This window comes from Dongia rigui (genome assembly GCF_034044635.1).
GTDB lineage: Bacteria > Pseudomonadota > Alphaproteobacteria > Dongiales > Dongiaceae > Dongia > Dongia rigui.
In genome coordinates this window covers 341,548-399,218 of sequence record NZ_JAXCLX010000001.1, presented here as the reverse complement: position 1 = coordinate 399,218, position 57,671 = coordinate 341,548, and the positions used below count along the sequence as shown (strand labels likewise).

Below are 57,671 nucleotides of genomic sequence, written 5' to 3'. Positions count from 1 at the left end.
GTCCTCTCGCTGCTGGTGACGCCCATCTTCCGCCGGCGTCTCGATGAGAAGTTCGCCCGGGGTGCCGAGAACCAGTCCTTCCTGGTCGAAACCGTGACCGGGATTGAGACGGCGAAGGCCATGGCGGTGGAACCCCGCATGCAGCGCCGCTGGGAGGAACAGCTGGCGGGCTATGTCTCGGCGGCCTTCCGCGTCACCAAGCTCGGCAACACCGCGAGCCAGACGGCGCAGCTCATCAACAAGGCGACGGTGCTGCTCACCCTCTATCTCGGCGCCAAGGCGGTGCTGAACGGCGATCTCACCGTGGGTGCGCTGGTCGCCTTCAACATGCTGGCCAATCAGGTGCATGGGCCGGTGCTGCGTCTGGCGCAGATGTGGCAGGACTTCCAGCAGGTGCGCATCTCGGTCAATCGCTTAGGGGATATCCTCAACGCGCCGACCGAGCCGCTGCACCGCGCCGACAAGGCGACACCGCCCAGCCTTACCGGCCGCATAAGCTTCGATCACGTCATCTTCCGCTACCGGCCGGATGCGCCGGAGGTGCTCTCCGATCTCTCCCTCGATATCTTGCCCGGTCAGATGATCGGTATCGTCGGCTCCTCGGGTTCCGGCAAATCGACCCTCACCAAGCTGGTGCAGCGCCTCTTCGTGCCGGAACGCGGCCGCGTCCTCATCGATGGCATGGATCTGGCCCTCATCGATCCCGCCTGGCTCAGGCGCCAGATCGGCGTCGTGCTGCAGGAGAACGTGCTCTTCACCGGTTCGATCCGCGAGAACATCGCGCTCGCCGACCCCGGCATGCCGATGGACCGGGTGGTAGGCGCGGCGAAGCTCGCTGGCGCCCATGACTTCATCCTGGAATTGCCGCAGGGCTATGACACGGTGCTGGGCGAACGCGGCGCCAGCCTCTCCGGCGGCCAGCGCCAGCGCATGGCGATTGCGCGTGCCTTGGTCAGCAACCCGAAGATCCTCATCTTCGACGAGGCGACCTCGGCGCTTGATTACGAATCCGAGCGCATCATCCAGGACAACATGGCGGCAATCGCCAGGGGCCGCACCGTGCTCATCATCGCCCACCGGCTCTCGGCGGTCCGCGCCTGCCATCGGATCTTGACCATCGAGAAGGGGCGCCTGGTCGAAGACGGCAGCCATGGCGAGCTCATCCAGCGCAACGGCCGCTATGCCCAGCTCTACCGCTATCAGGCGGCGGATGCCGCGGTAGGCATGGCGCCGCAGCCGGCCAATATCGTGCGGCCCGCGCCGGGAGGGCAGCATGCTGCCCAGTAGCACTCTTTCGTTGTCAGCTCTGATGAGCGTCGCACGGACTGAGCCCTCTCCCCTCGCGGGAGAGGGTGGTGAGCGAAGCGAGCCGGTGAGGGGGGCTCTATCAGCGAGCCGGGTGCAGCCACCCCCTCACCCCAACCCTCTCCCGCGAAGGGAGAGGGCGTGTGCGCCTTTGTCGGGAGGCCGTTATGTCCACCGATAACGTCGTCGCTCTCCCCACCTCTCGCGTCCGTACCGCCATGGGAAAAATGGGGGGCCGCCTCGGCGGCATCTTCGCGCCCGATGGCTATGAGCAGGAGTTCCTCCCCGCCGCGGTCGAGGTGTTGGAGACGCCGCCTTCGCCTCTGGGCCGCGCCGTGGCGCTCGCCATCTCCGCGTTCGTGGGGCTCGCTTTGCTCTGGGCCTGCGTGGGTGAGATCGACATCGTGGCGGTCGGGCAGGGCAAGATCGTGCCATCCGGCCGCACCAAGGTGATACAGGCCTTCGAGACCGGTGTCGTCACCAATATCGCGGTCGAGGAAGGCCAGCATGTGGAAAAGGGCGCGCTGCTCATCGAACTCGATTCCACGCTGACCGGGGCCGACACCGATCGGCTCACCCAGGAACTGACCGCCCGGCGCCTGGATGTCGCCCGACTGCGCTCGGTCTTGGGGTTGCCGGGTGGCGAGGCGCTGGACGACACGCGCGCGGCGGGTGGCTTCGACGAGGCCAACCTCGCCTTGGCGCGCAGCTTCCGCAGCACGCAGCTTGGCGAGCAGGAGGAAAAGCTCGCCGCCCTCGCCCGCGAGCTAGAACGCCAGCGCGCCGGCGCCGTCGGCACCAGGGCCGAGATCGCCAAGATCGAGGCGCAGCTGCCTTTGAAGCGCGAACAGGTCGAAGCGCGGCGCGGGTTGCTCGAAAAAGGCCTCACCCCTAAACAGCAATTCCTCGAAATGCAGCAGGAGCTCATCGCCATGGAAGGCGAGGCGAGCGTCGCCAAGGCCCGCGCCAGCGAGGCGCAGGCCGGCATCGCCACCATCCAGCGCCAGATCGCCCAGGCGACGGAGGAGTTCGAACGCGACCGCCTCAAGGAACTGACCGAGGCGGAAAGCCAGGCAGCCCAGCTGACCGAGGAGTTGAAGAAGGCAACCCAGCGCCAGGCCCTGCAACGCCTCACAGCACCTGTCGCCGGCACAGTGCAGCAATTGCAGCTCCACACCATCGGCGGCGTCGTCGAACCGGCAAAACCTCTGATGATTGTGGTCCCGGAAGACGCCGGCATCGAGATCGAGGCCGAGATCGAGAACAAGGATATCGGCTTCGTCCGCGAAGGTCAGGAAGCCATCGTCAAACTCGACGCCTTCCCCTTCACCCGCTACGGCACACTCACGGGCCATGTCGTCACGATCTCGGGCGATGCGGTCGAGCAGCAGGGCGGCGATGGCCAGCCCTCAAGGCTCATCTACACGACACGCGTCCGTCTCGAAAAGGACACCATCGACGCCGATGGTAGAGACGTCCAACTCACCCCCGGCATGGTCGCCGCCGTCGAGATCAAGACCGGGACACGCAAACTGATCGAATACGTCCTCTCGCCCCTCATCCGCATGGGCGATGAGGCGGGCAGGGAGAGGTGAGAATGGCCTATAGGTCTGGTTGCCACGCCAAGTTGACTTACCTACTTCTCTCGCTGTTTCTTCTATCAAGCATAAGTACGGCAGCCAGAGCCGAGGGGGCTGTCGTAACAAGAATTGTCGAGGACTACATCGCTGATGCGACCGCTGTATTCGGTGATCATAAGTCATTCCAGCTATTGGAAAATGCTCAAGCATCCTTCTCTCGGTGGAAAAAGAAATCACTTGTCTTAGTTACAATTGAAGGCAAGAACGTCGATCAAGAAGTTGTTCGCGCTGACGTTGAAAGAGTCAGAGGTATCGCGAGCATAGTTGGAATATCAATTGACTGGTGCAAAGTGATAGTGGCGCCAGACCAGTCAGATTCCCTCAGGCTTCCGGCGTGCGCGGCCGAGAAGGCCGTAGATATAATAATCGCCTATCCTAAGTCAGTTGAATTTACTGACGCAATTCGACAGTTCATCAAAAATCTCAACTATTCAAACTTCTACTCTGCAGAAAAATCCGTCTCTGAGTACGGGTACCTTCTTGAGCAAAGCGCGAGGCGTTATTGTCTCGGATCCATGGCGCAATACAAGCACCAGATCGTACTTGCGATGCAGGTTTCAGATGATGAACCACATCGATCGCATCTAATGTGCAATCTACATAATTCATTTGCTCTGCTGGGTGTTCTTGCGGCGAACTCAGAGTCTTTGACCAATGAGGCTGGAGAAGAGTTCTTTCGTGATGCTCGAACAGGGGCCAATCCCTCCACAGCACTGAAGTTCCTATACAGTCAAGACGTTCGTGAGGGCATGACCTGGTCGGAGTATTTTGATGCAATAAAGCAATGGTTATCTGAGCAGCCAGTTTCCGAAACCCCTTAATCGATATTCGCTAATCCGTACAGATTAACTTGCGAAAGAAATTGGAGACACAACATGGTTGACGTCTTGAATTGGAAGAAAACGCTGCAAGATCTGTCAAAAAACGGATACTGGGTACATGGATCTTTTATCAAAGACATCAGAATCAATCACAACCTGCAAGCGGACGCCTCTCAATGGGCGAGCAGGGCATTTGGCAAAGGTGGTGTTTTTGGTGATCTTCCACAAATCGAACAATACCGCGTCAGCTCAAATATATCGCTCTCCACCCTCATACAAAAGCAGTCAATGTATGAGTGGGATTTAGCAGCTAAGGGACTCTCGACTAACTACCCAACAGACGCGTGGCCAACCATTCTTGGCGTGAGGGATTTCGAGAATGGCTATTATCAGAGCAGTCGATTTGTACAAAAGCCAGGCGGAGTAATTGAATCTGGAGGTCGACAATTTTTGGCGGCTCTTGGCCCCGTTCAGTACGAGAGCGTGGACTATTACGACGGTACCACGACCACTAGGTGGGACGTTGCTGCCCTAACTGAGAAAGATGGGAGAGCCGGTGCCAGCTACAATTTGGGGTGGGCAGTTGGAGCAGCAGAACGAGACACGGCGAATGGCGATAGTGGGCTCTACTTAAATCTGTCGGGATCGGCGACCTTATATCCTCCCGCGACCGGCCCGTATTTCGTTGAGCAAGATCCTAACTGGAGAAGAGAAGCCGGCGCTAACGCAGTCGCGATCGTGGGCTGGTGGAGTGCCGATGCAAAGAGATGGTACGAAGAAAAAGCACTCGGAGATGAATACACGGCTGGAGAGAGAGCGCGGAGGGGTATAGTTGATACACTGGGGTTCACTTGGTTAGAACCGGGTGAGCGAGTTGATCCAAGCTTAATGATCGAGCTAGACGGAACCCCCCTCAAATATTCGTCTTACGGAGACGTATGGTATGACCGCGACTTCAATATTGTCGCGATGGGTCACCCGCCCGACTTTAGTAAATATGGCATGGATGCTCGCTCATTTGAGTTTGGCGGCATAGATCTAAGGCGTGACTATCCACAGAGTTCTCCGCTAAGTGCGCTGCCTTACTATGTATTAGATGTGAACGGCACTGCCATTGCCGAAGCTGTTCGCCAAGCCACGGGCACAGTAAGTTGGAAAGCCGAATATCGGGATATTCTAAATCGGCTCCATAGCGATTTCGCTATTGATGACTATCAGAGCATGCTGAAGGAAATTCAGTATATCCCATGGGTGCAGCCCACTGAGGATGAAATTGCGCAGTGGCGCGCTGAAGAATTGCGGCAGGCCGAGGCCAATCTGACGAAGATGCCATCGAACCATTCCGGCTCGTCCGGCTGGGATGCGAGCCACTCGACCTATTCGATCAACAATCTTTGGAACTGGCAGATCAACGGGTCCAGCAGCCTCACTTTCAGCGTTACGGCTTCAAGCAGCTTCGATTCCGGCCTTGGGGGTGGCGGCGGTCTGCCGCATGGCGGTCTCGCTAAGAACTCGGCCAAAAAATTCCTCAAGAAGCTCAAGAAGTTCTTCAAGAAATTCTTCCCGGTCATGCTGGACCTCGACGGCAACGGCATCTCCATCACGGATCAGACGACGTCCAACAAGTTCTTCAATACCGAGGGCGACGGGCTGATGCACCGCACCGCCTGGGCGGCTGCAGGCAATGGTGTGCTGGCTCTGGATCTCGCCGGCAATCGGCAGATTACCGAGCGCAATCAGATCGTCTTCACCGATTGGGATCCGTCGGCCGAGAGCGACATGGAGGCCTTACTCCATGTGTTCGATACCAACCGCAACGGCAAGCTCGATGCCGGTGACGCGCAATTCAACAAATTCGTCGTCGTCAGAACGAATGCCGATGGTACAAGTGATGTCCTTACGCTGGCCGAAGCCGGCATCGCATCCATCAATCTTGTCGCGGATGCCACGGAAGTCATCCTGCCGGACGGCACGCAGATAACCGGGCAGACGACATTCACGCGCAGCAATGGCACCGTCGGCACGGCAGCGACCGTGGCGCTCACGGCAGACGGTGTCGGCTACACAGTTACAAATACCGAGACCACAGCTGCCGACGGCATGGTCACAACCGTCAACACCGCTCGTAACACCGATGGAGCGCTGGCGCAGGTCGTTACCAGCATCGTCAGCGCCGACGGTCTCAGCAAAACCCTCACCATCGATGCCGATGGCGACGGCGTGATCGACCAGGTGCAGACCGATATCACGAACGTGGCCGCAGACGGCAGCAAGACGCGGGTCGTCACTAATAAGAGCGGCGGCGGTGTCCTGATTGATCAGACCACGACGCATACCAGTGCCGACGGCAATACCATTACGATCGACCGCGACCAGCAAGGCGGCGGTTGGACGACGCAGCGTGAGCTCTGGACGATTTCGGCGGACGGAAAACGGACGATCGTCATCAGCAATCTCAATGCGGACGGGACATCCATCAACCAGACCGTCAAGACCGTGAGCGCCAACGGCCTAGTGCGCGCGGAAGCAAGCGATGTCGATGGGGACAGCATTGCCGATTACCTCAGCTCAGACAGCTATGTCGATAACGCCGGGGGGGCCCGGACCGAGACGCTGATCGAAGAGACGCGTGATCATAAGCTTATCAAGCAAGTCGTTACCGTATTCGACGGTCTCGACAAGACGATCACCTACGATCTCGACGGGAACGGTACCACGGACCTCACGGAGACCAGCCAAATCGTCTTCGCGGCCGATCAGAGCTACACCACGACGCAAATGAGCGTCAGTGCCGATGGCTCGCAGGTGAGCAAAACGGTGACGCTCAGCAGCAGCGACAATCTGACCAAGACGATTCAGCGGTACATTGACGGCGACAACCTCGTCGACCTCACGCGCTCGGATGTGACCATCGTCAGCGGCCAGCAGCGCACGCAGACGATTCACGAGACCAATCACGACGGCAGCCTGCACAGTCATAGTGTCACCGTACGCGATGCCGATGGTCTCGAGCGGGGCGTCGAAGCCGACACGAATGGCGATGGCGCAGTCGATTATGAGATGGCTGTCGAAATTCATGCCGATGACAGCGTCACCGAGACAGTCAGCCATTGGAATGCCGACGGCACGCTCAAGGACCGCATCGTCAGCGAAAGCACCGCCGACGGGCTCGTCAACACGGAGAAACGCGACCTCGACGGCGTCGACGGCTTCGAGCGGATTCTGACATCCGTCACCGCCACCAAATCGGATGGGAGCTCGACGGAGACGGATTCCGTCTTCAGCGCCGATCAAACATTGCTCGGCAAGACGATCGTGGAAACCAGCCAGAACGGCATGGTGATCGAAGCCAAGCAAGACACTAACGGTGACGGCGTTTTCGAGCTGACGACAGTCGATGCGACGCAGCTAGACAACGACAAGAGCCAGGTTCGGACGATTATCGGCAGCAGCGCCAACGGCAATCTGCTGAGCCAAACCGTCATTTCGACGAGTGCGGACCGCCGCAATGTGACCCAGACCGTCGATAGCAATGGCGACGGGGCGGCCGATCAGGTCGTGACGCGTGTGACGGAGCTCGACGGCCATCTTACCGTCACAACCAGCAACTACGCGGCCGACGGTTCGCTCATCGGTCGTTCGATCTCCAAGTCCAACGCCAATGGCTTCAGCAAATCGACGGAAACCGACATCGACGGGGATACGATCGCCGACAGCAAGGTGATGGAAGAAACGACGCTCGATGGACTGGGCGAGCGGACCACAACGATCAGCGAATTCAACGGCAGCAAGCTGCGCTCGCAGTCGATCAACAAGATAAGTGCCAACGGGCTCGTGACGTCGCAAGAGACCGACCTCAATGGCGATGGCGTCTTCGATCAGAAGATTGAGGATGTTACCGTTCTGAATCTGGATGGCAGTAGGACGCAGACTGTCAGCATCTATAACGGCAAAGGCTCCCTGCGCAGCCAAACTGACACGACCATCAGTGCGAACGGCTTGGAGAAAACGGTCAAAAACGATGTCGATGGCGACGGCCTGTTTGATACGATCAGCGTCTCGACGACTCTCCTGCAAGCGGATGGCAGCCGTATCGAACTACAAGACCAGAGCAGCCGGAATGACGCCCCGCTCGCCCACAGCGAAATGGAGACGAGCGCCGATCAACGCGCCATCACGCGTCTGATCGATGCCGATGCGAATGGCGCTTACGATCAGAAAATTAGATCGGTCATCGCCGATGATGGCAGTATCACCGAAACGACGACCGATCTTCGCACCAATGTCCAAGTCATACGGAAGACAAGCGCCAACGGCCTGATCGTCAGCGAGAAGCGCGACGTCGATGGTAATGGGGTGTTTGAGCAGCAGAGTCTGCGCGCGACGGTGTGGAATGCCAAGGGATCATCCACCCAAACCGAAACAAGGTCGGCGGCCGACGGAACGTTGCTTGGAAAGAGCATCGTCAACAACAGCGCCGATGGCCTGTCGGTCGAACGCCGCATCGACGCCGACGGTGATGGCGTCTTCGAATCGACTACGCATGACGAGACCGAGATCAGGGTCGATGGCAGCCGGGTCAGGACGTTGGTGACCGAGAGCGCCGACGGCGCGGTCATAGGCAGTACGGTCACCTATACCTCCGCCGACCAGCGATATGTCGAGACGGCCATCGACATGAATGGCGATGGCCTCACCGATGGGGAGGTGTTCAATGTTGTTGAAGCAGATGGCGATCGTGTGCGGACCGAGCATAATTTCTCAGCCGCGGGGAATCTGCTGAGTTGGAGCATCGCGACCACCAGTGCGAATGGCCTTGCCACGAGCATGCAAAGCGATGCCGATGGCGACGGCCATTTCGATGTGATCCAGAGCAACGAGGTTGTTCTCGAGAGCAATGGCGATCGGGTGACGACCGTCAGCATCAACAATGGCGATGGCAGCCTGCGTAGCCGGACGATCGAGCTGCTCACGGAGAGTGGCCTGAAGAAGATAGTCACCACCGATGTCGATGGCGATGGAGCGGTCGATTTGATGGTCGAGAGCGTCACGATCCTGGCCGATGAGGGCCTCACGACCGTGACGGAGAAAACCTTCAATGGCAACAATGTGCTGCGCACCAGCAGCAAAGTGGAGACGAGCGACGACGGTCTCGTGCGCACGGAATGGCGCAATCTCGACGGTATCGGCGTGGACGATCTCATCATCAAACAATCTACACTGCTCAATGCGGATGGCAGCCGCCAAACGATTGTGACCAATGAGAATTTCCATGGGCTCCGTGATAAAAGCACGACGACAGTCAGCGGCGACGGGACGGTAACTGAGACCGAGACTTTCACCTATGGGTCGGTAGATGGATCGGTGGATACGCGGGAATCCGTGCGGCGAGAGATTGAGAGCGACGGTGATATCGTCGAAACCGTTACCAATCTGAAGCTTGACAGCGGCATGTTCGGCCAGAAAACCACGGTCACGAGCGCGAATGGTCTCGTCAAAACCATCACAACCGATGTTGATGGGAATGGCAGCGTCGATCTGACGGCCAAATCGGAGACCACGCTCACGGCCGATGGCGGTGAGATAACCAAAAGCTGGACCAAGAATACAACCAGCCTCATTCAGCAGTCGGAGACCAGTCGCAGTGGCGATGGATTGAGCACGACCGAGAGACAGGACGGCAATGGCGACGGTGTGTTCGAGTATAAGCGCACCAGCGTCAAAACCCTGAATGCCGATGGCAGCGTCACAGAAACTGTCACCGAGACGAATGCGGATGGCAGCAACCGATCTCAGACCGTAACGATCACGAATGCCGACCAGCGGCAGAGCACGACGACACGATCGCTCGCCGGGGCAACCGTGAAGACCGAGACGACGACGGTACAGAGCAACGGCGACAAGGTCACGACGGTTGTCAGTCGGAACGCTGCAGGCACGGTCCTCGGCACGGTCATCACGACGACGAGCACCAATGGGCTCAAGAAGGTCGTTCAATCTCTCAACGCGGCCGGTGTCGTCATCGATACGCAGACGACAAGCGCGGTGCTGAACCCGGACGGCAGTCGGACCGAGACGGTTAATCAGACCGGCGGCGTCAGTGGCACGACCGTCACGACGCGTAGCGCGGACGGCCTGACGACCGAAGCGCAGTCGACGTTGACGGGCGTCATGACGAGCTCGGTGCGGATGAGCGAGCATATCAGCCTGGAGCAGGATGGCAGCCGGATTGGTATTGTCACCGTGACGAGCGGCGATGGCTCCATCAAGAATCGCGCCGTTACCAACACCAGCGATGACGGTTTGGTGACCAACGTAACACTCGATCTCAATGGCGATGGGATCGTCGACCTCACGAGCAAAACGGAAATTTATACGGACGGTGCAAAGCTTGTCACGGCGACGGCCAAGCTGCCTGCGACCGGTGCGCTGATCCGCAAGGACGTTACGTCTACCAGCGCAGATGGCAGGACGACCATACTCGACCGCGATAGCGACGGTAACGGTGTGACGGATTTGACCGTCACGACAGTGAAGAACGCCGATGGCAGCGTAACGGAGAAACGTGTCGGCGGCGCGCTAAACGGGTACCCCGCCTTTCATCAGGAGACGCGGAGCTTCGTGGATACGAATGGCAGCGAAAAGCTCATTACTGAGTTCCTCGATGGTGCGGGTGCCGTGATTAGCCGCACGACCAGTGTGTCCAGCGCCAATGGCCTGAGCGGGTCGGTCGAGTTCGATATCAACGCTGATGGTCACGTCGACCAGAAGTCAGAGAGATGGACCGTCTTCAATAGTGACGGAAGCTCGATCGAAACCGAGAAATTCACCTTGTCGGGCGGCGTGCCGAGTTCGACGCGCGTCAGTTACAAGAGCGCGGATGGCTCCCTCACCAGTACCGCCCTCGATCTTGATGGAAACGGCGTAACGGAACGCTCCGCCGTCACCTCGGTCGGTGCCGATGGTAGCATCACTCATATCTATACCGATTTCGACAATGTGACAGGTGCCCAGGGCGGGCAGAGTGTCGTCAGCCTCGGTGCCAGTGGCCTTTCCGAGATCAGTCGGGGTGGCGTCAATTTGATCGTCTCCTATCTCCAGGCCGGCAAGACCTCAACGGCGATGAAGGCGCTGATCGCGCTCTCCAAGGGCAAGCCAGCCGCCAACAGCTCGTCCGGACAGTGGGTGTTCACCGTTCAGGCGAGTGCGGAAGTCGATACAACGACGATCTTCGTTGGTGTCAATGGCAGCAATCAGTGGGTCCGGACATCGTCGGGCACACAGGTCGCCAACGCGACACATTTTGTTGATGCCAATAATATTGAGACGTGGAGCTGGAACATCGTTTCGGCGACGCTCTGGGCGCAGTCGTCGTCGATGCCGATCCTGGCCGCAAGCGGTTCGATCGAGATCGATGTCGGAACCAAGGAGCTCTACACGGACCGGGCCGATAATATCTATTCGGCCGCACTCAGCCGAGAGATGTCGTCGGACGAGCGGCAGATGCTCGCGCAGTACATTCAAGGCGGCATACTTAAAGAGTCGCTTCTGGCGACGAATATTCTGGCGTCGACTGAGTTCACGACAAAGTACGGCACAATGACCGATGCCGCATTCGTGTTGCGCATGTTTACCAATGCCATTGGTCATCTGCCGACGGCCAGCGAGCGCGACTACTATCTTAATGCGCTCACTGCCGGGAGCATGTCCCGGGCAGACATCCTGATTGCACTTGGGGAAGGTGTGGCATCCGGCCAAGTCACTCGCAGCGTCTGGCAGGATGGCACTGTAAACGACACGATTTCCTATATGACGGCGTTGGCGGCCGTGACCGTCGATTTGGCGAACACCGCCAACAACGCCGGAAGATCATCCGGCGATGACTATGCTGTCGTGCGTAACGTGGTCGGTACAGCCTTCAACGATAGATTGACTGGAAATAGCAAAGACAATGTCCTCGTGGGTGGTTCTGGTGCTGACATTCTCGATGGGGGCACCGGCTCTGATACCGCCAGCTACATCAATGCCGAAGCAGGTGTCGTCGCGAACCTCTCGACCAGCTTCTCCGAAACAGGGGACGCCGCCGGAGACGAGTTCACGGCGATCGAAAATCTAACTGGTTCTGAGTTTGCTGACACCCTGGTTGGAAACACAGTTGTCAACATACTTACGGGTGCTGCCGGTAGTGATCGATTGGACGGCGGTGCCGGCGCCGACAAAATGGTTGGGGGCAGTGGCGACGATCTCTATGTCGTGGACAATGCTAACGACAGTGTGATTGAAAGCGACGGTGAAGGGAACGATACGATTGAAAGCTCTGTCACTGAGACGTTGAGCGCCAATGTCGAGAACTTGACGTTGTCCGGTGTGTCCGCGATTAGTGGGACCGGCAACGCACTTGACAACCACATCCTTGGAAACAGCGCCGCAAATGGACTCTCGGGCGATGCTGGCAATGACGTCCTCGACGGTGGCCTTGGAGCTGACACTCTGACGGGTGGTTCTGGCAATGACACTTTTATTGTAGACAACGTTGGCGATAAAGTGGTCGAGGGAGCGGCCGGCGGCACAGATACCGTGGTTAGCGACGTCACCTTCACGCTCGCCGCGAACGTCGAAAATCTTGTCTTGGCAGGTTCTGCGTCAATTAACGGCGACGGCAATGCACTGGACAATGCGATATCTGGTAATGTCGGAGCCAACAGCCTGAATGGCGGTGCGGGTAATGACCGTCTGGATGGCGGTGCCGGATCGGACACGCTGACAGGCGGCACGGGCAACGATGTCTATGTGATCGACACGGGGAAAGACGTCGTAAACGAACTCACTGGCGAGGGAATAGACACTATTGAGTCCGCCGTGAGCTACGTCTTGGTAGCGGAAGTGGAAAATTTAACGCTGAAAGGTACGGCCCTTTTAGGAACTGGCAACCTGCTTGCTAACACGCTTACCGGCACTGCAGCGGCCAATACGTTGGATGGCCAAGGTGGCGACGACAGCCTAGAAGGCGGCGCCGGTGCCGACGTTCTTATCGGCGGTGCTGGTAAAGACACAGCGAGCTACACTGGCGCACAAGAAGCCGTAATTGCCAGCCTTACGTCGCCAAACGCGAATACTTCTGATGCAGCGGGCGACAGCTATGAAGGCGTCGAGAACCTCACCGGATCTGCATTTGCCGATGAATTGACCGGAGACGACCAGGACAATCGACTTGATGGTGGCGTTGGTGCCGACAAACTCTACGGTGGAAAAGGCAATGACATATATATTGTGGACGATAAAGGCGACGTCATTGAAGAGTTAAACGGCGATGGCATCGATGTTGTTGAATCGTCGATATCCTTTGCACTTGGTAGTTCTCTTGAGAATCTGACACTAACGGGCAGCGCAAATATTGATGGCAAGGGAAACGACACTTCTAATGAGATTACCGGCAATGCCGGCGCCAATAAATTGGACGGCGGCGCCGGCGCGGACAAGCTCACTGGCGGCGACGGCGATGATATCTATACAATTGACAGCCTAAGCGACCAAGTAATTGAAACTGCAACCGGTGGGTCTGATACTGTTCAATCCGCCGTCGCCTATGACTTAACGCAGGCTTACGCCACCAACATTGAAAACGTCACGCTTCTGGGATCGGCGCTCAATGCCACGGGCAATGCCGGCGCCAACGTCCTCATCGGAAACGACCAGCAAAATGTCCTTACTGGGGGTGATGGCGATGACACACTAGTAGGTGGTGCCGGTGCTGACAAGTTGTCCGGGGGAAACGGTACCGACACGGCGTCTTATGTCAGCGCCGGTGGCGCGATCAAAGCCGATCTATCTATAGGGATGGGGACCCTAGGCGATGCGTTGGGAGATACATTCGGTGATACAACGACAGCCATAGAGAACCTCACCGGATCAGCATTCAATGATACGCTGCTCGGCAACGCCGCCATCAACGTTTTGACGGGTGGAGGTGGTGATGACTATCTGGATGGCGGTGTTGGGAACGACACGCTGTTGGGTGGCACGGGCAACGACACGTATATCCTGAGCGCGCTGGCGGACAAGGTCACAGAGAACGCTGATGAAGGTATCGACACGGTCCAGATCGGCGTAACGGGATACACGCTAACAGCCAATGTTGAGAACCTGATCCTGACAGGGACGGCGGTCGCTGGTACTGGCAACGCTTTGGACAATGTTATCACGGGCAACAGCGCAGCAAACACACTCACGGGTGGTGATGGTGCGGATACGCTGAATGGCGGGAGCGGGAATGACACGCTGGTCGGTGGTCTTGGCAATGATATCTATGAGGATATTGAAGCCGGCGACAAAATCACGGAAGCAGCCGCGGCGGGCATCGACACGATCAAGACGGCGATCAGCTATTCGCTAGCTCCCACGATGACGATCAATGTCGAGAACCTAGTGCTGACCGGTACCGGCGACGTGACGGGAACGGGCAACGCGCTGGATAACCAAATCATCGGCAATGCCGGTGCCAATACGTTGGACGGTGGTACCGGCAACGATGTGCTCGATGGCGGTGCGGGCAATGACACCCTTGTTGGCGGGGCCGGCAATGATGTCCTTGATGGCGGTGCGGGCAATGACATCCTCATTGCCGGCGCCGGCAACGACATTCTGACGGGTGGAGATGGGATCGATACGGTCAGTTTAAGTGGGAGCGCTGCCGATTACGAGATTATCGATCTCGGCGGCGATCAGCTGCTTGTGAGGGATCTGCGGTCCGATGCACCGGACGGAACGGATCGGCTGGTTGGTGTCGAGAAAATCCGCTTTGAGTCTGAGATCATTGCAGAACTGGGAGTTCCGTCCGGCCAGACATCCGTGTTGACCGCCCAGGCCGAGCAACTGGCCCCGGGCGCGACCGGTGCAGATCTCGCCAAGATTGTCAAACTGGAAAACACCAACGGCAACCGCCTCGTTATCTGGAATGTCGGCACGGCGGTCTACGGCCGCCTGACTAACGCCTATGGTCAATATCTGGGCAATGTCTTCAGTCTCGGTTCGGCGAGCGGCAAGGTGGATGTTGCGGCGGCACCGGGTGGCGGCTTCATCGTCAGCGCCATTTACGGATCCAGTTTGACCGTCACGAAATACACCGCTAGCGGTGCCGTGGACGGCAGCGTACCTGCCTATACCGTCACTGGCGTCACACCATACGCGACCAGCAATGCCACGAACGGGTATGGCTATGACACCTATCATAGTTCCATCGGCTATCTGAGTGATGGTTCCTACGTGGTGACATGGAACAGCACGGGTATCGACGGCGTGGTTGACGGGATCGCGGCACAGCACTTCAGTGCGACAGGTGTGCCGGATGCGACCCGCATCAATGTCAACACGTTCACATCCAGCTATCAGATGCAGGCATCGGTCACGGCACTCACGGGTGGTGGGTTTGTGATCGCGTGGGAGTCCTACAGCACGAATTACGATATTAAGGCACGTATCTACGACAACAGTGGTGCGCCGCTGAGTGGTGAGTTCCCGATCTCCACGATCGCTGGCAATGAGTACACTCCTAAACTTGCGGCACTTAAGAATGGCGGGTTTGTCGCGGTCTTCTATACTGAAGGGACACTGAATGGATCTGCCCAGGATATCGCCGCCGCGATCTACAGCGCCAATGGCACGGTTGTAAAAGCGCCTTTTAAGGTCAATACACTGACCGACAGTTTGCAGTTGCGACCGGCAGTTGCTGTGCTAGCCGACGGAACGTTTGTTGTTATATGGGATGGTTACGAAGGCAGCGCCGACGCTGATCTGTATGGCATCTCAGGTCAGCGCTTTGACGCGGATGGCAACAAGATCGGTGGTGAATTCCAGATCAACACCAAAACGACAGGAAGTCAACTGTCTGTGGATGTAACCGCAGACGAGAATGGTGGATTCACTGTTACTTGGCAATCTTCTGATGGCACGATCAGTACACGCTCATTCAATGCGGTTGATCTTGTGGACGGAACAAATGTTGCTGACGTGCTAGCTGGCACGTCGAAAGCAGAGGTGCTCTACGGCTATACGGGTAACGACCAGATCGTGGGCGGCGACGGTGACGATACGCTGAATGGCGGGGTCGGCGACGACGTTATGAAGGGCGGCGCAGGCTACGACACCTACGTCGTTGATAGCGCCAAAGATGCAGTCACGGAGCTGTCCGGTGAGGGCAACGATCTGATTCAGAGTAGCGTCAGCTATACGCTCGGCGAGAATGTCGAGAATTTGACGCTGATCGGCGTCGGCGCGATCGACGGCACCGGCAATGCACTCGACAACGTGATCATCGGCAACGATGCCAACAACGTCCTCATCGGTGGCCTTGGCAAGGACTACCTCAGCGGCGGTAAAGGCGACGACACTTATGTCGTCAGCGAAGTACTGGTCACGAAGAGCACTCATGCGCCTGCGGATGGTCCTCAGTATAGCTACGCCGCTGTTGATCAGCTCTCTGAGCTGGTGGGGGGCGGGACTGATACCGTCCTTGCATCTTGCGATTACACGATTGCGACATTTGCGAACATTGAGAATCTTACGCTGACCGGCAATGCTGCCATTGTCGGCATGGGCAATTCGGGGGCGAATATCATTACAGGGAACGCTCTAGCTAATAAGCTCAGCGGTGGTGAGGGCAACGATATTCTCATTGGAGGAGCGGGTGCGGACGAGCTGTTAGGTGGTGACGGCATTGATACGGCTTCCTATATCAACGCTACAGCCGGCGTTACTGCAAACTTGGTCTCGTCCAGTTTCAACACCGGGGACGCGGCCGGAGATACCTATTCGGGATTAGGTCCGTCTACGATAGAGAATTTGACAGGATCTTCCTTCGACGACGCGCTGATCGGTAATCAGGAGGTCAACGTACTGATCGGCGGTGACGGAAATGACTCGCTGGACGGCGGTGCCGGCGGTGACACGCTTATCGGAGGCGCGGGAAACGATAGATACTCTGTCGAAATTTCCACGGACGTCGTCACCGAGCTCAAGAATGGTGGCATCGATACGGTTCAATCGACTATCACCTACACGCTTGGCACGAATCTGGAGAATTTGACGCTGACCGGTACAGCGGCCGTCAATGGTACCGGCAACGCACTCGACAACACGATCACGGGCAACTCAGCCGTGAACACGCTTACCGGTGGTGACGGTGCGGATATGCTGAACGGCGGTGGCAGCAATGACACGCTGGTGGGCGGCCTCGGCGATGATACATACGAAGATGTCGAGACCGGGGACGTGATCACCGAAGCTGCGTCGGCGGGCATCGACACGATCACAACGTCGGTCAGCTACTCGTTGACAACCAAAGCGACCAATGTCGAAAATTTGATACTTAAGGGCAACGCCAACATATCGGGTACCGGTAATGCTTTGAACAATCACATTGTCGGTAATACCTCAGACAACACGCTGTCCGGCGGTGCCGGCAATGACCAGCTTGACGGTGGTGCGGGTTTCGACACTGCAGAGTTCTCAGGGAAAACCAGCGACTATCTGGTCGCCACGCTCGCCGATGGTCGTGTCCGGGTTGAGGATCTGAGAACGGGCAAAGATGGCGTCGATATCCTCGACAGCGTCGAGAAGATTGTCTTCCTGGGAGAGGGGGCCGCTTCGGTAATCTACGGTACCTTGGGTGACGATAAGCTTTTCGGCGATGCCAATGCCAATACCTTCCATGGCTATCTTGGCAAGGACGAGATGTCTGGCGGCGCTGGCAACGATATCTATATCGTCAACAGCATCGGCGATAAGGCAATTGAGGCAGCCAATGAAGGCGTGGATCTCGTTCTGACTTCCGTAGAATTCGAACTTGGCGAGAATGTTGAAAACCTCACGCTCCTAGGGACAGCGGGCGTGAAAGGTATCGGCAACGAGCTTGCCAATGTGATTAACGGGAGTAGCGGCGACGACTTTATCGACGGTGGAAAAGCCGTCGATACGCTCGCCGGTGGCCTGGGGAACGACACCTACGTTGTCGATGACGTGAATGATAAGGTTACGGAAGCGGCATCCGGCGGAACTGATACCATTCAGTCCTCGGCTAACTACAACGTTGCTCTGGCGGCTAACGTCGAGAATCTTACGCTACTTGGGGCGGCCGTCATCGGCACCGGGAATACCGGCGCGAATATTCTGACGGGCAACGATCTCAATAACATCTTTAACGGTGGAACCGGCAATGACACGCTGATCGGAGGTAAAGGTGCCGACACATTGGATGGCGACGCGGGAACGGACACGGCGTCTTACGCGACCGCAATGACTGGGGTCGTTGCCAGCTTGGACACGACCTGGAGCCCGCCGTCGGACGTTGATGCGGGAGATGCAAAAGGCGACAGCTTCATAGAAATTGAAAACCTCGCGGGATCAGCATTCGACGACATCCTCGTTGGCAATGGAGCCGCCAATGTACTTACCGGCGGCGCCGGAAATGATCGGTTGATAGGTGGTGTCGGCAATGACACGCTCGTTGGTGGAGTGGGTAACGACACATATGTTGTAGATGCCGCCGGGGACATAGTAACGGAAGCAGCGAACGAAGGTATCGATACCGTCGAGGCGTCACTGACTTATACATTGGGTAGCACAATAGAAAACCTTAGGTTGACTGGTACGAATGCAATAAATGGTACTGGGAATAACTTGAAGAATACCATTATCGGCAATTCTGCGGCGAACAAGCTGGATGGTGGATATGGTGCCGATCATCTCGCGGGCGGCGAGGGGGACGACATTTATGTTGTCGACCACGCAATGGACGAAGTGACGGAAGCGAGCGGTGAGGGCATTGATCTGGTCCAAAGCACGGTCAGCTTTGCTATTGGAGATAATGTAGAAAATCTGACATTGACCGGAACTGGGGCGCTAAATGGCACAGGCAATGAACTATCAAACGCCATCGTTGGAAACTCCGGTGACAATATTCTGGATGGTGGCGGCGGGGTGGATACGCTTACCGGCGGTACAGGGAACGACACCTACATCGTTGACGATGTCTTGGACATTGTTGTCGAGGCGGCAAGCAGTGGAAACGATTGGATCAAAGCCTCAGTGAGCATTACGCTCGCGGCAAATGTAGAGAACCTAAAGCTCACCGGTGGTGCAAATCTTGATGGTATTGGTACTGCCGACAGCAATGCAATCATTGGCAATGACGGAAATAACCGATTGGATGGCGCGGCTGGGGCTGACAGCTTATCCGGAGGAAAAGGAGATGATGTTTATGTGGTAGATGCTGTTGATGACGTCATCACTGAACTGGCCGGCGAAGGCACTGATACAGTGGAGTCTTCTGTCACCTACGACCTTGCGGAAAAAGAGTTCATCGAGAATGTGACATTGACCGGCACGACATCGACTAATGCCACTGGCAATGGATCTGCTAACATTCTGCTCGGCAACGCTGCCATCAACGTTTTGACGGGTGGAGGTGGTGATGACTATCTGGATGGCGGTGTTGGGAACGACACGCTGTTGGGTGGCACGGGCAACGACACGTATATCCTGAGCGCGCTGGCGGACAAGGTCACAGAGAACGCTGATGAAGGTATCGACACGGTCCAGATCGGCGTAACGGGATACACGCTAACAGCCAATGTTGAGAACCTGATCCTGACAGGGACGGCGGTCGCTGGTACTGGCAACGCTTTGGACAATGTTATCACGGGCAACAGCGCAGCAAACACACTCACGGGTGGTGATGGTGCGGATACGCTGAATGGCGGGAGCGGGAATGACACGCTGGTCGGTGGTCTTGGCAATGATATCTATGAGGATATTGAAGCCGGCGACAAAATCACGGAAGCAGCCGCGGCGGGCATCGACACGATCAAGACGGCGATCAGCTATTCGCTAGCTCCCACGATGACGATCAATGTCGAGAACCTAGTGCTGACCGGTACCGGCGACGTGACGGGAACGGGCAACGCGCTGGATAACCAAATCATCGGCAATGCCGGTGCCAATACGTTGGACGGTGGAAGCGGCAACGATATGCTCGATGGCGGTGCGGGCAATGACATCCTCATTGCCGGCGCCGGCAACGACATCCTCATCGGTGGCGACGGTGTCGATACAGCCGTGTTCTCGGGCAAGGGGACGGATTACGAGTGGACCGATCTTGGCAATGGAGTCGTGCAGCTGCGTGATCTGCGCACCGGCTCGCCCGACGGCACCGACAAGATCTCCGGCATCGAGAAGATCAGATTCACCGGCGACGATGTGCCATTGCCGGCGGGGAGCGAGGTGACAATCGCAAGTGTTTCCGGTTCCCAATATGCCAGTATGCTCAATTTGGGGGCTGGGAACAGACTCTATACCTGGAATGAAGGCACGGCAGTCAAAGGCAAGATTCTCGACGCATCCGATCAGCAAGTGGGGTCAACGCTGATTTTGGGGACAGCGAGCGGTAAAGTCGAGTTAGCTTTGTTGGCGAACGGTGGGTTCGTCACGTCGAGTGTTTCCGGATCGACGTTGACGGTCAACCGGTACACCGCTTCAGGCGCAGCGGACGGAACGACGGCACAAGTTATCGCGGGAGTTACGCCGTTCTTGACCGCAGGCGCTTCCAACAGCAACGGCTCTGCACTTTACCGCGCACCGATAGCGGTGCTCAGCGATGGCACCTATGTTGTCACTTGGGGCAGCACCGGGATCGACGGTGCCAATGATGGGATAGCGGCTCAACTCTTTAGTGCCGCCGGAGCAAAGGTCGGCACGCCATTTCAAGTCACTACGGTAGTCACCGGATATCAAATGTTGCCGGCGGTAACAACTCTGGGCGCGGGCAGGCTCCTGATCGCTTGGCAGGATGGCTCGTCGGGCCAATATGATGTAAAGGCACAGATATTCTCGAATAACGGTGCCAAGATCGGCTCTGAACTCACGTTGAGCGCCATCGCAGGCAGCAATGAGAGCACGGTGAGCATCACAGCGCTCGGCAATGGCGGCTTCGTTGCGACTTGGTTCTCTCTGGAGACCGTAAATGGCTCGGCTCAGGACGTTTATGTCCGGGTATTCGACGCCAATGGCGCAGCGCTGGGTGCCGAGAGTGTGGTCAATACGATCACGCCAAGTTACCAGTGGTGTCCGGTTGTCACAGCACTGACGGACGGTGGGTTTGTGGTGGTCTGGCAAGGCCAGTCACCGGAGAACAGCACTTACGAGATTTATGGCCAACGCTATGACAGCCTCGGCAATAAGAGTGGTCAGGAGTTCGTGGTCAACACGACGACGGCCGGTCAGCAGGGCTTGCCATCGGTGGTCGCGAACCCCGATGGCGGTTTCACTGTGGCCTGGCAGTCCACCGGTACGACGATCCAGAGCCGCACGTTTGGTGCCGGTAGCATCATCGAGGGTACGTTTGATGTGGATACGCTGGTTGGGGATGCGAAGAGCAACCTGATCTACGGCTATCTCGGCGGCGACAGCCTCTCTGGCGGTGCCGGTGACGATGTCCTCAATGGTGGTCTGGGCAACGATACGCTGGTTGGTGGCACTGGCAACGACACCTATGTGGTGGACAGTGCTGGCGATGTCGCTACGGAGAATGCTGCGGAAGGAACCGATCTGGTGCAGGCTTCGGTGAGCTACACGCTCAGCGCCAATGTCGAGAACCTGACGCTTATCGGCAGTGGTTCGATCAACGGGACAGGCAATGCCCTCAACAACACGCTCACCGGCAATGACGGTGATAACGTGCTGGACGGCGGTGCTGGCAACGACACGCTGATCGGCGGCAAGGGCAACGACACCTACATCATCGACCAGGCTGGCGAGACGATCACGGAGAACGCTTCGGAAGGCACTGATACAGTGCAGGCCTCGATCAGCTACGACATCTCCGGTGCAGCCAATCTGGAGAATGTGACGTTGACCGGGACGGCGGCGATCAACGCGACCGGCAATGCCGGCGCCAACGTGCTGACCGGCAACATTGCCGTCAACACGCTGACCGGTGGCGATGGCAACGATACCTTGATCGGCGGCGGCGGTGCCGACGTGTTGGTCGGCGGCAATGGCACGGACACGGCGTCTTATGCCAATGCAGGAGCCGGCGTGACGGCGAGCCTCACCACGCCAGCCTCGAATACGGGCGATGCGGCGGGCGACACCTACACGACGATCGAGAACCTGACCGGTTCGGCGTTCGACGACGTTCTCACTGGCGACACGGCGGCCAACCGCCTGGAAGGCGGTTCCGGGAACGACACGCTGGATGGCGGCACGGGCACGGACACGCTTGTGGGTGGTGCCGGTGACGACACCTATGTGCTCGATGTGGCGGCCGATGTGGCGACCGAGAATGCCAATGAGGGCGTCGATACGGTGAAGATCGGGGTGACCTACACGCTGGGAGCCAACGTCGAGAACCTGACCTTGACGGGGGTCTCGGCGATCAACGGGACGGGCAACGCGCTCAACAATGTGCTGATTGGTAACGGAGCGGCCAACACGCTGACCGGTGGCGATGGCGCGGATACGCTGAATGGCGGTCTTGGCAACGACACGCTGGTTGGTGGCCTCGGGGACGATACCTACGAGGACGTCGAGGCTGGGGATACGGTCACGGAAGCGGCCGCTGCCGGTATCGACACGGTCAAGACCGCGATCGCTTATACGCTGGGGACCAATGTCGAGAACCTGGTGCTGACGGGTAGCGCCAACGTTTCCGGCACCGGTAATGCGCTCGACAACCAACTCACTGGCAATGCCGGCATCAACACGCTGGACGGCGGTGCCGGCAATGACGTGCTCGATGGTGGTGCCGGTAACGACACCCTCGTCGGCGGGGCTGGCAACGATATCCTCATCGGTGGCGACGGTGTCGATAGGGCGGTGTTCTCGGGCAAGGGGACGGATTACGAGTGGACGGATCTCGGCAACGGGGTGGTGCAGCTGCGTGACCTGCGCACCGGCTCGCCCGACGGCACGGACAAGATCTCCGGCATCGAGAAGATCAGATTCACCGGCGATGACGTGCCGCTGCCGGCCGGCAACGAGATCACGGTGGCAACGGCCAGCGCGGTCGTTCTCGATAGCATGGTTGCGCTCGGCAATGGTAACCATCTCTACGTTTGGAATGAAGGTACGCCGACCAAGGCGCGAATCATTGACGGCAACAATCAGGCCGTTGGCAATGTTCTGACCTTGGGCACAAATGGTGGAAAAGTCCGTGCTGCGGCACTACAGAATGGCGGCATCGTTACGGTCAGCTATGATGGCGCAACTGTAACCGTCAATCGCTATACCTCCGCCGGTGTTCCTGACGGAACCCAGACAATCTCTGGGCAATCCGGTTATAGCGCCACCTATACATTTACGAATCCGGCGATCGCGGTGCTAACGGATGGCAGCTATGTGGTGGTGTGGCATAGCGCCGGTGATGGGTCGACCAACGGTATCTTCGCCCAGCACTATAGCGCTGGTGGCTCGCCCATTGGTGTGCCGTTCGTCGTCAATACGATCACCGCAAGCTACCAGCTGCTGCCATCGATAACGGCGCTCAGTAGCGGATATGCCATCTCCTGGGAAAGCCATCAGTCTGGCTACGATATTGCCGTTCAGATCTTCAGCCCATCGGATGCAAAAGTTGGCGGCGAGACCAACCTCTCTGTGTCGACCGCCAATGAGGATTACTCGAGCATTGGCGTTTTAGCCGATGGCAGAATGATTGTCGCTTGGCACAATAGCTCGGCGATCGATGGATCCAACTACGACATCTATGCGCGCCTGTTGGATAGTGCCGGGGCGCCGATTGGTAACGTCTTCCGTGTGGGCAATATCAGCAGCGTGCAGCAATATCCAACCGCTGTTGGGCTGACGGATGGCTCTTTTGTCATCGTGTGGGAGAGTAACAACAGCGGCAGCTTCGACATCTGTGGCCAGCGTTATGATTCCACCGGTCAGCCATTGGGTCAGGAGTTCGTCGTCAACACGACGACAGCTGGGATACAGACGCGCGCGCTCGTCGTTCCGGATGCGGATGGCGGCTTCACGGTCTCGTGGCAGTCGGACGACGGTACGATCCGGAGCCGTTCGTTCGGTGGGGGTAGCATCATCGAGGGTACGTTTGGTGTTGATACGCTGGTTGGGGATACGAAGAGCAACCTGATCTATGGTTACCTCGGCGACGACAGCCTCTCTGGCGGTGCCGGTGACGATGTCCTTAACGGTGGTCTGGGCAACGATACGCTGGCGGGTGGCACTGGCAACGACACGCTGGTTGGTGGACTCGGGGACGATACCTACGAGGATGTCGAGGCTGGTGATACGGTCACGGAAGCGGCCGCTGCCGGTATCGACACGGTCAAGACCGCGATCGCTTATACGCTGGGGGCCAATGTCGAGAACCTGGTGCTGACGGGTAGCGCCAACGTCTCCGGCACCGGTAATGCGCTCGACAACCAACTCACTGGCAATGCCGGCATCAACACGCTGGACGGCGGTGCCGGCAACGACGTGCTCGATGGCGGCGCCGGTAACGACACCCTCGTCGGCGGGGCTGGTGCAGATGAGTTCCGCTTTGGTCGCGGCGGTGGCAACGATGTTGTTGATTCGTATGACACTGACGGAGCTGCAGATAAACTGGCGATCCTGGCTGGGGTGGACACCGACCAGCTCTGGTTCACCCAGTCTGGGAACGATTTGATAGTATCGATTGTCGGAACCAGCGACAAAGCCACGATCCAGGGCTGGTATAATAGTGACGATCGCAAGCTCAATCGTATCCAGTTGGCCGACGGGAAATACGCAACCGCTAGTGACGTCGAACTGCTTCGCTCGGCCATGGCTTCATTCAGTCCACCACCCCTTGGCCAGACGAATATCGATACAGCGACACAGCAGAGCCTTCAGCCAACTCTAGCGGCGGCTTGGCACTGATTGTAACAGCCCCTCAGTTCTCAGCCGTTTTCCAGCTTGAGAATGGAGGGGCCAACGTCGGGGCGACCAGCGCCAGTTTCTGGAGCGCGTCACCGCCCCATCGCTGGCACGGTGCAGCAAACGCTTACTATTGCCGGCGTCCAATCGGCCAGGCCTATAAAGGTCAAGCAAGCACCGGAAAATGGCGGCATCAGGACTGAGGCCAATATTGAGAATAACTACATCTATTGGCAATTCGTCGGCTAGCCCTACACCTCAGCGCGCGCTCTCAATGATCGTGTGCGAATATGTGGCTGCTGACAGCGTGAAAGAGAAGTCGCGCAGTCATAATCCACGGAGGCTGACGAGCTACGATGCGCGACGGCCCCGATGCGCAATCCGCCGGGGCTCCTCCTGGAATGACGGGCCAGGATAAATCTTGTTGCAGCGTTTCGTCGTGATGCTGAACTCTTCGGTTTTACATTCTGCTTCTAAGTGCTTGATATTCCATGGCGTGGAAAAGCCGTGCAATGTGTAAAACCGTGTTGATATCCCGCAAATTCCACCTAACTCTTAATCAGCGGGTCGTAGGTTCGAGTCCTACTGCGCCCACCATTCTCTTTCCGCGAAATGAAAGTCTGCCCGGCAACGGCAACCAGAACGGCAACCAGATAGGGTTGCTGCTTCTTGTGGTGCGGACAGCGCAATGAAAAAGGCCTGCCCCCATGGGACAGGCCTTTTTGCCTTTCAGCAGGGCGCCAGCGTTCAGGCGGCGGCCCGCGTCGACTGGCCGCGGCGATTGCGTACGCGGCGGGCATAGGCGAGACCACCCAGCGCCGCCGCAAAGAGCGGCAGGGCGGCCGGGATCGGCGTCTTGGTCACGGGGGGCAGGTCCTTGCCGCCGTTGTAGTGGATCTCGGCATTCTGCGTGACCTTGCCCGCCACCAGCGTGCCCTCGATGTTGGCGTTGTTCGTCACATGGGCGAGAAGGGCCAGGATCGAGCCGCCGAACTGGTTGTTGATGACGATGTCGGTCGCGTCGACAAAGTTCCAGACTGTGTTATCGGCAAGCTCGGTCGCGATGCCAGCGAGGAAGTTTGCGGCGATGGTGATGAGCGAGCCGGCAGCGCCGCTCACATTGATGACGATCGACTTGGCGCCGTTGAGGTTGAACTGGAACTCGTTGGCGCCACCGAAGAAGGCAACGGCGTCGGAGATGTTGAAGACGGCGACGCCATCAGCGCCTGGCGCCGCATCGAACGTCACCTTGCCGGTGCCGCTGGTGGCGCTGTTGGCAACCAGGTTGGAGAGATAGCTGGAATAGGTCGTCAGCGTTTCCTTGATCGTCGCTGCCTCGCTGGCGACGTCCGGTACCACCGTGGCCGGTACGGCGGAGTTGACGAACTTCTGGCCGCCGCCATTGGCGTTGGCATTGCCGGACTGGACCGTGCCGCCCAGATAGATGTCGCCGCCATTGGCGTTGACGTTGGCATTGTTCGTCACCGACCCCTTGGCGTAGAGGTCGCCATTGCCGTTGAAATTGGCATTGAGGTTCGAGGTGATATTGCCGCCGACCTTGATGTCCCCGCCCTTGTTCAGGTTGAGGTTGTTGGTGGCGATATTGCCGCCAACCGTCAGGCCCGAGCCGTTCATGTTGACGTTGCCCTTGAGGTCACCGCCGACGGTCAGGGTCGGGACGCCGTCAACCGGCAGTTCACTGTAATGCTGGCCGTAATCGCCGCCGGTAACGTTCCCGCTGACGAAGGTCTTCCCATCAACATGGGACGAACTGGTCAAATCGCCGAAGACGATGAGGTTGTAGCTGTCCAGAATGGCGTTGGCGCTGACCGGCTCGGCCTTGGCCGGTGCTGCCGCCAGCGAGAGTGCGGCGCAGCATGCCAATGCGAGTGCGCGTGTGGTTGATTTACCGGTGTTTGCCTTCATTTTCTTCAGCCCCCAAAAGTCGAATGTTCAATGGTTTGCACTTTAGAGCAGCGACTTAGCGAAGCGAAAGCCCAGAATCGCGACAAAAGTCACACAATTTGGTTAAATTTGATAAAATTCCTGTTAACTATCTTTTTTGCCGCAGTCGCGAAGCATTCTGACGCTCTTTTAACGAATGCGTTCCGCAAGGCGCCGGGCGTCCGCCACCCCCCGGAAGCGCGGCTCGCCCTGAATTGCCAGTGTGATGGCGGCCCTCGCCTTGTCGCCGAGGCCCTTGCCGTCCAGGGCGACGGCATAGTGATACTGGATGCCCTGGTTATCGGGCTGCAGGGCTACCGCCCGGGCAAGAACGGGCAGGGCGTCGTCGAATTGGCCCTGGCGCGTGAGGACCCAGCCCAAAGTGTCGAGCTGTGTGGCGTTGTTGCTGGCCCGGAAGCGTTCGGCGAGGTTTCTCGCCTGGCTCAGCCGCACGCTGTCCTCGGCCCAGGAATCGGCGATCAGGGTTGCCAGATTGTTGATGGCGACGAGATTGTTGGGCGCAAGGGCCAGCACCCGCTCATAGCCCACGCGGGCCGCATCGACGTCGCCGCTTGCTTCCAGTGCCGCCGCCGCGGCGAGCGCCACATCGACATTGCCCGGCATTTTGGCGGTGGCGATGGCCATGACCTGGGCGGAATCGCTGTAGCGTCCGGCCGCACCCAGCAATCGCGCCTTGACGAGATAGGCTGCCGGCTCGCCTGGCGCCACGGCCATGGCCCGGTCCAGCAACTGAATGGCATCGCCGCCATCGCCGACCCCTTGGCGCAGCGTTGCCAGCAGCACCAGCGAGGTGGCATCGTCAGGATCGCGTGTGAGGCGCTGGCTGAGGAATGCAATGGCATCGGCAAGCTTGCCGCCATCGACATAGGCCTGGACGATCTTCGGCCCCAGCACCTTGAAATCGCCGCCGTTGTCGAGCGCGGAGATGAAGGCCCCCAAGGCGATTGTCTCATCCTTGCGGGCGGCGGCGGCTTCACCGAGTACCTGATGGCCCAAAGGGTCCTTCGCATCGGCCTTGATGATGTCGCGCCCGATAAGCTCCGCCATGTCAGGCTTTCCCAGCGTGACCAGATAGAGGGCCTTTTGCGCCAGAATTTCGCTGGCATGTGGCTTCAGGGCGATGGCCGCATCAAGATGTTCGAGCGCTTCAGCCGGCGCCCGCGCCGCCAGCAGACTGGCCATGTCGAGATGTGCCTGCACATCGCGCGGATCGACCTCAAGCAGCTGGCGCAGCGTCTGGCCGGCGAGTTCCCTGTCGCCCTGCGCCATGTAGCCGCGCGCCAGCAGGGACAATGCCGTTGGCTGGTCCGGATCGCCATGCAGCACCATGCGTAGATCGGCGATGGCCGCATCGAATTTCTGGGCGGCGAGACGCAGGCCGGCCCTGATGAGCAGGGCCCCCTGCTGATGCGCATCTTCTTGCAGAATGGCGGCGACAATCGCCTCGGCGGCCGCATTGTCGTGCCGCAGCAGGGCCAATTGGGCGAGGCCGGCCTGTGCCTCATGACGCTGACTGACCTTGGGGGCTGAACTCACGACGTCCTCGAACGCGGCTTCGGCCTTGTCCAGGGCGCCCGAGCGCAGACAGAGCTGCGCCAAAAGGAGTTTCTGTGCCGGCCCCGGCGACGCCCCGGCGACGGGCGTCATCAATTCCTGATAGGCGCCATCAAGGCCGACACGCTGCTCCAGGAACGCGGCATAGCGGGCGATGATCGCCTCGCCACCACGGTTCTTGGCGATCGCGTCCTCGAACAACGCCTTGGCGCCGAGGAGGTCGCCTTCGTCGGCGCGTTCACCGGCGTAGTTGGCGAGGTATTCGGGATTGTCCGGCTGCAGCGCTACCAGCTTTTTCAGCATCGCATAGATGCCGTCCTTGTCCTGCTGCCGCCGATATATAGTGAGGCGCAGCGTTGTCAGCTCGATGCTGCCAGGGACTGCCTGCAACCCACGGTCCACCAGCGTTGCAGCCTCCGCCGCCTTTCCTTGCGCCAGCTTGATTTCAGCCAGCAGGCCCAGGGCGTCGGCATGGTTAGCGTCCTGCGCCAGCACGGCGTCCAGCTCCTTGCTCGCCTGATCGAGCTTGCCTTCGAGGCGCAGTGCGCCCGCCTTGAGCGTGCGCGCCTCAAGCTGGGTGGGCGCCGTGGACAGGACCTTTTCGGCACGATAGATGGCGCTGAGCGGGTCGCCCGAATAGAGCTCCAGCCTGCCTGCCTTCAACTGTGCGTCGAGATTACCGGCATTCTGGTCGGCAACAGCCCGGTAGCCACGGAGTGCCGCCAGATAATCGCCCGCATCTTCGGCGATTTTGGCCAACATGAAGGTGGCTTCGGCACCGACCGGGTTGATCTGCAGGGCGTTGCGGAATTCCAGCGCTGCTTTCACCGGGTCGCCGGCCGCCAGGAGTTCCTTCCCCCTGGCGACATGGGCTGCTTCGCGTTCGGCAGGTGAATCACAAGCAGCGAGCAAAAGGAACAAACACGCAGCCAGGGCGTTGAGGGTCTTATGGCCAAGTGCCATCGGTCTACTAAATCCACGAATTATTGTTGGGACGCGGGGAACTTCCGCATTTCTTCGGAGATAAGAATATCTGGCTATATCATCGCCCGGTGTGATTTCTGTGACATTTATAGAAGCCTGGGTTGTTGAGTGTGCATTGAGGGCGACTAAAAATTGACGACTCCCGCCTATTCTTATGTTGCAGCACGATTTTGGCCTGATCACTATCTTGTAGAGTACGGTAGGGGTCGCTATCAGCAGGCCTCATTTGCCGAAAGGCAGCCCCGGCGACGCCCACGAGTGAAGAAATGATACGACGCCTGCTTTCCCATTTAGTTAACGGAGTTGTCGCTGCAATGCTCCTTTCGGCCTGCGCTGGTGCGGCGCAGAATGCCAAGAAGCCTGTCGCGGTTGCGGCAAAGCCCGCCGTGAAGGCTATCGTGCCGGAAGAACCGATCATTCCCAAGTTGAAACCAAAGACGCCCAAACGCGCGCCCGCATCACCCAAGTTGACCGAGGCCGAGCCCGCGGCGGCCACAGCTGCGGATCTTCCGGCCGGGACCGACGCGCATCAACTGTTGATCGGCCGCCCTGACGGCGTCGATGAGGCGCGCGACAAGGATGCCGCCACGCCGGAGATCGCACCCGTGCCCGCACCCGCCGTCATGGCGGCCGAGCCAGAGCCGATTGCCTTGTCGGCGTCGACACCCGAGGAATTGAAGAGCAAGGCGGAATCGGAAGTGGCCACTTTGCTGGGGCGTCCGGTCGCCACCCGGCGCGAAGGTACCGGCACGATCTGGACCTATCGCGCCGGAACTTGCTCTCTCGACGTCTATTTCTTCCTGGACGTTGCCGACAATCAGCGGCGGGCGCTCAGCTATGAAATGCAGCCTGAGGGCGCTGAAGATGCCGCTGTCCAGTCTTGCTATAAGGCGCTCAAGGAGGCGCATCATGTACCATAATCATCAGAGGAACGGCCAGAATGGCTGAGGCGACGCGCATTGTCGTTGTCGATGACGACGATCTATTTCGGCCGATGCTGGTTGGCAATCTGACCGAAGCGGGCTTCCACGTGCGCGAATTCGCGGCGCCAGACGTCGCTCTGGAGGCTCTCAGTGCCGATGCAGTGGCGCAGGACGTCACGATCGACCTGCTCATCCTGGATTGGAAAATGCCGGGCCTCACCGGCCTTGAACTGCTGCAGCGCCTGCGCCAGATCAACCTGATGACGCCTGCCATTTTTCTCACCTCGCTCGATGACGTCATCTACGAAGAGGCGGCACTGAAGGCAGGTGCCATCGATTTCGTCGGCAAGACACGCAGCTTTGCCATTCTGCAGCGCCGCATCGAACTGGCGCTCAGTCGAAGCGAGCCGGTTGAAGCGGGCAGCGACGGCCAAGTGGGGTCCGATGGCGTGTTGCAGACCGGACCGCTTCTGCTCGATGCCGGATCACATGCCGTCACATGGCGCGAGCGCCCGGTCAGTCTGACGCTTGGCGAGTTCAAGTCGGTGGCGCTGATGGTACGGGCTGGCCGCGACGTCAGCTACCGCGAGATCTACGACGCGTTGCGCGGCGAGAACTTTGCGGCGGGCCAGGGACCGGACGGCTACCGTGCCAATGTCCGTGCCCTGATCAAGCGCGTGCGGCAGAAGTTCATTGCCGTCGATCCGAGTTTCGACGCGATCGAGAACTTTCCGGGCTTCGGCTATCGCTGGCGGGCCGCCAGCAAGGACGCGTAAGGCGGCGTTCGACCGCGGGGGACGGGGATGCTGCGCGCGATATTCGGATCGGTTCTGGTCAAGCTGGTACTACTGGGGCTGGTGTTCCTCAGCGTGCCGATGATTCTCTATGCCCGCTTCGCGACCGTCGATGAAGAGCGTCAGCAATTGCTGTTGAGCAATTTGCAGAACCAGGGCTATCTGTTGGCGCAAGGTTTGGAGTTGGCCTTGCGCGCCGAGGGGGCCAAGGCCCCGGTTGCGGCAACGGGATGGGTCGCGCGCCTGGGCACCAGCAGTCTCCGCATCAAATTATTGATGCGCCCCACCGGAGAGCAGCAGAGCTTCTATTACGTGGCGGCGTTCCCGACGGTTGATGCCGCCTATCTCGATGCCGAGCGGCGCGCCCTCGTGGCGACCGGCATCCTTGGCAAGGTCGAGGAAAGCTGCGCCGGCAATCGCAGCCTCAGCCAAAGTTTCACGGGGCCGAGTGGTGCCACCGAAATTCTAACCTCGATCTCGCCCTTCCATACCGAAGTCGGCTGTTGGGCCGTGATCACGGCCTATGCCGAAAATGATCCGGCCGGCACGACCTTGGCTCGGCCCTTTGCGTCGGCGCCAGAAGTGCGCTGGGCCGGTATCTTTTACGCGATGATGGCCTTGCTCATCCTGGCAGTCGCCGTCTCGGTGACGCTGGGCCTCAGCCGATTTGCCAGGCTGGCGCGCATCATCCGTCACACACCCGGGCGCAGGCAGATCAGCTTTGCCAATGCGACGCCAGTGCCCGAGCTAAAGCCTGTCGCGGTTGAGTTCGACAGCCTGGTGACGACGCTGGAGACCTCTGCGCGGTCGATCCGCGAGGCGGCGGAAGAGAACGCCCATGCGCTGAAGGCGCCGATTGCCGCGATGGCGCAGGCCGTCGAGCCGATCCGGCGTATCGCCAACACCGCCAATGACGACCGGGCCAAACGCGCGGTAGAGACGATCGAGCGGGCGCTGGAACGTATGGAGGATCTGGTGGCGTCGGCGCGGCGGATCGATGAAGCCATCGCGGAGATGATCGACGCGCCGGCATCGCCGATCAAATTGTCGCCGATGGTCGAGAACACCGCGCGCGCTTTTGCCGAGGCTCATGGCAGCAACGTGAAAATCGTTGCAACGGTTGAACCCGGCATCAAGGTGGCCGCCAGCGAAGAGGCATTGGAAACAGCGATCGAGAATCTGGTCGACAATGCCGTGAGCTTCGCGCCGCAGGGGTCAACCGTGCGCCTTGAACTGAAGCAGGGTGGCGGACGCGCGCGCCTTGCCGTGATCGATCAGGGGCCGGGCGTGCCGGTCGATTTGTTGCCGGCGATCTTCGAGCGGCATGTATCGCATCGGCCGGCCAATGGCAGCGGTGCTGCCGGCGGTCCGCATTTCGGCTTGGGATTGGCGATCGTTCGCCGCAACATCGAACTGATGGGTGGGCGCGTCGCGGCGCGCAATCGGCCAGAAGGCGGCTTCGAAGTGACGATTAGCCTGCCGTTGGCGAACTGAGTTCGTCAGTCGACGACGAAAACGTCGCCGGCAATGGCGACCTCGTCGCAATTCCTGCCCGGACCACCGCGATCGACGACCAGGAAATCCTGTTCTGTCTCCAGCGCGATCAGCGGAAAATGCCAGGTGCCCGGGGCATAATTGACGCCCTGCAGCCCATGAGTGCGGAAGCATCGGAGATCCTCTGCTGTCGGCACGGTCCCGGCTGCGGCCACCACGACCAGGAACGCGCGTGGCATTAACGGCATGAAGGCCTGCGACGACAAGGGATGACGTTCCATCATTGCGATCTGAAGCGGCAAGGTCCGTGGCTTGGCGCGAAAGATGTTGATAAGCGGGCGGCCGCCATCGGCTGCGATGTCGACCTTGGCGAGGTCGTGATAGCGCTCTGCAAACCCATCATTGATCTGGTAATGCCGGCTGCCGTCGCATGCGATGACGTCGCCAAAGGGGGCAAAGGCGCCCCGGTCGAGTTGCTCGATTTTCAGTTTCATGCGACACGGCCCCACAGACGCAGCCGTGACACGCCGCCATCGGGAATGACATTCAGCCGGACATGGCTGACGGGACCGATGCCGCCGATCTCGCCTTTGTAGACATGCTGCTTGTCCATCGCCATTTTCTGTTCTGGCAGCAGCATCTGCCAAAACATCGATTGTGTGACGATGGATTGGTCCGTTGCCGCCGTCACCATGGCCGCCTGGATGGAGCAACGGTCTGGGAAATTGCCTTTGAAATGCGCGGTGTCGATCTCGATCTCGTCGATCGCGGTCGGTTGGGCGAGGGCCAAGATGCACCAATCGTTGCCAGGCTCGCGCCGCCGCCTTGTTTCCCATCCGTCGCCCATATTGATTCCGCGGCCGGGAAAAAGCACGCGCATAGGCGATCCATAGTGCTGGTCCGAACAGGCAACCGCATAAGCGCCAAGTTCGACGGCGGCGACGTTGACACGCTGACCGCGTAGCCTGGTACAGTCCGTGACCGGTCGGCCATAGGCACGCAAACGGGCGACACCGCCATCGGGATAGATGTTGAGGCGAACATGCGTGAACACATCATCGCTGTCGCTGGCGATAAAATGGTGGTTGTTGCCCGTCAGCGACGTGGCGGGAGCGATCGTTTGCCAGGCAGTGGCGGTGTCGGGATCGCCGTCGATCCGGCAGGCGTCAATGGAGGCGGCGGGTGGAAAATTGCCAGTGAAATGACTGGTGTCGATGTCGAAGCCAGCAATGCGGCCGGGGAAGGCGAGGCGGCAGATGCAGTGATCGTGGCCCGCCACGCGTTTGCGCCGGCTCTCCCAGCCATCCATCCATTTGCCGTTGTCGTCATATTTCCCTGGAATAAAAACGGCGACATCGGGATTGAGCATGCGTTCCTTCGGCGCGAAGAACTCATCGCTGGCCGATAGTGCTGCGGCACCCAGGCGTGGATCGAGAAGGTTGATGGCGGCGGCGCCAAAGGGATGCGGTGCGGCGTCATGGCTGCTCATGCGTGTTCTCCAAAGGGGTGGCGTTCGCGCCAGTGACGGGCAATGTCGATGCGCCGGCATACCCAGACCTTGTCGTGGCTCATGACATGTTCGATGAACCTTTGCAGCGACCTAAGACGGCCGGGACGCCCGACGATCCGGCCATGCAGGCCAATCGACATCATGCGCGGCGTCGTGGCGCCCTCGGCGTAAAGGACATCGAAGCTGTCGCGCAGATAGCTGAAGAACTGATCGCCGCTATTGAAACCCTGGGGCGAGGCAAAGCGCATGTCATTGGCATCGAGCGTGTAGGGCACGATCAGTTGGGGCGGGCCGTGGAGCGTCGACCAGAACGGCAGGTCATCGCTATAGTCATCGGCATTGTAGAGGAAGCCGCCTTCGGCTGCGACCAAACGATGGGTATTGGGGCCGGTCCGACCGGTGTACCAGCCGAGCGGCCGCTCTCCCGTGGCCGCGCGGATCGCCTCGATCGCACGTTGCAAATGGTCACGCTCGGTCGCCTCGTCGACGCTCTGGTAATTGATCCAGCGATAGCCGTGACTGCAGATCTCGTGCCCGGCATCGTACATGGCGCGAATGATGGCGGGGTGACGTTCGGCGGCCATGCCGACGGCGAAGATCGTCAGCGGCAGCTGATGGCGACGGAAGAGATCCAGGACGCGCCAGGCACCGACGCGGCTGCCATATTCATAGATCGATTCCATGCTGATGTGACGAGCGCCGGGAACTGGCTGTGCCGCGACAATCTCCGACAGGAACGCTTCCGAGGCAGGGTCGCCATGCAGGAGGCAGTTCTCACCCCCCTCTTCATAGTTGAGGACGAACTGAACGGCGATCCGGGCGCCGCCAGGCCAATCGGCGTAGGGCGGCTCTCGGCCATAGCCGACAAGATCGCGCGGATAGGATTTATCAGCCATAGCCGGTCATTTCCCACGTTTTCCGAGCTAGAGCTTACACCAGCCACCCGGCGATCTGGGCAGATCGGATATGGCGCGAAACTTTACAAATCTTTCTTTGAAAATCGCCGTCCCCCGGCTCATCCTGCCCGTTCGCAGGGATATCGCGGTTGATTCCTGTCCAAAGGGTCAGCATTATCGCGGGCAAGGCGACAGGTCCGACAGGCCCGCGTCCGCTGATGAAAAGAAACGGCCAAAAGGCCACTTTTGGGAGACGTGAGATGAACAAGCTTTTGCTCCGCGCAGCGACGGCGATGGCGGTAATGTTTGCAGCGGGTGCTGCCATGGCCGAACCAGCCGTAGTCTATGACGCCGGCGGAAAATTCGACAAATCGTTCAACGAAGCCGCTTTCAACGGCATGGAGAAATACAAGGCCGAGACGGGCGATTCCTATCTCGAGTTCGAGGTGCAGACCGACGCGCAGCGCGAACAGGCTTTTCGTCGCATGGCGGAGAAGGGTGCCGACCCGATCATTGGCATCGGTTTCAGCCAGGCTGACGCCTTGGCCAAGGTTGCCAAGGAGTTCCCCGACAAGCACTTCGCCATCATCGACATGGTGGTCGATCTGCCGAATGTGCAATCGATCGTCTTCAACGAACACGAAGGCTCGTTCCTGGTCGGCATGCTGGCCTCGATGGCGAGCAAGTCGGCCAAGGTTGGTTTCGTTGGCGGCATGGATATCCCGCTCATTCGCCGTTTCGAATGCGGCTACGAACAGGGCGCCAAATACGCCAACAAGGATGCGTCTGTCACGGCCAACATGACCGGCACCACCCCGGCGGCGTGGAACGATCCGACCAAGGGCACCGAGCTTGCCAAGGGCCAGTTCGACCAAGGTGTCGATGTCATCTTCGCCGCGGCGGGAGGCACCGGCACCGGCGTCTATCAGGCCGCCAAGGATGCCGGCAAGTTGGCGATCGGTGTCGACAGCAACCAGAACTATCTGCATCCCGGTACCATGCTGACCTCGATGGTCAAGCGCGTCGATGTGGCCGTCTACAATTCAGCCAAGGCCGCCAAGGATGGCAGCTGGAAGGCCGGTGTCACGGTCATGGATCTTGCCCATGAAGGTGTCGGCTGGGCGCTCGACGACAACAACAAGTCGCTTATCACCGACGACATGAAGGCGAAGGTCGAGGCCGCCAAGGCCGACATCATCTCCGGCAAGATCAAGGTGCATGATTACATGGCTGACAACGCCTGCAGCTATTAAGCGGTTTGGCCAAGCGATCGGACTTTTGACAGACATGTCGGCCGCCCCCTATGGGTCGGACCAGGCGATGACAGCGGCGGCGTTCCCCGGGGCGCCGCCGCCTGCCATCGAGTTGGTCGGAATCAATAAACGTTTCGGCTCGGTTCAAGCCAATCGTGACGTGTCCTTGCGTGTCGGGAAAGGCACGATCCACGGCATCATCGGCGAGAACGGTGCCGGCAAGTCGACTCTGATGTCGATCGTCTACGGCTTCTATGAGGCCGACGGCGGCGAGATCAGGATTGACGGCGCCAAGGTGGCTATCCGCAATTCCGCTGATGCCATTGCTGCCGGCATTGGCATGGTGCACCAGCACTTCATGCTGGTGGAAAGTTTCTCGGTCCTGGAGAACGTGATGCTGGGTGCCGAAGGTGGCGCCCTGCTGAAGGAAGGCCAGGACAAGGCACGGGCCGAATTACTGCGACTTGGCCAGGAATTCGGCCTGACTGTCGACCCAGATGCCCGCATCGCCGATCTTCCGGTGGGTGACCAGCAGCGCGTCGAGATCCTGAAGGCGCTCTTTCGTCATTGCTCCATCCTCATTCTGGATGAGCCGACCGGCGTGTTGACGCCGCAGGAGACGGATCAACTGTTTCGCATCCTGTCGGCCTTGAAGGCGCGTGGCGTCACGGTGCTTCTCATCACCCACAAGCTGAAGGAAGTCCTGGCCATCACCGATAACGTCACCGTCATGCGTGGTGGCGCGGTTGTTGCCGATCGCCGGACCGCTGATACAGATGCGCAGGAATTGGCCGAACTGATGGTCGGGCGCAAGGTGCGCCTCGAGCTTGACAAGACCCCGGCATCTCCGCGCGACGTCGAGCTTGCCGTCGAAGGACTTTCGCTTGTCGACGATCGCGGCGTCACCCGCCTTCATGACATCACGTTCGATCTCCGTGCCGGTGAGATCGTCGGCATTGCCGGCGTGTCGGGTAACGGGCAAAGCGAACTGCTGGAGACGCTTGCCGGCATCCGCCATCCCAGCGGCGGCCGCATCCGGCTGCAAGACGCTGTCGTCATGGCGACCCAGCCCAGCGATCCGGCCGCCATGCGGGCGCTGGGTTTGGCGCATGTGCCGGAAGACAGGCATCGCCTTGGCATCGTCACCGGCTTTCCGGCCTGGGAATCCTCGGTGCTCGGCTATCAGCGTGATCCCGATCTTGGCGGTCGCTTCCTGCTCGATCGAACAGCCATGACGGCGCGCTGTGAAAAACTGATGCAGGGCTTTGACGTGCGCCCGCCGTTGCCACAATTGGGGTCCGCGAAATTCAGCGGCGGCAACCAGCAGAAGCTCATTCTGGCGCGCGAAATGGCCTGCCAGCCGCGCGTTCTGCTGATCGGTCAGCCGACGCGGGGGGTCGACATTGGCGCGATCGAATTCATCCATCGCGAGATCATTGCCCTGCGCGATCGTGGCGTTGCGGTTCTGCTGGTTTCGGTCGAACTCGATGAGATTCTGGCGCTGGCCGATCGCATCCTGGTGATGAATCAGGGGCGCATTGTCGGGGAGATCGCGGGCGCGGATGCGGACGAGCGACAACTCGGCCTGATGATGACCGGCAGCGCCGAGACGCTGCGCGTGGCGTCGTGAGTACCCGCCCCAGCCAATTGCCGCGCTGGCTCGAGATCGGCGTTCTACCCGTCATCAACGTGCTGATGGCGCTCGTCGTTGCCGGCCTCATCCTGTGGACCATCGGCGCCAATCCGTTTGATGCCATCGCCATCCTCATCGAGGGTGCCTTTGGCAGCGGGTATGGCTGGGGCTACACGCTCTATTACGCGACGAGCTTCATCTTTACCGGGCTTGCCGTGGCAGTGGCCTTCCACGCCGGGCTCTTCAACATCGGCGGCGAGGGACAAGCCTATATTGGCGGCCTGGGCGCCGGCGTGGTGGCACTCGCCTGCGACGGTTTTCTGCCGGCCCCGCTTCTGGTGCCGCTCGCCATCCTGGCAGCTGCGGGCTTCGGTGCAGCCTGGGCGATCGTGCCCGCCTATCTGCAGGCACATCGCGGCAACCATATCGTCATTACGACGATCATGTTCAATTTCCTTGCCGCCTCGTTGATGGTCTATCTGCTGGTCGACGTCTTTCGCGATCCCGGGCAGATGTCGACCCAGAGTCGCACCTTTACCGAAAACGCGACCCTGCCGGAGATGGCGACTGTTTTCGCATGGTTCGGCATCAAGATGTCCTCGACACCGCTCAACCTCTCGCTGATCTGGGCGTTGATCTGTTGCGTGCTGGTTGAGATCTTCATTTGGCGCTCTCGCCTCGGCTACGAGATAAGGGCGACCGGCCTGGCGCCGCGCGCCGCGATCTATGCCGGCATCAAACCGGGGCGCATCGTCATGATCGCCATGGCGATCTCGGGGGCGTTGGCAGGCTCGGTGGGTGTCAACGAAATCCTGGGTGTGCAGCACCGCCTGCTGCTCGATTTTGTCGCTGGTGCCGGCTTCACCGGCATCGCCGTGGCGCTGATGGGCCGCAATCATCCTTTCGGGATTGTGCTCGCCAGCCTGCTGTTCGGCGCGCTCTATCAAGGCGGTGCGGAACTGGCCTTCGAGATTCCGACGATCACGCGCGAGATGATTATCACCATCCAGGGCCTTATCATCCTGTTCTCTGGCGCGCTGGCGTATATGAATCGTCCCTGGGTCGAGCGGCTTTATCTGCGCCTGATGGCGGCGAAGGTGCGAGAGGCATCGTCCCATGGATGACGTCTTCGTCCTGGCGCTTTCGACACTCGCCGCGACCATCCGCATGGCGACGCCGCTCATTTTCTGCGCGATGGCTGGCATTTTTTCGGAACGTTCCGGCGTCATCGATATCGGCCTTGAAGGCAAGATGCTGGCGGCGGCCTTTGCCGCGGCCGTCGTCGCGGCCGAGACCGGCTCTCCGCTGATCGCTCTTGGGGCGGCGATCGTGGTGGCGGTGCTGCTGTCGCTGGTGCATGGCTATGCCTGCATCGCCCATCGCGGCGACCAGGTGGTGTCCGGGGTTGCGATCAACATCACCGCGGCTGGGCTGACCGTGGTGCTGGGGCATGCCTGGTTCGGGCGCGGCGGAAACACGCCGGATCTGGCGCCCGAACAACGGCTGATGCCGATCACGCTGCCGGGCGCCGATATCTTGCGCGACGTGCCGGTGATCGGTCCGATCTATTTTCACATCGTCAGCGGCCACAGCCTGCTGACCTATTTGGCGGTCGCGATCGTGCCCGCCGTTTGGTTCGTCCTTTACCGCACGCGCTTCGGCCTGCGGCTGCGCGCGGCCGGCGAGGCCCCGGCGGTGGTCGACACGGCCGGTATTCCGGTGCTGCGCCTGCGCTACATGGCGGTGATGATGGCGGGTGCCCTTTGTGGCATCGCCGGCACGTTCCTGTCGATATCGCAGAATGCCGGTTTCCAGAAGGAGATGACGGCGGGCCGCGGCTTCATTGCACTTGCCGCCATGATATTCGGCAAATGGCGGCCGTGGCCGGCCTTCTTTGCCTGCCTGCTGTTCGGTTTCCTGGATGCGATCGCGATCCGCCTGCAAGGTGTCGCCATCCCAGGCATTGGCCAGGTGCCGGTGCCACTCATTCAGGCATCGCCCTATCTCTTCACCGTCGTGCTGCTGGCCGGGTTTATCGGCAAGGCGGTCGCGCCGAAGGCACTGGGCTATCCCTATATCAAGGAGAGATGATGATGGATCCCCGGCTGCTCGAAGCCGCGCGCCGCGCCATGACACATGCCCATGCGCCCTATTCGAACTATCATGTCGGAGCCGCTTTGCTGGCGGATGATGGCAGCGTTTATGCCGGCTGCAACGTCGAGAATGCCTCCTTCCCCGAGGGCTGGTGCGCCGAGACCAGTGCCATTGGCGCCATGGTCAGCAACGGTGCGAAGAAGATCCGCGAGATCGTTGTGATGGGCGAGGGTGTCAACCTCACCACGCCCTGCGGTGGCTGCCGCCAGCGTATCGCTGAATTCGCTGCACCGGATACGCCGGTCCATGTCTGCGGGCCGGAAGGGTTGCGGCGCACGTTCAAGCTGGCCGATTTGCTGCCCGCCTCGTTCGGCAAGGATCACCTGTCATGAGCGCTGCGACGCTGAAGACCATTGCGCGCAAGGCCAAGGGGTTCCGTGCCGAGATCGGCTTGGTCCTTGGTTCCGGGATGGGCGAGTTCGCCGCGCATGTCGCGGATCCGATCGTCTTTCCCTATGCCGACTTGCCGGGCTTCGAGCAATCGGGCGTCAGCGGCCATGCCGGCCGCCTGGTGCTTGGGCGTATCGGGCGCAAGTCTGTCGCGGTATTGCAAGGGCGTATTCACTACTACGAACGCGGTGATGCAGGCGCCATGAAGGTGCCGCTTGAGACATTGCACGGCCTGGGGTGCGAGACCCTGCTCCTTACCAATGCGGCTGGCAGCCTGATGCCGAGCGTGAAGCCGGGTGGACTGATCCTCATCAAGGATCATGTCAATTACGTTCAGGAATCGCCGCTGTTCGGTTTGACCGGTAATCAGCGCTTCGTCGACATGGTGGGCGCCTATGATGCGGGCCTACGCAAGGCATTCAAGACACAGGCGGCGAAGCTGAAGATCCCGTTGAAGGAGGGGGTCTACGCCTGGCTCGCCGGCCCGCAATTCGAGACGCCAGCCGAAATCAAAGGGCTGCGTCGATTTGGGATTGACGCTGTCGGCATGTCGACAGTGCCGGACGTGATCCTGGCGCGTTATTTCGGCATGAAGGTTGCGGCCATCAGCGCCGTCACCAATATGGGTGCCGGGATGAGCCGCGAGAGCCTGAGCCATGAGCACACGATGCAGCAGATGAAAACCGCTTCTGACAAACTGACTCGACTGCTGCTGGGTTTGCTGGGCGCCAGGCCATGATGCTGCCGCAGGAAATTATCCGCAAGAAGCGGGACGCCCAGCGTCTGACGCCCGCCGAGATCGAGTTTTTTGTCAGCGGCATCAGTTCCGGTGCCGTGAGCGAAGGCCAGATTGCATCCTTTGCCATGGCAGTCTTCTTTCGCGGCATGGACATGACCGAGCGGGTCGCCCTGACGCGCGCCATGATGCATTCCGGTACGGTGCTCGACTGGACATCGCTGCGGCTCGACGGTCCGATTGTCGACAAGCACTCGACCGGTGGTGTCGGTGACAAGACATCGCTCATCCTGGGGCCGATCGTTGCGGCCTGCGGCTGCTATGTGCCGATGATTTCGGGCCGCGGCCTGGGCCACACCGGTGGAACGCTCGACAAATTCGACGCCATCCCGGGCTACCAAACAGCCCCTGCTCTCGATACTTTCCGTCAGGTGGTCAAGGAGACGGGTTGCGCGATTATCGGGCAGACGGCGGATCTGGCGCCTGCCGACCGGCGCTTCTATGCCATCCGTGACGTGACGGCGACGGTTGAATCCGTACCGCTCATCACCGCCTCGATCTTGTCAAAGAAACTGGCGGCGGGCCTGCAAGGGTTGGTGATGGACGTGAAGACCGGCTCTGGCGCCTTTGCAGCCGAGCTCAAGATGGCGCGGGAACTGGCTGATTCCATCGTCCGGGTCGCCAATGGCGCGGGTGTGAAGACCAGCGCCCTCATCACCGACATGAACCAGGTCCTGGGTCGCACCGCTGGCAACGCGGTGGAGATGCTGGAATCTATCCAATGCCTCAAGGGCGAAAAGACCGAGCCGCGTCTCCTTGATGTCACACTGGCGCTTTCGGCCGAGCTGCTGGTGATCGGCGGCAAAGCGGATGATGCGGCGCAGGGGCGGCGTCTGGCCGAGCGGGCACTTGAAAGTGGGCAAGCGGCGGAACATTTCCAGCGCATGGTCGTTGGCCTTGGTGGGCCGGCGGATATCCTTGAGCGGCCCGAACAGCACCTCGCCAAAGCGCCGGTAGTGAAGCCCTGCTTTGCAGAGGAAGCCGGTGTTGTCCGCGTCATGGATACCCGGGCAATCGGTATGGCCATCGTGGCCCTGGGCGGCGGGCGGACCAACCCCAGCGATGGCATCGATCACCGTGTCGGCCTCACCGACATCGTCGGACTGGGTGAACCGGTCGGCCCCGACCAGCCGATCGCCCTCATTCATGCCGCTGACGAGGCGTCAGCCGGCATGGCCGCAAGCAGCCTGCGCCGCGCCATTCGCCTGGTCGGCGAAAGCCGCACGGGACCGGTCGTGATGGAGGAGTTGCGATGAGCGAAAGGCGCGCCTTCATTCTGGTCATGGATTCCTTCGGCATCGGGGCGGCACCGGACGCCGGTCGTTTCGGTGATCTGGGCGCCGACACCCTGGGCCATATCGCTGCCTTTTGCATGGCTGGGAAGGCCGACAGGCCTGGTCTGCGTTCCGGCCCGCTGCGTCTGCCCAATCTCGAACAAGTGGGGTTGGGTCTTGCTGCCGAGTTGGCCACGGGGCAACTTCCGGCCGGGTTCACAAAGCTGCCGGCGACAGGTGCCTTTGGCGCCGCTGCCGAGCTTTCGGCCGGCAAGGACACGCCGAGCGGTCATTGGGAGATGGCCGGCTGCCCGGTTCCCGTCGATTGGGGCTACTTCCCCAAGACCGATCCGTGCTTCCCGCCCGAGATCATGGCCGAACTGGTGCGACTTTGCGCGCTTCCCGGCATCATCGGCAATTGCCATGCCTCTGGCACTGAAGTCCTCGACCGGCTGGGCGAGGAACATATCCGCAGCAGCAAGCCCATCTGCTACACCTCGGCCGATTCCGTGTTCCAGATCGCGGCCCATGAGCAACACTTCGGCCTCGATCGACTGCTGGACGTGTGCCAAGTGGCAAAGCGCTTGCTGGAACCACTGCGCATTGCGCGCGTCATCGCGCGCCCCTTCGTCGGCGAGCGAAAAGGGGCCTTCAAGCGAACCTCGCACCGGCGCGACTTCACGACGCCGCCGCCGGAGGAAACGCTACTCGATCGTCTTCAGGCATCCGGCCGCGAGGTCATTTCGGTCGGCAAGATCGCCGACATATTTGGCGGCCGCGGCCCGACCCGGAAGGTAAAGGGCGAGGACAATACGGCCCTCGTCGATGTTACGCTGGAATTGATGGCCAATGCCCCGGATGGCAGCCTGACCTTCGCCAATTTTGTCGATTTCGATACGCTGTTCGGCCATCGGCGCGATGTTGCGGGCTATGCTGCGGCGCTTGAAGCGTTTGATGCGCGCATCCCGCATTTCCACGCGGCCATGCGTCCTGGCGATCTGGCACTTATTACGGCCGACCACGGTTGCGATCCGACTTCCGGTGGAACGGATCACACGCGGGAATTCGTGCCGGTCCTGTTCTTTGGCCCGTCCGCCCCGATCGGCTCGCTCGGTCGCCGCACAAGTTTTGCCGATATGGGCCAGACCATCGCCAAACATCTTGGGCTGGCACCGCTCGCCCATGGCACCGCCTGCTTTTAAACGGTCATCATGTCTACAGATACGACACCGCGCCGCTTTGCCGCCACCGACACCGGCCTCACACCTGATATGCGTGCTGCCTTCGAGGCGGATGGTTACCTGCTGATCGAAAATTTTGTGCCGACCGAGCTTTGCGACGGGCTGGTCGCGCGCGCCAATGAACTTGTGGCGGGCTTTGACGCCGAGGCGCATCGCACGGTTTTCTCGACCAAATCGGTGGCGCATGCGGCCGACCGCTACTTCCGGGAATCCGGCGACGCGATCCGCTTCTTCCTCGAGGAGGAAGCGGTCGACGCCGATGGCCACCTGACGCGCCCGAAGGCGTTGGCGGTCAACAAGCTGGGTCATGCCATGCATGACCTGGATCCGGCATTCTCGGCCTTCTCGCGCCAGCCGCGGCTGGCTTCACTGGCGAAGGGTTTGTTGAGCGACCCGCTGCTGCTGCAATCGATGTATATCTTCAAGCAACCGGGGATCGGCGGCGAGGTGTCATGGCATCAGGATTCCACCTACCTCTATACCGAGCCGATGAGCTGCATCGGTTTCTGGTTCGCGCTTGAGGATGCCGACAGCACGAATGGCGGCATGCTGGGCATGCCCGGTGCCCATAAGGGGCCGTTACGCAAGCGCTTCCGGCATGTTGACGGCGACCAACTGGTGACCGAGACGCTTGATCCCGCACCTTGGCCCGATCGGCCGGCCGTCAACCTTGACGCCAAGAAGGGATCGCTGATCGTGCTTCATGGGCTGCTGCCGCATTACAGTTCGGCCAACCGCTCGACGCGGTCGCGTCATGCCTATACGCTGCATTGCATCGACGGTGCTGCGCGATATCCTGCCGATAATTGGCTGCGGCGCGGTCCAGACTTGCCGCTACGGGGATTCTAGGCCGCTTTGAGATAGCGGCTGGGCGGGAATCCCAGCGTCTTTCGAAACATGGTGGTGAACGCCGCCGGGCTGTCATAGCCCAGATCAAGAGCGATGTTGGTCACCGCTTCGCCTTCGGCAAGACGCGGCAGAGCGGCAAAGAGGCATGCTTGCCGCTGCCATACGGCAAAGCTAACGCCGCATTCGCGCTTGAAATGACGCGTGAATGTGCGGCGGCTCATGCCAAGCGCATCTGCCCAATCGTCGATCGTCTCACTTGCTTGTGGTGCATTGAGAAAATGCTGGCAGCGTTGACCGAGCCTCGGGTCGGCGGGGAAGGGCAGTGACAAGGGCAGAACCGGTAGCGCACGCAGTTCCGACAGCAGCAGAGCCATGATCTCACCTTCGCGGCCACTCAGCGCATAATCGATGGGGAGTTCGACCGCTGCCTGAATGAGTGCCCGCATCAGCGGCGACATGCTCAGGACCTGGCATTTTGCTGGCAGGCCCTCGATATGTGTCGGGTGTACGAAGACGCAGCGTGTTTCCACATCCCCCATCATCCGGACGGAATGCTCGATCTGCGGCGGGATCCAGACCGCCTGGTCCGGCGGGACGACCCAGGCGCCATGTTCGGTTCGCACGGTCATGACGCCGGGAACGCCGTGCAGCAACTGCCCATGCGGGTGGTGATGGGGTGCGATCTCATGATCGGCCGGATATTCGTTGCCAGAGGCGACGACCGGTCGCTCCGCCCCATCCAACTCCCAGCCCCGAACGTTTCGTACCATGGCCCAATCTCGAAAAACTATGACCCATTATGGAATGCAGGCCCAATCTAGTCGCGTATCCTGCTGAAATCCATCGATTTAACGAGCTCCAAATGACCGCAACCACCGACACCGATTTCCAGGACGTCGCCCGCCGCGAAGAAAGAGCAGCGCGCCGCGTCCTGCTGACCATCAGTTTCTGCCACATGCTCAACGACATGATGCAGTCGCTGCTGCTCGCCATCTATCCGATGCTGAAGGCCGGCTTCTCATTGAGCTTCGGCCAGATCGGCCTCATCACGTTGACCTTCCAGATAACGGCCTCGCTGCTGCAGCCGTTGATCGGCATGTATACCGATCGCAGCCCGAAGAACTTCTCGCTCTCGGTCGGCATGAGCTTCACCCTGGTCGGTCTCTTGCTGCTGGCCTTTGCCAGCAGCTATCCGATGGTGCTGGTTGCTGCCGCTTTGGTCGGCATGGGTTCTTCCGTCTTCCATCCCGAATCCTCGCGCATTGCGCGGCTTGCGTCGGGCGGCCGGCATGGCTTTGCGCAATCGCTGTTCCAGGTCGGCGGCAATGTCGGGTCGGCAATCGGCCCCCTGGTCGCTGCCTATGCGATTGCACCGCATGGCCAGTCGAGTGTTGGGTGGTTCTCGCTGGCGGCGTTGCTGGCGGTGATCCTGCTGGCGACCGTCGGCCAGTGGTACAAGGCGCACCGTGCTTCACGCGCCAAGCGGCCAGCACCAGTCGTCACAAATCGACTGCCGCGGAACAAGGTGTTCCTGGCGATCGCCGTATTGCTGGGGCTGTTGTTCTCCAAGTATTTCTACATGGCCAGCATCAGCAGCTACTACACCTTCTATCTCATCGATCATTTCGGCGTCGCGATGCAGGATGCGCAGGTCTACCTGTTCATCTTCTTGGGGTCGGCCGCCTTGGGCACGATCCTTGGTGGGCCGATCGGCGATCGCATCGGACCACAGCGCGTCATCTGGGGCTCGATCCTGGGTGTGTTGCCGTTTACGCTTGTGCTGCCGCATGTCGGCCTTACCTGGACCATCGTCCTCACTGTGCCCATCGGACTCATTCTGTCATCCGCCTTCGCTGCGATCGTCGTTTATGGTCAGGAGCTGATACCCGGCAAGGTCGGCATGGTCGCTGGCCTCTTCTTCGGCTTTGCCTTTGGCATGGGCGGTGTGGGCGCCGCGGTTCTGGGCAAGCTGGCGGATGCCACCAGCATCACCTTCGTCTACCAGCTATGTGCCTTCCTGCCTGCACTGGGGCTGCTCGCTGTATTTCTGCCGAACGTCGCTGGCCGGCGACGCGGGTAAGGCCGAGCATTTCCCGCAAATGTGATCGAGGCGTGACGGCGCGCACAGCTGGCGCCGTTGCCCTCGACGCGTTGGCCGAGTAGACCTCTCTCCGGGGGACGATAGAAACGAAGCGCCGGCCATTGTCGTCGGCGGGAGACCGGAGAGATGAACCGAGTTCACTTAGCGATCGCCGCGACATGCTTTGCCGTCGCGGTCGTCGGCACCGTCGCTGCCTGGCAAACCAGTCCCGCCATGGCGCAGGAGGCCTTTGCGGGGTCATGGGACGTGGTCAATGTGCAGCCAGCTCCCTGGACGCAGGGAAATTCCCCCGACAAGCCATCGGTGAATGAAGAGATCGCCCGCGGGCGCATCACCTTCATGCCGGATTCCGTCCAAGGGCCGGACTTCCTCAATTGTGACAAAGCCAAGTACGAGATCGCCAAAGTGCCACCGGAATTTCTCTTCCAGGGCGGCCTGACCGATCCCGTCCGCCAGGCCAAGGAGTTGGGCTTTACGGGCGGCGACATCCTGCAGCTCAGCATGGGCTGCATTTCGGGCGACGCCGATATTGGGATGGATTTCGATCTCATCAATGAAGACACCGCCGTCTTCGCGCTCGATAACATGATCTATACGATGAAGCGCGTTAACCCTTGATCGCTCGCGCATAGCACCTATTCCACAGCGGGACTGGTGAAAGCAGGTCATCGGGCGCTATAGACTATCCTCACCATTCAGAACGGGCTGCCGATCACTTGGCGGCCCGTCTTGCTTTCACACATTTTCTGCGATTGCGATCATGGCAACTGACAACAAAGCCGCGGCACCCGATCAAGTGCGCCTCGAATTCATCGTGCTCCTGGCGCTCACCATTTCCCTGGTGGCGCTGGCGATCGATTCGATGCTGCCGGCGCTGTCCGAAATCGCAACCGATCTTGGCGTCACCAATCCGAACGACCGACAGATGGTCATCACCGTGCTTTTCGCCGGCTTCGGCATCGCGCAGATTATCTATGGTCCGATATCGGACAGTGTCGGGCGCAAGCCGGCGATCTATGCCGGTTTCGTCGTCTTTATCGCCGGCAGCATCCTGGCGATCCTGTCGCAGGATTTCACCACCATGCTGATCGGGCGCTTCTTGCAGGGCTTTGGCGCTGCCGGTCCGCGGACGGTCACGGTTGCCATGGTGCGCGACCGCTATGAAGGCAGGGCGATGGCGCGCATCATGTCGCTGGTGACGTCGGTGTTCATCCTGGTGCCGGTCCTCGCACCTTCGATCGGTCAGGGCATCCTGCTGGTGGCGCATTGGCGCGCGATCTTCTGGATGCTGCTGGTTCTCGGCGTCGTAACCGCCCTCTGGTTCGCTTTGCGCCTTGATGAAACGTTGCCGCGCGAACGCCGCCGCGAGCTTTCAGTGGCGCGGATCTTGCGCGCTATCATCGAAACGTTTCGTACCCGCGTGGCTTTGGGCTACATGACGGCAACAGGCCTCGTTTTCGGTGCCTTCATCGGATATCTCGCTTCCGCCCAACAGATCTTTCAGGAGATGTTCGGCATGGGGAAGCTGTTTCCGATCTGCTTCGGCACGCTGGCCATCACCTTCGGCGCGGCATCGCTCACCAACGCGAAGCTGGTCATGCGCTTTGGCATGCGAAAGCTGTCGCACCGCGCTCTGCTGGGGCACACCATCCTCTCGCTGGTCTTCGTCGTTGTCGCCTTCTACGTCGATGGCAAGCCGCCTTTCCTCGTGTTCATGGCCTATATGATGGGCGCCTTCTTCCTCATCGGTCTGTTGTTCGGAAACTTCAACGCCATGGCGATGGCGCCCTTGGGCCATATCGCCGGCGTGGGGGCCGCGGTCATCGGCATGATGACGACCTTCATCTCGGTCGGTTGCGGCGCCATTATCGGGCATGCCTATCAGGGCACGATCATGCCGCTTGCCATTGGATTCTCGGTCCTTGGCGTCCTGTCGCTGCTGGTGACCCGCTGGGCCGATAAGGGGCACATCGAGGGTGCGCACTGAGTCTCTCGACGCTGGGCCTCATCGGTGGGCGGCGTAGCGCACCAGGTTGGCTGAGAGATCGTAAGACCGTTCCGCGTGATAGATCGGCGTCTCGCCGCCGATATGGCTGGAGAACAGCGTGAAATGCGTCACCTCGAAGCTCTCCGAGCGGAAGAGGTTGTGCATGGCAAGATATTGCTGAACCTTGTGCGGCGGTGGATCCTTGGGATGCGCCAGCGTGACATGGGGCTTGTAATTCTGCCCGTCCGGATCAAGCCCGGCCCGCACCACGGCGGATTCGACCTTGTCACGCAGATGCATCAGGGCCGGCTCTTTCTGCACGCCGGCCCAGACCGTCTTGACCCGGCCGCCGCTGGCAAAATGGCCGACTTCCGCAAGGCGCAGGCTGAAGGTCGGCGCCCGAATGCCAGCAAGGGCGGCATCGACATAGTCCAGATCGCGGCCATCAAGTTCGCCCAGGAAGCGAAGGGTAATATGGAAGTTTTCCGGCGGGACCCATTTGGTCGTCGGCAAGCCGCCGCAAAGCAGGCGCAACTGCCAGCGCACCTGGTCGGGCAGCGAAATGGCCACGAAAAGGCGCATCACTCACCTGCCGAAGAAAACGGCCGAATCGAACCGTTCGTCATCATACCAGCGAACTCCGTCCCCGGCCAAGGAACTCCCGAAATGGGACGGGGCCGGGCGGGTCTCAAGGACAGGGGTAGGTGTGTTCCTTGTTTACCGCGTCGATCTCGTTAATCACTTCCGGTGACAGCTTGATGTCGATGCTGACGATGTTCGATTTCAACTGGTCCATGGTCGTGGCGCCGATGATGTTGGCGGTCAGGAACGGCCGCGAATTGACATAGGAAAGAGCCATCTGCGCAGGGTCCAGGCCATGGCGCCGGGCAATGGCGACATATTTTTCGACGGCGCTCTCCGTGATCGGGCCACGATAGCGGACGAATTGGTGAAACTGGTTCAACCGGGCGCTGGCCGGTGCCTTGCCGCCGATATATTTGCCGGAGAGGATCCCCATCCCGAGGGGGGAGTAGGCGAGCAGGCCGCATTGTTCGCGGATCGCCACTTCGGCAAGGCCAACCTCAAAGCTGCGGTTCAGCATTGAATAGGCATTCTGAATCGACTGCATGCGCGGCAGGCCCAGACGTTCCGATTCCGAGAGCCAGCGCATCGTGCCCCAGGCGGTCTCGTTCGACAGGCCGATCATGCGGATCTTGCCGGCCTTCACCTGCTCGTTCAGGGCCTCGAGCGTTTCGGCAAATGGGGTGAATGTCTCATCGGCCTTATGCTCGTAACCCAGACGCGCCGCGCCATTGGTCGTGCGTTCCGTCCAATGCAGTTGATAGAGATCGATGTAATCGGTCTGCAGCCGCTTCAGACTGGCATCAACCGCGGCAGCGATGTTCCGTCGATCGAAGGCCAGCTTGCCGTCACGGATATAGGGAAAGCGCTTGTCCGGTCCGGCGATCTTGCTGGCCAGGACGATCTTATCGCGCTTGCCGCGCGATCTGAGCCATGTGCCGATGATGGTTTCGGTGGCGCCATAGGTCTCCTGCCGCGGCGGCACGGCATACATCTCGGCCGTATCCCAGAAATTGACCCCGTGGTCGAGGGCGTAATCCATCTGCTCGTGCCCCTCGGCCTCGGTATTCTGCTGGCCCCAGGTCATGGTGCCGAGGCAGATGACGCTGACCTTGATGTCGCTGCGACCGAGGCGCCGGTATTCCATGGGGACTCCACGAGAAATGAAATGCTGACTGATGTTTACAGAGGGGTGGCGCGTCACCGCAAGCGCGCGCTTTCTGCACTTGACCAATCCATAACCGGTTGGCTATACATAATCCATAGCCAGATAGTTATGGATACCGCATGTCGACCTTGCAGGACGTTCTCTTCAAAACGCTCTCCGACCCGACCCGGCGCGCCATCTTTGAGCGTTTGTGTCGGGAGGGCGAGCAGACGGTGGGCGCTCTGACACAGCACGCCGGCGTCTCTCAGCCAGCCGTTTCAAAGCATCTCGGCGTGCTCAAACAGGCGGGGTTGGTGCGTGACCGGCAGGAGGGGCGGCAGATCCATTACTGCGCCCAACGTGCCGCTCTGGCGCCGCTCGTCGACTGGACCGGCCAGATGGCTGGGTTCTGGGAGAACCGTTTTGACGCGCTCGAAGATCTACTCAAAAGGATGGACCAATGACCGACACCATGATCGAAACACGCGCCGTTGTCATCGAGCGCGACCTGCCTTTTCCGGCCGAAAGAGTCTGGCGTGCGCTGACCCATCCGCATCTCATCGCTGACTGGCTGATGAAGAACGACTTCAAGCCGATGGCCGATCATCGCTTTACCCTCAGTGCGGAGTGGGGATCGGTTGACTGCCAGGTACAGGCAGTCGTGCCGAACAAGACGCTTTCTTATACCTGGGCCGCTCATGGTCTGGAGAGTGTCGTTACCTGGACGTTGACGCCGACCGGTAACGGCACGCACCTCCGCATGGAGCAGGTGGGCTTCAAGCCAGACCAGCAGCAGGCGTATCAGGGCGCAAAGTTCGGTTGGCAGCGCTTCTTCACCAATTTGGAACAAGTCCTGGCAAGGCCGGGTTGAGGAGGCGCAGCGACCATGGCAAAGGCGGAATCACAAGCGACGTCGCCATCAAAACTCATCGATGCACGTATCAAGGAACTGGGCGATTGGCGGGGCCAGATGCTGGCGCGGGTCCGGGCCATCATCAAGGCGGCAGATCCGGACGTGGTCGAAACCTGGAAATGGCGTGGCGTGCCGGTCTGGGAACATGATGGCATCATCTGCACGGGTGAGACCTACAAGAAGGTCGTGAAGCTGACCTTCGCCAAAGGGGCTGCGCTGAAGGATCCGGCGAAGCTCTTCAATGCCAGTCTCGAAGGCAATACCCGCCGCGCGATCGACATCGACGAGGGTAGCGAAATCGACGAGAAAGCGCTGGCGGCGCTGATACGTGCGGCCGTGGCTCTCAACAAGTCAAAAGGCTAGATCACAGGAACAGCGTCAGGACGCCGGTATAGGCGTAGATCCGATCATGGCTGATCTCGCCATTGGCGAAGAACCCGGTCAAGGGAAACGACCCCAGATGCTTGGCGATCAGCCGCGTCTCCGTGGAATCGAAGCCGAACAAATTCGGCCCGCGTGCGATGCAGGAGACATAGAGGCCACCCCGTATCGGCCGGTCGACACGTTGCTTGAGGCGTTCCAGCATGCGTTCGAGATCGGCCAGCGCGGTGTTGCGATCCCGCCGCGTGAACAGGATTGAGTGGCCGGCGGCGATTTCGGCAGCGATGGCGATCCAACCCTTGTTGCTGTCGATTCCAGTGAGGTTGCGGACCAGATAATCGCCTGTATCGGAGCCTGCGACTGGGAGGGCGGCAAAGATGAAGCCGGCGACCTTGCGCATGTCGCGTGCCAGTACCTCGCCGATCTCGTCGCGGAAGACGTCGAGCGCCGGGCGCCCGTCGATTTCCATGATGATATTCTCTTCCGCCCTGGTGATGGTATGTACCGGGCCGATCGGCGAGCATCCTTGGCTATGCGCCGTGACCACCGGAATCTCGCCGGCGAGCAGCGCACCTGAGATGCCGCTCTCGCCGACCCGACCCGCGACCTGGGGCAGCGGGCCGCGTGAAGAACTGAGGCCGCCAATCAGGTATAACCCAGCCTCCTCGCTCAGCTGCTGCATCAGTTGCGGCAATTGCGGATTGCGCGGGTCGGCATGAACCAAGGCGATGCTTGGATGGTGTGCCTGTCGCCACGCCTGCAAGGCGCGCAACCTGCTGGCTCCGCCGTCCGGTTCGAGCAATCGGAAGCTGTCTGAGGGGAACTCACCTACCATCAGGCTGATCGCCGGCTCGTCGATATATTCTTCTGCCGGCGCGGTCGCGGTCTGTCCGGCAATGGCGATGCCGACCGTGCCGATCCAATGCTCGATACCGGTGCCAAGGCGCAATTGATCGACGATGGCGTCGAGGTCGCCGGCCAGATGGTCGGTCGCATAGACGAAGCCCAGCCTGTTCGCCCGGGGCAGGGGACCGAGTTGGGCAAGGCAGGCGCGGGTGATGTCGGCCCAATGCGTGCCGCTGGCATGGGCGCTTGCGAATTGGGCGCTGGCAAACGGGACGCTCATGACGCATCCAGCAGCGCGGTGACGGCCGGCAGGATTTTCTCGACGATGACGGCGACGCCCTCCTCAGTGGGGTGCAGGCCATCGGCTTGGTTGAGTTCGGGCCGCGCGGCAACGCCGTCCAGGAAGAAGGGGTAGAGGGGCACGTTGTGCTGTTTGGCGAGGTCGGGATAGATCGCGTCGAATTGCTGACGATATTCCTCCCCCATATTGCGTGCGGCGAGCATGCCGACCAGCAGCAGCTTGGCCCCCGATTGCCTGATCCTCTGGATGATGGCGTCCAGATTGGCGCGGGCTTCGGCGGGGGGCAGGCCGCGCAGCATGTCGTTGGCGCCGAGTTCCAGGATCACCATGTCGGGCTTGTCGGCCAGCATCCAATCGAGGCGCGACAGGCCCCCGGCCGTCGTGTCGCCGGAAAGCCCGCCATTGATTACACTGACCTCACGCCCCATCTTCTGCAGGGCCATCTGCAGTTGGGGGACGAAACCATCACCTTCAGGCAGCCCATAACCGGCCGTCAGGCTGTCGCCGAACGCCAGGATGCGGACAGGTGCCGCCATGGCTTTGCCGCAATTGGCGGCGAAGGAAAGAGACAGGGCAAGGCCGACAATTGCCAGCAGGCGTCGAAGCATCGGAAATCCAGGACTGAACATGATTAAATTATCGCAAGTCGCTCTTAAGCTGGGAAGTGCCGCAGGCGAGGTCAATATCCTTAATGGCATCGACCTACATATTGCTGCCGGCGAGACGGTGGGTCTGGTCGGTCCGTCGGGATCGGGCAAAACCAGCCTGATGCTGCTGCTGGCCGGGCTGGAAAGTGCGACGAACGGACAGATCAGCATCAACAATGCTCAAATTTCAGGCATGAGCGAAGATGCCTTGGCGCTGTTCCGCCGCCGCAACGTCGGCATCGTGTTTCAGTCCTTCCACCTCATTCCGACGATGACGGCGACCGAGAATGTGGCGGTGCCATTGGAACTGGCCGGCATGACCGACGCGTTCCCCATCGCCGAAAATGCGCTGAAGGAAGTTGGTCTCGGGCATCGCCTGGGCCACTACCCGTCGCAGCTTTCGGGTGGCGAACAGCAGCGTGTCGCCCTGGCGCGTGCCATCGCACCGCAGCCCAAATTGCTGTTGGCCGACGAACCCACCGGCAATCTTGATCATGATACCGGTGAGCGCATTATCGAATTGCTGTTCCGCCTGCGCGAACGCGTCGGCGCCACATTGTTGCTGATCACCCATGACCCGGCATTGGCCAGGCGCTGCGATCGTACCCTGCGAATGGCCGACGGGCGCATTGTTAGCGACGACCGGCTGGCGGCTTGACGTCCATGCGTGAAATCAAGCTGGCCTTCACCATTGCGCGGCGTGAGATGCGCGGTGGGCTCAAGCGCTTCGGCATTGTTATCGCCGCCTTGGGGCTCGGTGTCGGCATCATTGCCGGCGTCGGCTCGCTATCCGCCGCGATCGATGCTGGCTTCGCCAATGACGCGCGCGCCATTCTTGGCGGTGATGCGGAATTTCGCCTCGCCTATCGCGCTGCCGACGCCACCGAGATTGCGGCCCTGACAGAAGGCGGTGCGATCTCCCATGCCATGGAAATGCGCGCCATGGTCAAGCGCAAGGATGGCGATGGCACGCCGACCCTGTCCGAGGTCAAGGCGGTGGATGATGCCTACCCGCTTTACGGCGCGCCGGAACTGGCGCCGGCGATCCCGTTGAAGGACGCACTGGGTCAGGGGGCGGATGGTCTCTTCGGGGTCGTGGGCGAGCCGGCCCTGGCAGATCGCCTGGGTCTCAAGGTCGGCGACACGATCACGATCGGCGATTCCGACTACCGCCTGACATCCTTGCTGCAGTTTGAGCCCGACCGCGGTTTGCGTGGCTTCTCGCTGGGGCCCCGCCTGATGATGTCGCCGGAAGCGCTGGAGCGTTCTGGCCTGCTTCAGCCAGGCGCACTTGTCTATCATCTCTATCGCGTTGCCTATAAGCCCGGGCTCGACGGTCCTGCCTTTCTCGACAAACTGCGGGAAGACCTGCCCAAGGCCGGGTGGCGCATTCGCGACCTTGGTGATGCAGCATCCGGGGCGACACGTTTCCTCGACCGCACGGCGCAGTTCCTCAATGTGGTTGGCTTCGCAGCTCTTCTCATCGGCGGCATCGGCATCGCCAATGCGGTGCGCGCCTATCTTGAAAGCCGCGCGCAATCGCTGGCGATCCTGCGCTGCCTCGGTGCGACGTCGCGCCTGCTGTTCGCCATCTATGGCATGCAGATTTTGGGCATGGCCGTCATTGGCATCCTGGTGGGTCTGGTGATTGGCATTGCCCTCCCTTTCGGGGCGCAATCGGCCTTGAGCAGTTATGGCCTGCGCTTGTTGCCGGGCCTTTATGTCCTGCCGCTCGGCTTTGCGACGGCGGTCGGCTTGATGACCGCCGCCAGTTTCTCACTGCTGCCATTGCTGCGTGCGCAGCGCATCCGGCCGGCTCAGCTCTTCCGTGCCTTGGCCATGGAACTGGGGGCGGTGAAGAAGGTGGACGCGCTCGTTCTTGGCATCATCGGCTGCGTGCTCGCTGGCCTCATCCTGCTGGGCAGCCAGGACAAGGTACTCGGCACCTGGTTCATCATCGCTTCGCTCATCGCCCTGGCATTGTTCCGCCTGCTTGCCATCGGCATACGTGATCTTGCTGCAATTCTGCGCAGGCGCGCGCAGGCCCAGGCATGGCCGCAATCCTTGCGCTTTGCCTTGGGTGCGATGGTGCGGCCGCAAGCCCCGGCCGCCGGCATCGTCATTTCGTTGGGTCTCGGCCTGACGATCCTGGTTGCGGTCGGCCTCATCCAGCGCAGCTTGACGCGCGATATCGCGGAAACCTTGCCGGCGCAGGCGCCGAGCTTCTATTTCATCGACATTCAGCCCAGCCAACTGGCAAGTTTCAGCGATGAGATAGGCAAGTATCCCACCGCGACGGGTTTTGAGCATGTGCCGATGCTGCGTGGGCGCATATCGCAGGTGAACGGCGTCCCGTCGGAGAAAGTGAATGCGCCGGCGGATATCGCCTGGGTCTTGCGTGGAGATCGTGGCATCACCTGGTCGGTGGAACCGCCGCCTGGCGCCAAGATCACGGCCGGCGAATGGTGGCCCAAGGACTATAATGGCGAGCCACTGATCTCGTTGGATGCCGAAACGGCACGGGGCCTCGGCCTGAAGATCGGTGATTCCCTCACGGTCAACATCCTGGGGCGCGAGATCACCGGCAAGATCGCGTCGTTCCGCGAGATCGACTGGTCACGGCTCGACATCAATTTTGTCATGGTCTTCTCGCCTGGCCTGATCTCCGGCGCGCCGCAAACCCACATTGCCACGGTTCATGTCGAGCCTGACCGAGAGAGCGCATTGGTGAAGGATCTGGCCGGCAAATATCCCAATGTCTCCGCCATCCGCGTGAAGGACGCAATTTCGACCGCCACCCGCATCCTGGATGCGGTAGGCTGGGCCGTGCGGGCCGCAGCGGCCATTGCTCTTGTCGTCGGCGCGCTGGTTCTTGCCGGTGCCATGGCAAGCGGCCAGCAGCGCCGCATCTATGAGGCCGTGCTGCTGAAGATGCTGGGCGGTACCAGGCGGGATGTTGCCCTGGGCTACCTCACCGAATTCGCCGTTCTCGCCGGCCTCAGTGCGGTTTTTGCCCTGGGGATCGGCAGCACGGGTGCCTACTTCTTCCTGACCAAGGTCATGGAAAGCAGCTGGGTCTTCGACCTGCCGCTGATCCTGGGTATCTTGGCCTTGAGCCTGCTGCTGGCTGTGGGCCTGGGCTTTGCCGGCTCCTGGCGGGCGCTCGGCGCCCGCGCTGCCCCCTATCTGCGCAACGAGTGACTACTACTGCGCCGCGCTCGACGGGGCGACCGGTGGCCAGGAATCGACCATGACGGCGCGGGAGGGGGCAGCGTCGCCCGTTTCCGCCTCGGCCAGAACGGTCATCAACGTGCTGCGCAGCGCCTTGAGGCGCTGATCGCTTTCGATCTTCAGGCCGAAATGGTCCTTCACATAGAACACGTCGATGGCACGGTGGCCGAACGTCGATACCTTGGCGGATGATATCTGCAGGTTGAGCTTGGTGAGGGCAGCGGTGAGGTAATAGAGCAGGCCGCGCCGGTCGCGACCGTTGACCTCGACCACCGTATGCGTGGCGCTGGCCTTGTTGTCGATGAGGACACGCGGGATGACCGGAAAGTTCAGCGCCGCCGGATTGGCGAGCGGCGGCAGATCCTGAAGCTGCGCCAGGGTCTGGTCCGGCGCTTCGAGGACGCGCGTGATGGTGCTGGAAAGCCGGGCCAGGCGGGCCGGTCGGTCGAACGGCCCGCCTTCGCCGTCTTGGACGAAGAAGGTGTCGATCGCCTTTCCATTGCGCAAGGTGACGATGCGGGCATCGACGATATTGGCGCCGCACAACGCCATGGCACCGGCGAGTTGCGAGAACAGGCCTTGCCTGTCTGGGGTATAGATCGTGACCTCGGTCATCGCCCGCCAGCGATCCACATTGAACTCGACCGAGAGCGGCCGCTCCTCCATCTCCGCCGCGCGGATCATGCGCGCGTGACGACCCAGAGCCGCCGGTGGGAATGCCAGCCAATAGGCGGAATGACCGCGCGCGGCGTGGGACGCGATATCGTCATCCGACCAGTCGGGCAGTTCCTGCTTCAACAGACTGATGACCGAGGCGGCACGGTCTTCCTCGGTTGTGTTGAGGCCGCCCATCATCTGGTTAAAGGCACGTGTATAAAGCTCGCGCAGCAGCTGCGCCTTCCAGCCGTTCCAAGTCTTCGGCCCAACCGCGCGGATATCCGACACGGTCAGCACCAGAAGGAGACGCAGGCGTTCAGGCGACTGCACCAAATCGACAAAATCAGCAATCGTCTTCGGGTCGTCGATGTCGCGGCGAAAGGCCGTATTGCTCATCAGCAGGTGATAGCGCACCAGCCAGGCAACCTGTTCGGTCTCTTCTGCAGTAAGGCCCAGGCGCGGGCAGAGTTTCTCGGCGACGTCACCGCCCAA

35 protein-coding genes (2 of these 35 only partly in view) are annotated in these 57,671 nt (G+C 60.3%); 24 read left to right on the top strand and 11 right to left on the bottom strand.

What is annotated here, in order from left to right; all coding sequences use genetic code 11:
* The 4 genes from SMD31_RS01805 to SMD31_RS01790 form a co-directional block, all read left to right on the top strand.
* Positions 1-1,287: the 3' portion of a type I secretion system permease/ATPase gene (locus SMD31_RS01805; protein WP_320498925.1), read on the top strand. Its footprint begins 963 nt before the window's first position; the window shows 1,287 of its 2,250 coding nt (coding positions 964-2,250); its start codon lies off the left edge, out of view; it ends in the stop codon at positions 1,285-1,287.
* A gap of 185 nt (positions 1,288-1,472) precedes the next feature.
* Positions 1,473-2,900, top strand: coding sequence for an HlyD family type I secretion periplasmic adaptor subunit (locus tag SMD31_RS01800; RefSeq protein ID WP_320498924.1), 1,428 nt, complete (start codon positions 1,473-1,475; stop codon positions 2,898-2,900).
* Between the two features lie 2 nt (positions 2,901-2,902).
* Positions 2,903-3,766, top strand: coding sequence for a hypothetical protein (locus SMD31_RS01795; RefSeq protein WP_320498923.1), 864 nt, complete (start codon positions 2,903-2,905; stop codon positions 3,764-3,766).
* A 54-nt stretch (positions 3,767-3,820) separates the two neighbouring features.
* Positions 3,821-24,679 (top strand): DUF4214 domain-containing protein, encoded by a 20,859-nt coding sequence (locus SMD31_RS01790; protein WP_320498922.1) that lies wholly within the window; start codon positions 3,821-3,823, stop codon positions 24,677-24,679.
* 744 nt (positions 24,680-25,423) lie between these two features.
* Here the strand turns inward: SMD31_RS01790 and SMD31_RS01785 are convergent.
* Together SMD31_RS01785 and SMD31_RS01780 are read right to left on the bottom strand one after the other, a co-directional pair.
* The gene (locus SMD31_RS01785; protein WP_320498921.1) at positions 25,424-26,602 is read right to left on the bottom strand and encodes a collagen-binding domain-containing protein; all 1,179 of its coding nucleotides are present in this window, start codon (positions 26,600-26,602) and stop codon (positions 25,424-25,426) included.
* Between the two features lie 168 nt (positions 26,603-26,770).
* Positions 26,771-29,158, bottom strand: a complete 2,388-nt coding sequence (locus SMD31_RS01780) for a tetratricopeptide repeat protein (protein ID WP_320498920.1) — start codon at positions 29,156-29,158, stop codon at positions 26,771-26,773.
* 335 nt (positions 29,159-29,493) lie between these two features.
* Here SMD31_RS01780 and SMD31_RS01775 point away from each other — a divergent pair, with 335 nt between their 5' ends.
* The 3 genes from SMD31_RS01775 to SMD31_RS01765 are packed head-to-tail and all read left to right on the top strand — an operon-like array spanning position 29,494 to position 32,390.
* Positions 29,494-30,099, top strand: coding sequence for a hypothetical protein (locus SMD31_RS01775; RefSeq protein ID WP_320498919.1), 606 nt, complete (start codon positions 29,494-29,496; stop codon positions 30,097-30,099).
* A 20-nt stretch (positions 30,100-30,119) separates the two neighbouring features.
* Positions 30,120-30,878: a response regulator transcription factor gene (locus SMD31_RS01770; protein WP_320498918.1), complete on the top strand. Its 759-nt coding sequence runs from the start codon at positions 30,120-30,122 to the stop codon at positions 30,876-30,878.
* A 27-nt stretch (positions 30,879-30,905) separates the two neighbouring features.
* Positions 30,906-32,390 carry a sensor histidine kinase gene (locus SMD31_RS01765; RefSeq protein ID WP_320498916.1) on the top strand — a complete coding sequence of 495 codons (1,485 nt, stop codon included), beginning with the start codon at positions 30,906-30,908 and terminating at the stop codon, positions 32,388-32,390.
* 5 nt (positions 32,391-32,395) lie between these two features.
* On the opposite strand, the gene SMD31_RS01760 is transcribed toward SMD31_RS01765, so the two are convergent.
* Genes SMD31_RS01760 through puuE form a run of 3 tightly spaced genes read right to left on the bottom strand, consistent with a single transcriptional unit; the run spans position 32,396 to position 34,796 of the window.
* Positions 32,396-32,884 (bottom strand): ureidoglycolate lyase, encoded by a 489-nt coding sequence (locus SMD31_RS01760; protein WP_320498914.1) that lies wholly within the window; start codon positions 32,882-32,884, stop codon positions 32,396-32,398.
* Positions 32,881-33,879, bottom strand: a complete 999-nt coding sequence (gene alc / locus SMD31_RS01755) for an allantoicase (protein WP_320498912.1) — start codon at positions 33,877-33,879, stop codon at positions 32,881-32,883. Before alc ends, SMD31_RS01760 begins: the two co-directional genes overlap by 4 nt.
* A complete protein-coding gene (gene puuE, locus SMD31_RS01750; RefSeq protein WP_320498911.1) occupies positions 33,876-34,796 on the bottom strand; it encodes an allantoinase PuuE in 921 nt (306 codons plus the stop codon). The genes alc and puuE overlap by 4 nt, the downstream gene beginning before the upstream one ends.
* A gap of 260 nt (positions 34,797-35,056) precedes the next feature.
* Between puuE and SMD31_RS01745 the strand changes: the two genes are divergently transcribed.
* From SMD31_RS01745 to SMD31_RS01705, 9 genes are read left to right on the top strand one after another with little or no spacing between them, the layout of a single operon-like run.
* The gene (locus SMD31_RS01745) at positions 35,057-36,049 is read left to right on the top strand and encodes a BMP family lipoprotein (protein ID WP_407652070.1); all 993 of its coding nucleotides are present in this window, start codon (positions 35,057-35,059) and stop codon (positions 36,047-36,049) included.
* A 34-nt stretch (positions 36,050-36,083) separates the two neighbouring features.
* Entirely contained in the window at positions 36,084-37,679 is a 1,596-nt protein-coding gene (locus SMD31_RS01740) for an ABC transporter ATP-binding protein (protein WP_320498910.1), read from the top strand.
* The gene (locus SMD31_RS01735) at positions 37,676-38,806 is read left to right on the top strand and encodes an ABC transporter permease (protein ID WP_320498908.1); all 1,131 of its coding nucleotides are present in this window, start codon (positions 37,676-37,678) and stop codon (positions 38,804-38,806) included. The genes SMD31_RS01740 and SMD31_RS01735 overlap by 4 nt, the downstream gene beginning before the upstream one ends.
* Complete coding sequence (locus SMD31_RS01730) at positions 38,799-39,773, top strand: ABC transporter permease (RefSeq protein WP_320498906.1); 975 nt, start codon at positions 38,799-38,801, stop codon at positions 39,771-39,773. The genes SMD31_RS01735 and SMD31_RS01730 overlap by 8 nt, the downstream gene beginning before the upstream one ends.
* Positions 39,770-40,168 (top strand): cytidine deaminase, encoded by a 399-nt coding sequence (locus SMD31_RS01725; protein WP_320498904.1) that lies wholly within the window; start codon positions 39,770-39,772, stop codon positions 40,166-40,168. Before SMD31_RS01730 ends, SMD31_RS01725 begins: the two co-directional genes overlap by 4 nt.
* Entirely contained in the window at positions 40,165-40,965 is an 801-nt protein-coding gene (locus tag SMD31_RS01720) for a purine-nucleoside phosphorylase (RefSeq protein WP_320498902.1), read from the top strand. The genes SMD31_RS01725 and SMD31_RS01720 overlap by 4 nt, the downstream gene beginning before the upstream one ends.
* Positions 40,962-42,278, top strand: a complete 1,317-nt coding sequence (gene deoA / locus SMD31_RS01715; RefSeq protein ID WP_320498901.1) for a thymidine phosphorylase — start codon at positions 40,962-40,964, stop codon at positions 42,276-42,278. Before SMD31_RS01720 ends, deoA begins: the two co-directional genes overlap by 4 nt.
* Complete coding sequence (locus SMD31_RS01710; protein ID WP_320498900.1) at positions 42,275-43,498, top strand: phosphopentomutase; 1,224 nt, start codon at positions 42,275-42,277, stop codon at positions 43,496-43,498. Before deoA ends, SMD31_RS01710 begins: the two co-directional genes overlap by 4 nt.
* Positions 43,499-43,507: 9 nt before the next feature.
* Positions 43,508-44,386 carry a phytanoyl-CoA dioxygenase family protein gene (locus SMD31_RS01705; RefSeq protein WP_320498899.1) on the top strand — a complete coding sequence of 293 codons (879 nt, stop codon included), beginning with the start codon at positions 43,508-43,510 and terminating at the stop codon, positions 44,384-44,386.
* Here the strand turns inward: SMD31_RS01705 and SMD31_RS01700 are convergent.
* The gene (locus SMD31_RS01700; RefSeq protein ID WP_320498897.1) at positions 44,383-45,156 is read right to left on the bottom strand and encodes an AraC family transcriptional regulator; all 774 of its coding nucleotides are present in this window, start codon (positions 45,154-45,156) and stop codon (positions 44,383-44,385) included. The two genes, SMD31_RS01705 and SMD31_RS01700, sit on opposite strands and share 4 nt — an antisense overlap.
* A gap of 92 nt (positions 45,157-45,248) precedes the next feature.
* Here SMD31_RS01700 and SMD31_RS01695 point away from each other — a divergent pair, with 92 nt between their 5' ends.
* From SMD31_RS01695 to SMD31_RS01685, 3 genes are all read left to right on the top strand, one after another.
* On the top strand, positions 45,249-46,466 hold the full coding sequence (locus SMD31_RS01695) for an MFS transporter (protein WP_320498895.1): 1,218 nt from the start codon (positions 45,249-45,251) through the stop codon (positions 46,464-46,466).
* A 147-nt stretch (positions 46,467-46,613) separates the two neighbouring features.
* A complete protein-coding gene (locus SMD31_RS01690) occupies positions 46,614-47,105 on the top strand; it encodes a hypothetical protein (RefSeq protein WP_320498894.1) in 492 nt (163 codons plus the stop codon).
* A gap of 142 nt (positions 47,106-47,247) precedes the next feature.
* On the top strand, positions 47,248-48,474 hold the full coding sequence (locus SMD31_RS01685; RefSeq protein WP_320498893.1) for a multidrug effflux MFS transporter: 1,227 nt from the start codon (positions 47,248-47,250) through the stop codon (positions 48,472-48,474).
* 18 nt (positions 48,475-48,492) lie between these two features.
* Here SMD31_RS01685 and thpR read toward each other — a convergent pair whose 3' ends face one another.
* Together thpR and SMD31_RS01675 are read right to left on the bottom strand one after the other, a co-directional pair.
* A complete protein-coding gene (gene thpR / locus SMD31_RS01680; protein ID WP_320498892.1) occupies positions 48,493-49,056 on the bottom strand; it encodes an RNA 2',3'-cyclic phosphodiesterase in 564 nt (187 codons plus the stop codon).
* Positions 49,057-49,162: 106 nt separating this feature from the next.
* Positions 49,163-50,203, bottom strand: a complete 1,041-nt coding sequence (locus SMD31_RS01675; protein WP_320498890.1) for an NADP(H)-dependent aldo-keto reductase — start codon at positions 50,201-50,203, stop codon at positions 49,163-49,165.
* Between the two features lie 140 nt (positions 50,204-50,343).
* On the opposite strand from SMD31_RS01675, the gene SMD31_RS01670 reads away from it, so the two are divergent.
* The 3 genes from SMD31_RS01670 to SMD31_RS01660 are packed head-to-tail and all read left to right on the top strand — an operon-like array spanning position 50,344 to position 51,479.
* Positions 50,344-50,667, top strand: coding sequence for an ArsR/SmtB family transcription factor (locus SMD31_RS01670; protein WP_320498889.1), 324 nt, complete (start codon positions 50,344-50,346; stop codon positions 50,665-50,667).
* Positions 50,664-51,074: an SRPBCC family protein gene (locus tag SMD31_RS01665; RefSeq protein ID WP_320498888.1), complete on the top strand. Its 411-nt coding sequence runs from the start codon at positions 50,664-50,666 to the stop codon at positions 51,072-51,074. The genes SMD31_RS01670 and SMD31_RS01665 overlap by 4 nt, the downstream gene beginning before the upstream one ends.
* 15 nt (positions 51,075-51,089) lie before the next feature.
* Positions 51,090-51,479: a DUF1801 domain-containing protein gene (locus SMD31_RS01660; protein ID WP_320498887.1), complete on the top strand. Its 390-nt coding sequence runs from the start codon at positions 51,090-51,092 to the stop codon at positions 51,477-51,479.
* Between the two features lies 1 nt (position 51,480).
* Here SMD31_RS01660 and SMD31_RS01655 read toward each other — a convergent pair whose 3' ends face one another.
* The gene (locus tag SMD31_RS01655) at positions 51,481-52,623 is read right to left on the bottom strand and encodes an FIST signal transduction protein (protein WP_320498886.1); all 1,143 of its coding nucleotides are present in this window, start codon (positions 52,621-52,623) and stop codon (positions 51,481-51,483) included.
* On the bottom strand, positions 52,620-53,252 hold the full coding sequence (locus tag SMD31_RS01650; RefSeq protein WP_320498885.1) for an arylesterase: 633 nt from the start codon (positions 53,250-53,252) through the stop codon (positions 52,620-52,622). Before SMD31_RS01650 ends, SMD31_RS01655 begins: the two co-directional genes overlap by 4 nt.
* Before the next feature lie 19 nt (positions 53,253-53,271).
* Here SMD31_RS01650 and SMD31_RS01645 point away from each other — a divergent pair, with 19 nt between their 5' ends.
* Positions 53,272-53,949 (top strand): ABC transporter ATP-binding protein, encoded by a 678-nt coding sequence (locus SMD31_RS01645; RefSeq protein WP_320498884.1) that lies wholly within the window; start codon positions 53,272-53,274, stop codon positions 53,947-53,949.
* 5 nt (positions 53,950-53,954) lie between these two features.
* Positions 53,955-56,492 (top strand): ABC transporter permease, encoded by a 2,538-nt coding sequence (locus SMD31_RS01640; protein WP_320498883.1) that lies wholly within the window; start codon positions 53,955-53,957, stop codon positions 56,490-56,492.
* 3 nt (positions 56,493-56,495) lie between these two features.
* Here SMD31_RS01640 and SMD31_RS01635 read toward each other — a convergent pair whose 3' ends face one another.
* Positions 56,496-57,671: the 3' end of a [protein-PII] uridylyltransferase gene (locus tag SMD31_RS01635; RefSeq protein WP_320498882.1), read on the bottom strand. Its footprint extends 1,641 nt past the window's final position; 1,176 of the gene's 2,817 nt are visible here — the last part of the coding sequence; its start codon lies off the right edge, out of view; the stop codon is at positions 56,496-56,498.

Bases quoted from the DNA above. Each gene is read 5' to 3' on its own strand.
- SMD31_RS01640 (WP_320498883.1), top strand. From the start codon at position 53,955: ATGCGTGAAATCAAGCTGGCCTTCACCATTGCGCGGCGTGAGATGCGC.
- SMD31_RS01725 (WP_320498904.1), top strand. From the start codon at position 39,770: ATGATGATGGATCCCCGGCTGCTCGAAGCCGCGCGCCGCGCCATGACA.
- SMD31_RS01690 (WP_320498894.1), top strand. From the start codon at position 46,614: ATGAACCGAGTTCACTTAGCGATCGCCGCGACATGCTTTGCCGTCGCG.
- SMD31_RS01670 (WP_320498889.1), top strand. From the start codon at position 50,344: ATGTCGACCTTGCAGGACGTTCTCTTCAAAACGCTCTCCGACCCGACC.
- SMD31_RS01665 (WP_320498888.1), top strand. From the start codon at position 50,664: ATGACCGACACCATGATCGAAACACGCGCCGTTGTCATCGAGCGCGAC.
- SMD31_RS01780 (WP_320498920.1), bottom strand. From the start codon at position 29,158: ATGGCACTTGGCCATAAGACCCTCAACGCCCTGGCTGCGTGTTTGTTC.
- SMD31_RS01800 (WP_320498924.1), top strand. From the start codon at position 1,473: ATGTCCACCGATAACGTCGTCGCTCTCCCCACCTCTCGCGTCCGTACC.
- SMD31_RS01695 (WP_320498895.1), top strand. From the start codon at position 45,249: ATGACCGCAACCACCGACACCGATTTCCAGGACGTCGCCCGCCGCGAA.
- deoA (WP_320498901.1), top strand. From the start codon at position 40,962: ATGATGCTGCCGCAGGAAATTATCCGCAAGAAGCGGGACGCCCAGCGT.
- SMD31_RS01730 (WP_320498906.1), top strand. From the start codon at position 38,799: ATGGATGACGTCTTCGTCCTGGCGCTTTCGACACTCGCCGCGACCATC.
- SMD31_RS01700 (WP_320498897.1), bottom strand. From the start codon at position 45,156: ATGGTACGAAACGTTCGGGGCTGGGAGTTGGATGGGGCGGAGCGACCG.
- SMD31_RS01720 (WP_320498902.1), top strand. From the start codon at position 40,165: ATGAGCGCTGCGACGCTGAAGACCATTGCGCGCAAGGCCAAGGGGTTC.
- SMD31_RS01795 (WP_320498923.1), top strand. From the start codon at position 2,903: ATGGCCTATAGGTCTGGTTGCCACGCCAAGTTGACTTACCTACTTCTC.
- SMD31_RS01685 (WP_320498893.1), top strand. From the start codon at position 47,248: ATGGCAACTGACAACAAAGCCGCGGCACCCGATCAAGTGCGCCTCGAA.
- SMD31_RS01770 (WP_320498918.1), top strand. From the start codon at position 30,120: ATGGCTGAGGCGACGCGCATTGTCGTTGTCGATGACGACGATCTATTT.
- SMD31_RS01740 (WP_320498910.1), top strand. From the start codon at position 36,084: ATGTCGGCCGCCCCCTATGGGTCGGACCAGGCGATGACAGCGGCGGCG.
- thpR (WP_320498892.1), bottom strand. From the start codon at position 49,056: ATGCGCCTTTTCGTGGCCATTTCGCTGCCCGACCAGGTGCGCTGGCAG.
- SMD31_RS01710 (WP_320498900.1), top strand. From the start codon at position 42,275: ATGAGCGAAAGGCGCGCCTTCATTCTGGTCATGGATTCCTTCGGCATC.
- SMD31_RS01655 (WP_320498886.1), bottom strand. From the start codon at position 52,623: ATGAGCGTCCCGTTTGCCAGCGCCCAATTCGCAAGCGCCCATGCCAGC.
- SMD31_RS01790 (WP_320498922.1), top strand. From the start codon at position 3,821: ATGGTTGACGTCTTGAATTGGAAGAAAACGCTGCAAGATCTGTCAAAA.
- SMD31_RS01745 (WP_407652070.1), top strand. From the start codon at position 35,057: ATGAACAAGCTTTTGCTCCGCGCAGCGACGGCGATGGCGGTAATGTTT.
- SMD31_RS01650 (WP_320498885.1), bottom strand. From the start codon at position 53,252: ATGCTTCGACGCCTGCTGGCAATTGTCGGCCTTGCCCTGTCTCTTTCC.
- SMD31_RS01645 (WP_320498884.1), top strand. From the start codon at position 53,272: ATGATTAAATTATCGCAAGTCGCTCTTAAGCTGGGAAGTGCCGCAGGC.
- SMD31_RS01760 (WP_320498914.1), bottom strand. From the start codon at position 32,884: ATGAAACTGAAAATCGAGCAACTCGACCGGGGCGCCTTTGCCCCCTTT.
- SMD31_RS01765 (WP_320498916.1), top strand. From the start codon at position 30,906: ATGCTGCGCGCGATATTCGGATCGGTTCTGGTCAAGCTGGTACTACTG.
- SMD31_RS01705 (WP_320498899.1), top strand. From the start codon at position 43,508: ATGTCTACAGATACGACACCGCGCCGCTTTGCCGCCACCGACACCGGC.
- SMD31_RS01660 (WP_320498887.1), top strand. From the start codon at position 51,090: ATGGCAAAGGCGGAATCACAAGCGACGTCGCCATCAAAACTCATCGAT.
- puuE (WP_320498911.1), bottom strand. From the start codon at position 34,796: ATGGCTGATAAATCCTATCCGCGCGATCTTGTCGGCTATGGCCGAGAG.
- SMD31_RS01675 (WP_320498890.1), bottom strand. From the start codon at position 50,203: ATGGAATACCGGCGCCTCGGTCGCAGCGACATCAAGGTCAGCGTCATC.
- alc (WP_320498912.1), bottom strand. From the start codon at position 33,879: ATGAGCAGCCATGACGCCGCACCGCATCCCTTTGGCGCCGCCGCCATC.
- SMD31_RS01785 (WP_320498921.1), bottom strand. From the start codon at position 26,602: ATGAAGGCAAACACCGGTAAATCAACCACACGCGCACTCGCATTGGCA.
- SMD31_RS01775 (WP_320498919.1), top strand. From the start codon at position 29,494: ATGCTCCTTTCGGCCTGCGCTGGTGCGGCGCAGAATGCCAAGAAGCCT.